This window comes from Massilia luteola (assembly GCF_034420155.1).
Lineage (GTDB): Bacteria > Pseudomonadota > Gammaproteobacteria > Burkholderiales > Burkholderiaceae_D > Telluria > Telluria luteola.
This window is the reverse complement of the sequence record NZ_JAXOFN010000002.1, coordinates 342,716-400,134: the sequence shown is the minus strand read 5'-3', so window position 1 is coordinate 400,134 and position 57,419 is coordinate 342,716. Positions and strand designations below refer to the sequence as shown.

At 69.1% G+C, this 57,419-nt stretch carries 48 protein-coding genes, 1 pseudogene and 1 riboswitch (2 of these 50 running past the window's edge); of the genes and pseudogenes, 23 read left to right on the top strand and 26 right to left on the bottom strand.

Annotated features, from left to right (window positions below):
• Together U9J41_RS04800 and U9J41_RS04795 are read right to left on the bottom strand one after the other, a co-directional pair.
• Window positions 1–524, bottom strand: the 5' portion of a protein-coding gene (locus U9J41_RS04800; RefSeq protein ID WP_322400552.1) for a DUF3108 domain-containing protein. It extends 502 nt beyond the left edge of the window; 524 of the gene's 1,026 nt are visible here — the first part of the coding sequence; the start codon lies at window positions 522–524; its stop codon lies beyond the left edge, outside the window.
• Between the two features lie 52 nt (window positions 525–576).
• A complete protein-coding gene (locus U9J41_RS04795; protein ID WP_322400551.1) occupies window positions 577–1,032 on the bottom strand; it encodes a hypothetical protein in 456 nt (151 codons plus the stop codon).
• 190 nt (window positions 1,033–1,222) lie between these two features.
• Here U9J41_RS04795 and U9J41_RS04790 point away from each other — a divergent pair, with 190 nt between their 5' ends.
• Window positions 1,223–1,807, top strand: a complete 585-nt coding sequence (locus U9J41_RS04790; RefSeq protein ID WP_322400550.1) for an NAD(P)H-dependent oxidoreductase — start codon at window positions 1,223–1,225, stop codon at window positions 1,805–1,807.
• 22 nt (window positions 1,808–1,829) lie between these two features.
• Here U9J41_RS04790 and U9J41_RS04785 read toward each other — a convergent pair whose 3' ends face one another.
• From U9J41_RS04785 to U9J41_RS04775, 3 genes are all read right to left on the bottom strand, one after another.
• Window positions 1,830–2,264, bottom strand: coding sequence for a universal stress protein (locus U9J41_RS04785; protein WP_322400549.1), 435 nt, complete (start codon window positions 2,262–2,264; stop codon window positions 1,830–1,832).
• 3 nt (window positions 2,265–2,267) lie between these two features.
• Entirely contained in the window at window positions 2,268–2,726 is a 459-nt protein-coding gene (locus tag U9J41_RS04780) for a universal stress protein (protein WP_322400548.1), read from the bottom strand.
• 76 nt (window positions 2,727–2,802) lie between these two features.
• Window positions 2,803–3,636, bottom strand: a complete 834-nt coding sequence (locus U9J41_RS04775; RefSeq protein WP_322400547.1) for a MaoC family dehydratase — start codon at window positions 3,634–3,636, stop codon at window positions 2,803–2,805.
• A gap of 130 nt (window positions 3,637–3,766) precedes the next feature.
• On the opposite strand from U9J41_RS04775, the gene U9J41_RS04770 reads away from it, so the two are divergent.
• Window positions 3,767–4,894 carry a branched-chain amino acid ABC transporter substrate-binding protein gene (locus U9J41_RS04770; RefSeq protein ID WP_322400546.1) on the top strand — a complete coding sequence of 376 codons (1,128 nt, stop codon included), beginning with the start codon at window positions 3,767–3,769 and terminating at the stop codon, window positions 4,892–4,894.
• Between the two features lie 27 nt (window positions 4,895–4,921).
• Here U9J41_RS04770 and U9J41_RS04765 read toward each other — a convergent pair whose 3' ends face one another.
• The gene (locus U9J41_RS04765) at window positions 4,922–5,566 is read right to left on the bottom strand and encodes a TetR/AcrR family transcriptional regulator (RefSeq protein WP_322400545.1); all 645 of its coding nucleotides are present in this window, start codon (window positions 5,564–5,566) and stop codon (window positions 4,922–4,924) included.
• A 317-nt stretch (window positions 5,567–5,883) separates the two neighbouring features.
• A complete protein-coding gene (locus U9J41_RS04760) occupies window positions 5,884–6,261 on the bottom strand; it encodes a hypothetical protein (RefSeq protein WP_322400544.1) in 378 nt (125 codons plus the stop codon).
• Between the two features lie 240 nt (window positions 6,262–6,501).
• On the opposite strand from U9J41_RS04760, the gene gntR reads away from it, so the two are divergent.
• Complete coding sequence (gene gntR / locus U9J41_RS04755; RefSeq protein WP_322400543.1) at window positions 6,502–7,530, top strand: HTH-type transcriptional regulator GntR; 1,029 nt, start codon at window positions 6,502–6,504, stop codon at window positions 7,528–7,530.
• 532 nt (window positions 7,531–8,062) lie between these two features.
• On the opposite strand, the gene U9J41_RS04750 is transcribed toward gntR, so the two are convergent.
• From U9J41_RS04750 to U9J41_RS04740, 3 genes are all read right to left on the bottom strand, one after another.
• Window positions 8,063–10,414 (bottom strand): GH36-type glycosyl hydrolase domain-containing protein, encoded by a 2,352-nt coding sequence (locus tag U9J41_RS04750; protein ID WP_322400542.1) that lies wholly within the window; start codon window positions 10,412–10,414, stop codon window positions 8,063–8,065.
• A gap of 21 nt (window positions 10,415–10,435) precedes the next feature.
• Entirely contained in the window at window positions 10,436–11,827 is a 1,392-nt protein-coding gene (locus U9J41_RS04745) for an MFS transporter (protein WP_322400541.1), read from the bottom strand.
• Window positions 11,828–12,001: 174 nt separating this feature from the next.
• Entirely contained in the window at window positions 12,002–12,985 is a 984-nt protein-coding gene (locus U9J41_RS04740) for a Gfo/Idh/MocA family protein (protein WP_322400540.1), read from the bottom strand.
• 162 nt (window positions 12,986–13,147) lie between these two features.
• On the opposite strand from U9J41_RS04740, the gene U9J41_RS04735 reads away from it, so the two are divergent.
• Both U9J41_RS04735 and wrbA read left to right on the top strand, forming a co-directional pair.
• Window positions 13,148–15,250 (top strand): putative bifunctional diguanylate cyclase/phosphodiesterase, encoded by a 2,103-nt coding sequence (locus U9J41_RS04735; protein WP_322400539.1) that lies wholly within the window; start codon window positions 13,148–13,150, stop codon window positions 15,248–15,250.
• Between the two features lie 72 nt (window positions 15,251–15,322).
• On the top strand, window positions 15,323–15,922 hold the full coding sequence (gene wrbA, locus U9J41_RS04730; RefSeq protein ID WP_322400538.1) for an NAD(P)H:quinone oxidoreductase: 600 nt from the start codon (window positions 15,323–15,325) through the stop codon (window positions 15,920–15,922).
• A 44-nt stretch (window positions 15,923–15,966) separates the two neighbouring features.
• On the opposite strand, the gene U9J41_RS04725 is transcribed toward wrbA, so the two are convergent.
• A complete protein-coding gene (locus U9J41_RS04725) occupies window positions 15,967–17,928 on the bottom strand; it encodes an APC family permease (RefSeq protein WP_322400537.1) in 1,962 nt (653 codons plus the stop codon).
• A 146-nt stretch (window positions 17,929–18,074) separates the two neighbouring features.
• Between U9J41_RS04725 and U9J41_RS04720 the strand changes: the two genes are divergently transcribed.
• From U9J41_RS04720 to U9J41_RS04710, 3 genes are all read left to right on the top strand, one after another.
• Window positions 18,075–20,099 (top strand): ATP-binding protein, encoded by a 2,025-nt coding sequence (locus U9J41_RS04720; protein ID WP_322400536.1) that lies wholly within the window; start codon window positions 18,075–18,077, stop codon window positions 20,097–20,099.
• A complete protein-coding gene (gene kdpE, locus U9J41_RS04715) occupies window positions 20,089–20,787 on the top strand; it encodes a two-component system response regulator KdpE (protein WP_322400535.1) in 699 nt (232 codons plus the stop codon). The genes U9J41_RS04720 and kdpE overlap by 11 nt, the downstream gene beginning before the upstream one ends.
• 111 nt (window positions 20,788–20,898) lie before the next feature.
• Window positions 20,899–21,585, top strand: coding sequence for a choice-of-anchor E domain-containing protein (locus U9J41_RS04710; protein WP_322400534.1), 687 nt, complete (start codon window positions 20,899–20,901; stop codon window positions 21,583–21,585).
• 6 nt (window positions 21,586–21,591) lie between these two features.
• Here the strand turns inward: U9J41_RS04710 and U9J41_RS04705 are convergent, their stop codons facing one another.
• The 4 genes from U9J41_RS04705 to U9J41_RS04690 all read right to left on the bottom strand — a co-directional run bounded on the left by U9J41_RS04705 (window position 21,592) and on the right by U9J41_RS04690 (window position 25,803).
• Window positions 21,592–22,467: a cupin-like domain-containing protein gene (locus tag U9J41_RS04705; protein ID WP_322400533.1), complete on the bottom strand. Its 876-nt coding sequence runs from the start codon at window positions 22,465–22,467 to the stop codon at window positions 21,592–21,594.
• Window positions 22,468–22,530: 63 nt separating this feature from the next.
• Window positions 22,531–23,886, bottom strand: coding sequence for an MFS transporter (tcuC, locus tag U9J41_RS04700; RefSeq protein ID WP_322400532.1), 1,356 nt, complete (start codon window positions 23,884–23,886; stop codon window positions 22,531–22,533).
• A 24-nt stretch (window positions 23,887–23,910) separates the two neighbouring features.
• Window positions 23,911–24,696 carry a substrate-binding domain-containing protein gene (locus U9J41_RS04695; protein WP_322400531.1) on the bottom strand — a complete coding sequence of 262 codons (786 nt, stop codon included), beginning with the start codon at window positions 24,694–24,696 and terminating at the stop codon, window positions 23,911–23,913.
• Between the two features lie 15 nt (window positions 24,697–24,711).
• A complete protein-coding gene (locus tag U9J41_RS04690) occupies window positions 24,712–25,803 on the bottom strand; it encodes a porin (protein ID WP_322400530.1) in 1,092 nt (363 codons plus the stop codon).
• A 118-nt stretch (window positions 25,804–25,921) separates the two neighbouring features.
• On the opposite strand from U9J41_RS04690, the gene U9J41_RS04685 reads away from it, so the two are divergent.
• The 11 genes from U9J41_RS04685 to mntP all read left to right on the top strand — a co-directional run bounded on the left by U9J41_RS04685 (window position 25,922) and on the right by mntP (window position 39,411).
• Window positions 25,922–26,833 (top strand): LysR family transcriptional regulator, encoded by a 912-nt coding sequence (locus U9J41_RS04685; protein ID WP_322400529.1) that lies wholly within the window; start codon window positions 25,922–25,924, stop codon window positions 26,831–26,833.
• A gap of 197 nt (window positions 26,834–27,030) precedes the next feature.
• Window positions 27,031–28,260 (top strand): ABC transporter substrate-binding protein, encoded by a 1,230-nt coding sequence (locus U9J41_RS04680; protein WP_322400528.1) that lies wholly within the window; start codon window positions 27,031–27,033, stop codon window positions 28,258–28,260.
• A gap of 1 nt (window position 28,261) precedes the next feature.
• On the top strand, window positions 28,262–29,137 hold the full coding sequence (locus tag U9J41_RS04675; protein WP_322400527.1) for a carbohydrate ABC transporter permease: 876 nt from the start codon (window positions 28,262–28,264) through the stop codon (window positions 29,135–29,137).
• Entirely contained in the window at window positions 29,134–30,066 is a 933-nt protein-coding gene (locus tag U9J41_RS04670) for a carbohydrate ABC transporter permease (RefSeq protein WP_322400526.1), read from the top strand. Before U9J41_RS04675 ends, U9J41_RS04670 begins: the two co-directional genes overlap by 4 nt.
• A gap of 3 nt (window positions 30,067–30,069) precedes the next feature.
• Entirely contained in the window at window positions 30,070–31,125 is a 1,056-nt protein-coding gene (locus tag U9J41_RS04665) for an ABC transporter ATP-binding protein (RefSeq protein WP_322400525.1), read from the top strand.
• A 75-nt stretch (window positions 31,126–31,200) separates the two neighbouring features.
• Window positions 31,201–32,229: a LacI family DNA-binding transcriptional regulator gene (locus U9J41_RS04660; RefSeq protein WP_322400524.1), complete on the top strand. Its 1,029-nt coding sequence runs from the start codon at window positions 31,201–31,203 to the stop codon at window positions 32,227–32,229.
• Window positions 32,230–32,325: 96 nt separating this feature from the next.
• Window positions 32,326–33,705: a GH1 family beta-glucosidase gene (locus U9J41_RS04655; protein ID WP_322400523.1), complete on the top strand. Its 1,380-nt coding sequence runs from the start codon at window positions 32,326–32,328 to the stop codon at window positions 33,703–33,705.
• Between the two features lie 113 nt (window positions 33,706–33,818).
• Entirely contained in the window at window positions 33,819–36,332 is a 2,514-nt protein-coding gene (locus U9J41_RS04650) for a glycoside hydrolase family 3 protein (protein WP_322400522.1), read from the top strand.
• Window positions 36,329–37,309, top strand: a complete 981-nt coding sequence (locus U9J41_RS04645; RefSeq protein WP_322400521.1) for a glucokinase — start codon at window positions 36,329–36,331, stop codon at window positions 37,307–37,309. Before U9J41_RS04650 ends, U9J41_RS04645 begins: the two co-directional genes overlap by 4 nt.
• Before the next feature lie 12 nt (window positions 37,310–37,321).
• A complete protein-coding gene (locus tag U9J41_RS04640) occupies window positions 37,322–38,626 on the top strand; it encodes a sugar MFS transporter (protein WP_322400520.1) in 1,305 nt (434 codons plus the stop codon).
• Window positions 38,627–38,660: 34 nt separating this feature from the next.
• A riboswitch (yybP-ykoY riboswitch) is annotated at window positions 38,661–38,835 on the top strand.
• A gap of 6 nt (window positions 38,836–38,841) precedes the next feature.
• Window positions 38,842–39,411, top strand: coding sequence for a manganese efflux pump MntP (gene mntP / locus U9J41_RS04635; protein ID WP_322400519.1), 570 nt, complete (start codon window positions 38,842–38,844; stop codon window positions 39,409–39,411).
• An 80-nt stretch (window positions 39,412–39,491) separates the two neighbouring features.
• Here mntP and U9J41_RS29305 read toward each other — a convergent pair.
• From U9J41_RS29305 to U9J41_RS04600, 7 genes and pseudogenes are all read right to left on the bottom strand, one after another.
• A pseudogene (locus U9J41_RS29305) lies at window positions 39,492–39,599 on the bottom strand (hypothetical protein); the annotation flags it as partial.
• 161 nt (window positions 39,600–39,760) lie between these two features.
• Window positions 39,761–40,912, bottom strand: a complete 1,152-nt coding sequence (locus U9J41_RS04625; protein WP_322400517.1) for an acyltransferase family protein — start codon at window positions 40,910–40,912, stop codon at window positions 39,761–39,763.
• Entirely contained in the window at window positions 40,909–42,420 is a 1,512-nt protein-coding gene (locus tag U9J41_RS04620; RefSeq protein ID WP_322400516.1) for a tryptophan halogenase family protein, read from the bottom strand. Before U9J41_RS04620 ends, U9J41_RS04625 begins: the two co-directional genes overlap by 4 nt.
• A gap of 18 nt (window positions 42,421–42,438) precedes the next feature.
• The gene (locus tag U9J41_RS04615) at window positions 42,439–43,449 is read right to left on the bottom strand and encodes a cupin-like domain-containing protein (protein ID WP_322400515.1); all 1,011 of its coding nucleotides are present in this window, start codon (window positions 43,447–43,449) and stop codon (window positions 42,439–42,441) included.
• A complete protein-coding gene (locus U9J41_RS04610) occupies window positions 43,433–44,146 on the bottom strand; it encodes a SapC family protein (RefSeq protein ID WP_322400514.1) in 714 nt (237 codons plus the stop codon). The genes U9J41_RS04615 and U9J41_RS04610 overlap by 17 nt, the downstream gene beginning before the upstream one ends.
• A gap of 45 nt (window positions 44,147–44,191) precedes the next feature.
• Window positions 44,192–45,736, bottom strand: a complete 1,545-nt coding sequence (locus tag U9J41_RS04605; protein ID WP_322400513.1) for a tryptophan halogenase family protein — start codon at window positions 45,734–45,736, stop codon at window positions 44,192–44,194.
• Between the two features lie 233 nt (window positions 45,737–45,969).
• Complete coding sequence (locus U9J41_RS04600; protein ID WP_322400512.1) at window positions 45,970–48,912, bottom strand: TonB-dependent receptor; 2,943 nt, start codon at window positions 48,910–48,912, stop codon at window positions 45,970–45,972.
• A gap of 431 nt (window positions 48,913–49,343) precedes the next feature.
• Between U9J41_RS04600 and U9J41_RS04595 the strand changes: the two genes are divergently transcribed.
• Window positions 49,344–50,489, top strand: coding sequence for a serine hydrolase domain-containing protein (locus U9J41_RS04595; RefSeq protein WP_322400511.1), 1,146 nt, complete (start codon window positions 49,344–49,346; stop codon window positions 50,487–50,489).
• Window positions 50,490–50,575: 86 nt separating this feature from the next.
• Entirely contained in the window at window positions 50,576–51,844 is a 1,269-nt protein-coding gene (locus U9J41_RS04590; protein WP_322400510.1) for an MFS transporter, read from the top strand.
• Here U9J41_RS04590 and merP read toward each other — a convergent pair.
• From merP to U9J41_RS04570, 4 genes are read right to left on the bottom strand one after another with little or no spacing between them, the layout of a single operon-like run.
• Window positions 51,828–52,115, bottom strand: coding sequence for a mercury resistance system periplasmic binding protein MerP (merP, locus tag U9J41_RS04585; RefSeq protein WP_322400509.1), 288 nt, complete (start codon window positions 52,113–52,115; stop codon window positions 51,828–51,830). The two genes, U9J41_RS04590 and merP, sit on opposite strands and share 17 nt — an antisense overlap.
• Window positions 52,116–52,126: 11 nt before the next feature.
• Window positions 52,127–52,510 carry a mercuric transporter MerT family protein gene (locus tag U9J41_RS04580; protein ID WP_322400508.1) on the bottom strand — a complete coding sequence of 128 codons (384 nt, stop codon included), beginning with the start codon at window positions 52,508–52,510 and terminating at the stop codon, window positions 52,127–52,129.
• Between the two features lie 7 nt (window positions 52,511–52,517).
• Entirely contained in the window at window positions 52,518–53,633 is a 1,116-nt protein-coding gene (locus tag U9J41_RS04575) for a transglutaminase-like domain-containing protein (protein ID WP_322400507.1), read from the bottom strand.
• A gap of 19 nt (window positions 53,634–53,652) precedes the next feature.
• The gene (locus U9J41_RS04570; protein ID WP_322400506.1) at window positions 53,653–54,189 is read right to left on the bottom strand and encodes a TlpA family protein disulfide reductase; all 537 of its coding nucleotides are present in this window, start codon (window positions 54,187–54,189) and stop codon (window positions 53,653–53,655) included.
• A 158-nt stretch (window positions 54,190–54,347) separates the two neighbouring features.
• Here U9J41_RS04570 and U9J41_RS04565 point away from each other — a divergent pair, with 158 nt between their 5' ends.
• Window positions 54,348–56,156 (top strand): family 43 glycosylhydrolase, encoded by a 1,809-nt coding sequence (locus U9J41_RS04565; RefSeq protein ID WP_322400505.1) that lies wholly within the window; start codon window positions 54,348–54,350, stop codon window positions 56,154–56,156.
• 105 nt (window positions 56,157–56,261) lie between these two features.
• A protein-coding gene (locus U9J41_RS04560) for a glycoside hydrolase family 2 TIM barrel-domain containing protein (protein WP_322400504.1) crosses the window boundary here: on the top strand, window positions 56,262–57,419 show its 5' portion. Its footprint extends 864 nt past the window's final position; the window shows 1,158 of its 2,022 coding nt (coding positions 1–1,158); its start codon is at window positions 56,262–56,264; its stop codon lies off the right edge, out of view.

The following is a 57,419-nucleotide window of genomic DNA, read 5'->3' as shown; positions in this document are numbered from 1 at the left end:
TCCAGATCCAGCAGATAGCGGTCGCCGTCCGTGCGCCACGACAGGTGCGCGGTGCCGGCCGGCGTCGCCGCGCCGCCCGCGCCCTGGCGCACGACGTCGTAGGTGAGCAGGGCAGGGCCGGGCAGGCGCACGTGGTAGCGGCCCGGCATCTGCACCAGGGGCGTGCCGGCGGCGTCGGTGGCGGGGGCGGTGACGGGGGCGGGCGGTGGGGCCGGTACCGCCGGCGCATCGGGCGCGGCGGCCTGGGCCGGACGCGGTGCCGGTGCCGGTGCCGGTGCCGGTGTGGGCGCGGCAGGCGGCGTCGGAACCGCTGCCGGCGCAACGGGAGCCGCGGCGGCCGGCCGTTCCGGCACGGGCGCTCCGCGCGGCACCAGCCGCACGCTCAGGCCGGTGTCGGCGGGCGCGGCGTCGGACGGCCCCGCGCCGTGCGTGGCGACGATCGCGAGCAGCGCGAGGTGGACGGCGGTGGAGCAGGCGCACAGGACCAGCAGGCGCCGGTGCCGGGACAGGACGGCAATCTTCATCCCGCCAGTGTAGCGTGCGCGGCCGTCCCCGCCCAGCGGGACCGCGTCGTGTTCAGCGGGTGTGCGGGCGGTGCGCGGCGCTGTGCAGGGTGGCGCGCGCCGCCCGGCCCCGGGTGCGCGTGGCCGGCGCCCGGGCGGCCAGCGCCAGCGCCAGGTCGCCGCTGAGGCGGTGCAGCGCGAGCACCTCGTCCAGCGCGGTCAGCACCTGGCGGCCCAGGAGATGGTCGCCGCGCTCGACGTCCGGCAGCACGCGGTGCAGGGCCGACAGGACGACGGCGTTCTCCTCCCGGTGCGCGCGCAGGCGGGCGTAGCCCAGCGTTTCCATGATCAGTTCTTCGTGGCGGAAGGCCGCTTCGACGGCCGCGACGAGGGCCGCGAAGCCGTGGCCGAGCGTGTCGTCCGGGCCGGCCGCCATCGCCGCGATGCGCCGGCACAGCATCTTGCGCCCGTGCCGCAGCGCGGCGCAGAGCGCGCGCGGGCGGGTCGACGTGGCGCGTGTCGTGGCCATCCTGGTCTCCCGGCGCCCCCGGCGCCCGAAAGTCGAAATATTCTTAGACTTCCGGTAGCATGAAAAAATCCCTGACGTTTGATATCTCGCAACGTAGCAACGTTGTGTTCAGTTAGCCTAGTTGACAGAATACATAGCGAAAGCGAGAAATGAGCGTGGTACAACCCGAACGAGAGCACGGCGGTCACTGATGGGGGCACGCATCCTATTGATCCAGGGGCATCCGGACTGCCACCGTCCGCACCTGTGCCACGCGCTGGCCCAGTCGTACGTGGAAGGCGCGCAGGCCGCCGGCCATGAGGTCGACGTCGTCGAACCGGCGCGGATGAGTTTCCCGCTGCTCACCAGTCCGTCCGAATGGTGGCATGGCTCGCCGCCGCCGCAGCTCGCCGCCGTCCAGGATGCGATCCAGCACGCGGACCACCTCGTGTTCGTCTATCCGCTGTGGATGGGCGACATGCCGGCGCTGATGCGCGGCTTCATGGAACACGTCACGCGGCCGGGCGTCTTCATGGACGATCCGCAGCGGTCGTTCGGCGCCGGCCTGCTGGGCGGACGCAGCGCGCGGCTCGTCGTCAGCATGGGCATGCCCGCGGTCGTGTACCGGTGGCGGTATGGTGGTTACGGCGTCAGGATGATGCGGCGCCAGATCCTCGGCCGGGCGGGCATCCGTCCCGTGCGCACGACGCTGATCGGGCGGGCCCATACGCTGTCGGCGGACCGGATCGCGATGTGGCGCGACCACCTGCGCCGCCTCGGCGGTTCGGCCGTGTGAGCGCGCAGCGCGGCAGGCCGGTTCAGCGCACCACGAGGACCGGAATGTCGCAATGGGTCAGCACCCGCTGCGTCTCGCTGCCCAGCAGTTGCGCGGCCAGGCCGTGGCGGCCGTGCGACGCCATCACGATCACGTCGCATGCGCGCCCGCGCGCCGTGGCGATGATGCCGTCCCACGCCGGGCCGGGCGGGGCCAGCACGGTTTCGCACGGTAGGCCCGCTTCGGTGGCGCGCCGGACGACGTAGGCGAGGGCATCGCGCCCGACCCGGTCGGCCTCGTTGCGCCACGCGTCGTAGAACGGTCCGCCCACGTCGCCCGTCGCCAGCAGGGGCGTTTCGGCGGCCACGTGCACGCCGACGATCGTGCCGCCGGCCAGGCGGGCCAGCCCAAGCGCCGCGCCGAGGGCCGCCGCGGCCCGCTCCGTCCCGTCGACGGGGACGAGGATGCGCCGGTACATGGCCTACGCCTTGTGCGCGGGGCGCGGGCGCATCACGAGCACGGGCACGGTGGCGTCGGCCAATACCTTTTGCGTCACGCTGCCGGCGAGCAGGCGCGACAGCCCGCGCCGGCCGTGCGAGCCCATGAAGATGAGGTCGCAGTTGCGGCTCGCGGCGGTGGCGAGGATCGCGTCGGCCGGCGCGTAGTCGAGCATCGCCACCTCGCTGCAGCGGACGCCGGCGGCAGCCGCGGCGTCCGCGACGCGGCGCGCGTATCCGGTGGCGCGGGTCAGCAGGATCTCGTCGTCGACGCCAGGATCGATGGCCATCGCCGCTTCCGCGCTGGCGATGGGTGGTTGCGGCTGGCCGACGGCGAGTGCGACGATCTCGCTGCCGCTGGCGCGCGCGAAGGCGATGGCGGCCTGTTCGGCGGCGGCGGAGACGTCGGAGCCGTCGGTGGGTACGAGGATGCGGTCATACATGGCGTTCTCCCGGGCGTCTGGTGGACGACCTCAGGATGGCGAATATACGCTGTAAATTCTTTGATCTAGATCAAATTCAAACGGTACGGAAGCTGCCTTCGGCCACGACGCGGCCGCCGCCGCCCACGGCAAAGCTGCCGGCCGCCAGGTCGGCGCCCAGCACCAGTTCGCTGCCGAGCGGCGCCGGCGCGCGGAAGCGTCCCTCCAGCGCCAGGATGCGCCGGCCGCACGCTTGTTCCAGCTCGGCGCAGGCGCGCGCCAGGGTGTGCATGCCGTGGATGATCGGCCGCTTCATGCCCATCAGGCGCGCCGACCACGTCCACAGGTGGATCGGATTCCAGTCGCCCGAGATGCGCGCGTAGGCGCGGCCGGTGTTGCGGGGCAGGCGCCAGCCGGTCAGCACGGGCAGGTCCTTCGCCTCGTGGCGGCCGCGCCGCTGGCCCTGCTGGCCGCGCACGACGAGGTAGGTGCTGCGGCAGCTGAAGATGGCCGTGTCGCGCTGGCGGGCCACGGTGTCCAGCTCGGCGACGACGGCGCCGTTCTCGGTCGGCGGCCGGATGGTCACGGTGGTCGACAGCACCAGCGGCACGTCGTGGCGCGGCTCGGCCAGCGCCCGCAGCGTGTTTTCCGTGTGGATCGTGCCGGGCAGGCGGAACGGGAAGGCATCGTCGAGCATCGTCGCGACGTGGGCGCGCTGGGCCAGCAGGTAGTAATAGGTGAGGGGAATGCCTTCGTCGCGAAAGCCGAGGGCCTGGCGGTAGCGCCGCAGCTGGTGCGGGTCGATGCGGTCGAGGACGTAGGAAGTGCGGGGCGTCGGCACGCCATGGAAGCGGCGCGGGTGCTTGAACAGGGCGCGCAGCAGGACGGCGGCGCCCAGTCTGGGCAGCGGTGACGGAGAGTCGGCGGTCATCGTGGACTTCTGGAACCAAAACCCCATTGTGCCTGAAACTTTGCGTTCCATTGCAAGACTTGTGAATTCGGCGCATCCACGCTACCCTAGTAATTTGGTATAAAGAATCACTGTTTTAGATGGGGATGGAATGAAGAAGCAAGCGTTGTTGATGTTGGCGTTGTCCGCGGCCGGCCTGGCCACTGCCCAGGAGACCGTAAAGATCGGCCATGTGGCCGCGATCACGGGGCCGGTCGCCCACTTCGGCAAGGACAGCGAAAACGGCGCGCGCATGGCGGTCGACGCGCTGAACGCGCGCGGCGCGACGATCGCCGGCAAGAAGGTCAAGTGGGTGCTCGTGCCGGAAGACGACGGCGGCGACCCGAAGGCGGCGACGGCCGCCGCGCAGAAGCTGGCGGATGCGAAAGTGAATGCCGTGATCGGCCACGAGACGTCGGGCACGACGATCCCCGCCGCGAAGATCTACAACGACGCCGGCATCCCGCAGATCTCGCCCTCGGCCACGAATCCGAAATACACGCAGCTGGGGTACAACACGGCGTTTCGCGTCGTCGCCAACGACGTCCAGCTGGGCCGCGCGCTGGGCCGCTACGCCGTCCGGACGATGGCGGCGAAACGCATCGCCGTCATCGACGACCGCACGGCGTATGGCCAGGGTCTCGTCGCGGAATTCGCCAACAGCCTGCGCCAGCAGGGCGTCACGCCCGTCGCGCGCGAGTTCACCAACGACAAGGCGACGGACTTCGCCGCCATCCTGACGCGCATCCGCGCCAGCAATCCCGACCTCGTGTTCTTCGGCGGCATGAACGCCGTGGCCGGCCCGATGCTGCGCCAGATGAAGCAACTGGGCATCCATGCGCGCATGATGGGCGGCGACGGCATCTGCTCGGACGCGATGCAGCCGCTGTCGGGCAATACGATGGCGGATGGCCAGGTCGTGTGCGCGGAAGCGGGCGGCGTCGAAGACAAGGGCAAGGCCGGCATGGACAGGTTCCGCGCCGATTACAGGAAGCGCTACGGCATCGACGTCCAGATCATCGCGCCGTATTCGTACGACGCCGTGATGGCGATCGCGTCCGCGATGGACAAGGCGGGGTCGAGCGCGCCCGCGACGTACCTGCCCGCGCTGGCGAAGGTGCGCTACCCCGGCGTCACCGGCACCATCGCGTTCGACGCCCACGGCGACATCCGCGACGGCGTGCTCACGCTGTACACGTTCAAGGGCGGCCACCGCACGGCCATTGGCGTCACGAAGTAAAGCCGTGCCGTCGGCGGCGCCGGACGATCAGGCCGCGGGCCGGTCGTCCATGCGCGCGGGCGCGGATACGGGGGCGTGCGCGGGCGCGGGCGCGAGCATCAGCTCGTCGATCTGGCGGCGGGCGGCCTGCAGTACCTGTTCGGACACGGCCGGATTGCCCCTGGCGGCGCCGCGCGCCACGGCCAGGCTGCCGATCATGGTGGCCACGACGACCATGGCGCGCCCGAGCGCATCGCTGCCCGGTTCGTTCTCCGCGATCTGGCGTTCGAACGCGCGCACCATCACCATATAGCCTTCCGCGAAACGGGCGCTGATTGCCTTGTCCTGGCGCCCGATCTCGCTGGCCGACGCCGCCATCGCGCAGCGGTTGCCATAGTCGTCGCGGGTCTCCAGCGACAGGTAATGGTCGAGGAAGCGCGACAGGTCGGGCATGCCGTCCGAGGTCGCCGAATACATGCGCGAATTGGCCTGGTCGAGGCCATGCGACAGGGCTTCCAGTGCCAGTTCTTCCTTCGAGCGGAAATGCGCATACAGGGCGCCGTGGGTGAGGCCCGCTTCCTTGCTGATCTCCGCCACGCCGACGCCGTCGATCCCGCGTTCGCGGAACAGCTTGCTCGCCGCGCGGATCAAGGCGGTGCGGTTGTCTGCCGCTTTTTCTTTGCTGATTCTCATGCTGTGCTTGTGACGCCAGGTACGCGCAGGCCCGAATCGTCGCGTTTCCGGACGGAGGATTATGATTGTGCCTGCGAGTATAGCGCTTTGGAGCGAGGGGTGCGGTCGCAATATTGTTGACAAAGACGGGTCGCCGCTGACGGGGCGGCATTGCACCGTACTGCTGAAGCGGCCGCGATGTTACATTACGTTCGCCACGGTCGGTCCTGTCGAGCGGCGCCCGATGCCGGCCCGCCCCCGCGGTGAGCCGCTGCGCGACGTGCGCAACGAACCGGTCCGCCGCGGGGCGGGCCGGATGAAGTGGAAGGGGAAGCGCGTCAGCGCTGCAGCGAGTCGTCGGAATCGAGATCGTCCCGGTCCAGCTGGTTCCTGCCCGACCGGCTGCCCTGGCCGCCGCTCTGCAGGTTGCCGCGCTGGTTATCGCTTTGCTGGTTCTGGTTCTGGTTCTGGTTCAGGTTCCCGCCTTGCCTGCCCTGGCCGCGCGAATTGTCGCCCGGTCCGCTGCCCAGGTCGGACTGCGATTGATTGCCCTGGTCGGGCTTGCCGCTCTGCTGGCTGCTCCAGTCGCCGCGTTGCGCGTTGTCACCCGGTCCGCTGGCCAGGTCGGAATTCTGCTGGTTGCCCTGGCTGCGCCGGGACTTGCCCTGGCCCATCCCTTTCATGCCCTTGCTTTTGTCGTCCTGGTTGCTCGGCATAATCGCCTCCTCGATCGGTATGTGAGCCCCCATGGTAGGCCGACTGACGGAGGCGGCAATCGGAATATGCGTCAGGAGGCTGTAGGATCTGTCGGACAGCACTGATCGGGTTGTTGGCGTCGGAGGCCACGATACGTCGCCAATTGGGGAACGATTGCGTGTCAAACATTGACAAAATGTCCAATCCATGGCGGAATCCATGGTCGGCACGCGTCGCGGCCAGTAAATACAAAAAAGACAATGAGCAGAAGCAGTACAGGTAAGGTCAGGGGAACGGGGCGGACCACGCTGGAAGAGGTGGCGGCGCACGCGGGTGTATCGACGATGACGGCATCGCGCGCGCTGAGCCAGCCGCAACTGGTGTCCGAGGCGACGCGGACCAAGGTCGAGCAGGCCGTGGCCGAACTGGGTTACGTGCCGAACCGGGCCGCGCGCGCGCTCGCGTCGTCGCAGTCGCGCGTGATCGTGGCGCTCGTGCCGTCGCTGTCGAACGTCGTGTTCACGGCCGTGCTGGACGGTATCCACGACGCCATCGAGCATGGGCAATACCAACTCCTGATCGGCAACACCCGCTATTCCGATGCCGAGGAAGAAAAGCTGCTGCACACGTATCTGCAATCGGATCCGGACGGCATCCTGTTGTCCGGCCTCACGCACAGCCCGCAGGTCGAGCGCATGCTGGCCGGGTCGCGGATGCCGGTCGTGTCGATGATGGACCTGGCCGAAGGGCCGGGCGAGTTGTCGGTGGGCTTTTCGCAGCACGACGCCGGCCATGCCATCACGCGCCACCTGCTCGACCGCGGCTACAAGCGCATCGCGTTCGTGGGCGCCCAGCTGGACGAGCGGACGCTGCGCCGCGCCGACGGCTACCGGCAGGCGATGCATGCGGCCGGGCTGGCCGACCCGCGGCTGGAAATCATGGTGCCGGACCCGTCCACGATCGCGCTGGGTGCCGAACTGATGCGCCAGGCGCTGGACACGTTGCCGGATTGCGACGCCGTGTTCTTCTGCAACGACGACCTGGCGCACGGCGCCATCTATTACTGCCAGCGCCACGACATCCGCGTGCCGCAGGACGTGGCCATCGCAGGCTTCAACGACCTGCCGGCATCCGCGTGGATGGTGCCGTCGCTGACGACCATCGACACGCCGCGTTACCGCATCGGCTACGAGGCCGCGTCGCTGCTGCTGGACGTGATCGGCGGGCGCGAGCCGCGCGAACGGCGCATCGACCTGGGCTTCACGTTGCGCGAGCGCGAGAGCACCTGACCGGCGCGCCGGGCGCGCAAAAAAATCATCTGGTTGCGCTTTACATTTTCTGTGGAAACGTTACACTGACGGTATTGCTTGTTAGCGCTATCAGCCGATAGGCCTGAAGGTGCGGATGAGCGGTGCGGAGTGTGCGGGGGGCTGCGCACTCTTCTACAATCTCCTCTTAGAGCTGGGTGCAGATGTGCTCCCGGCTCTTTTTTTGGGCTGTGTTCGCGTTAAGTATGTGAACCGAATCTGGTTGCAGAGGTCATACGCATCGTCGAGTTAACGCATGAGGAGCGACGATGCACGGCCTGACGCTGGCTCAGCCGTTTCAAGAGCTGGCTGGTGCGCTGCCGCGGTGTCGCGAGCCGCTATTTGATCAATTATTCGGGATGGCAACGGTTGCTGGATGCGCGGCGCCTGGCGACGCCCGCGCACCTGCTGCGCGATGCGGCGCAGCGCGGCTAACCGGCAGCGCTCGCTTACCTAAATAACGCGAACACAGCCTTTTTGGGCTGTGCCGGCACTGCGCAAGCCGCCTGCGGGATCAAGGCACCGTGACCTCGAGCCGATAAGTGCGCCCGGCCTCGATGCCTGCAACGTGCGCCCGCTCCAACGCCTTGCCATCGCACACGACAGTCGTGCGCTCGACCGCTCCGCGCGTCACGCTGACGTCGAACGTGGCGCCGCGAAACACCCGGCGCACCCGCATGGACGGCCAGTGCGACGGCAACTGAGGATTCACGACGAGCCCTGCCGCATCGCCCTTCAGGCCGCACAGCCCCTCCACGATGGAGCGGTAGACCCACGAGACGGTGCCCGTGTTGAACAGCTGGCTGGAACGGCCGGCCGTACGCGGGTATTCCTTCCAGGCGCCGCGATAATAATTCGGGATGAACACGGGCAGCTGGCCGCGCCGCAGGTAGTCGTCCGCGTCCGGGCCCGGGATCATCTTGCGCAGTGCGTCCCAGGCGCGGTCCGGCTCGGCGATCGCGTACAGGCTGAAGATGTAGAACACGGACGCGTGGTTGTAGACCGCGCCGTTCTCGGCCGATCCCGGATGCTTTTGCGTGACGCGTCCGACGTCCTCGCGCATCGCGCTGTACGGCGGCGCGAACATCTGGACGCCGTACGGGGTGTCGAGCTGGCCGTCGATCTCGGCCAGCATCGCGCCGCGCTGGCGCGCGTCGGGTGCGCCGCTGAGGAAGGCCCAGCTCTGCGGGTTCAGGTAGATGCGGCCTTCGGCGTCGACGCTCGTGCCGAAGACGACGTTATCGTCCGTGATGCCGCGCGCGTACCAGGCGCCGTCCCACAGGTGCAGGTTGGCGGCCGTGTTCATGTCGCGGGCGCCGGCGCGGAAGTGGTCCGTGCGCCAGTCGTCGTCGCGCGCCGCGCACACGTCGGCCCACAGGTTCAGCGCATAGGCGGCGGCCACGGTCAGCCAGCCGGACACGCCGCGTCCCTTGTAGCCCACCATATTCATCGGATCGCACCAGTCGCCCTGCTCGATGTACGACAGGCCGCGGTGGTCGCGCTTGTGCAGCAGCCAGTCCATCGCCAGCGCGATGCGCTCGTAGGCGCTGAGCGTCGCGCCGTCGACGCCTGCGACGGGTTCGTCGAGGACCGCATAGTCGCCCGTCTCGTCGAGGTAGGCCTGCAGGCAGACGGGCAGCCACACGCAATGGTCGGTGTGCGGAACCTGGTTGATGTATTTGAGCTCGGCGCCTTCGAACAGCAGGATCCCGTCCGGCATCGCGCCGTTCGGCCCCTGCTGCGACAGCGCGTGCAGGAACGCGGCGCGGGCGACGGCCGGCTTGACGAACGCCATGCCCATATTGTCCTGCAGGTAGTTGCGGGTCTGCGGGTCGGTGCTGAGACGGTTCACGTCGCCGTGATAGAACACCTGGCGCGCGAGCCAGTGGTTCACGAAGTTGTCGAACGCCGGGTCGGGCGTCTCGACGGTGACGCAGCCCGCGCCCTGGTCCGCATAGGCGGCATACGCGCGCGCGGCGTCGTCGAAGCCGTGCGCGCTCAGGTAGCGCGCGCGCATGGCGGAGATTTCCGCATCGTCGCGCGCGGGGCCGAATACGAAGCGGCGCGTGATGGCTTCGTCGGCGCCCAGCGCGAGGCGATACTGCACGGCGGCCACCGGCGTTTCGTAGCGCGCATCGCCGCCAGGCAGGTGCTCGGCGCGCAGCGCGTCGGGCGCATGCAGGCCGCCTTCGCCCTCGAACCGGCCCTGGTTCGTTTCCCATGCATCGGGCGCCGTCTCGCACAGCAAATACGTCTTGTCCTTGAAATCCTTGTTCTTGAAATAGTCCTGCAGCTTCTGGTAGGGCGTGACGCCCGACGCGACGATGGCCCGCAGGTCCGGGCGGTACTCGGCCGACTGGTTCATCCACGACATGTAGCCGATCGTGAAGTAGGGATAGACGCTGATCCTGCGCGGACGGCCGCTCACGTTGGTGACGCCCAGGGTCCACAACTCGGCCACGTCGTCGACCGGCAGGCCGAGGCGCAGGTCGATGCGGATGCCCAGCTTTTCCACGGTCCACGCGAGGTTGTCGCGGCCGACCGAGAATGCGAAGCGGTCGGGCGCGGCGCGCACGGGTTCGTGCGGCGCCGAGAAGATCTCGCCGGTGTCCTCGTCCTTCACGTAGAAGAAGCGTCCCGGATGGTGCGCGTAATAGGCCTGCTCCGGCTGCATGAAGGTCTTCGCTTCGAGGTTAGGCGCATGCGAATACTTGGCCGGTTCCGGCTGCATGAACTGGGCGGTGGCATAACCGCGGCAGGTCATCTGGATCATCATCCGCCGGTTCCACAGGAAGCCGCCGGCGTTCGGCATGGCGGTCGGGCTGGCGAGGTCGTAGCGCGCGCCGTTCTCGGTCGGTTGCAGCATGGTGTTTCCTTGTCGTGATTATCAGGAGGCGGTCTTGCGCGCGTCGAGTTCGGCCTGGATGCGCGCCAGCTGCCCGCCGTTCAGGTTATAGAAGCACATGACGGCCACGGCGGCGACGGCAAACGCGGCCGGGATGAAGGACATGAGCCAGACGATGCCTTCGCGCGAGCCGGCGGCCTGCACCGCGTTCGGGACGTAGCCGAGCGCCGTGAAGACGGACCCGATGACGGCGACGGCGACCGCGGTGCCGAGCTTTTGCGAAAACGTGGCGGCGGCAAACGTCATGGCCGTCGCGCGGCGGCCCGTGCGCCATTCGTTGTAGTCGGCCGTGTCGGCATACATCGAGAACGCGAGCGGCGATTTGGGGCCGAGCACGAGGCCGAGCGCGCCCTGCAGCACGAACATCAGCCCCACCTGGCTAGGGGGCACGACATAGAACGCGGCGGACAGCGCGGCGGTCGTGCTCATCAGCACGATCATGAGCGTCTTCTTGTCGATCCAGCGCGTGAGCAGCGGCGTGAGCGCGGCGCCGACGGCGGCCGCGATCATGTACGTGGGGACGAAGGTGCGCATCAGTTCCGGCCGGCCGACGACGTATTTGAAGTAATAGGCGGCGCTGGCGGTGCGCAGCGTGATCGTGACCATGATGATCAGCGCGAGGAAGAACAGCACCATCCACGGCCGGTTGCCGGCCAGGTCGCGCACGTCGCGCCACACGGCGTTCCGTTGTCCGGGCGGCGGCGCGATGCGTTCGCGCGTATTGAAGAAGGTGAGCACGAACAGCAGCGACGCGGCGACGGCCCACACCAGCATCGTCAACTGCCAGCCGCGCCGGTCGTCGCCGGCGCCGAGCCAGCGCACCATGTCGGGCGTGGCCGCCGTCACGATCGTGCTGCCGGCGAAGGCGAAGATGAAGCGCAGGCCATTGATCGTGGAGCGCTGCTGCGGATCGGCCGACATCACGCCGGACAGCGCGTTGTACGGGATGTTCACGCACGTGTAGCACACCATCATCAACAGATACGTGCCGTAGGCCCACGCGAGTTTCGCGTCGCCCGCGCGGCCCGGCGTCGTGTACGTGAGGACAGCGGCGCCGGCCAGCGGCACGCACATCCACACGAGCCACGGGCGGAACTTGCCGAAGCGGGTGTCCGTGCGGTCGGCGGCGGCGCCGATCAGCGGGTCGGTGAACGCGTTGATGATCTTGATGGCCGACATCATCGTGGCCGCGGCGGCGGCCGAGATCCCGAAGGTGTCGGTGTAGTAGATCAGCAGGAACGTGGCGACATTGGTCCAGTAAAAATTGAACCCCATGTCGGCCACGCCGTAGGCCAGCTTTTCGCGCCAGGGCAGCCGGGCGTGCGCCGCGGCGGCGTCGGACCCGACGGCGGCGCGGGGGAGGGCGGCCGTCACCGGAGGGCTCCGGTCGGTGCGGCGGGATGGGGGAAAGCGGTCGGACAGGCCATTTGCGTCTCCGGTGATGTACGTTGCGGTTCTTCGCCCGCTGGGGTGATAGCGCTAACAGCGGCGAGTATGCCGCCGCCGCGAACGCATGTCAACCGCCGGATGCGCGACCCGTCCACAAGGTCAGTCGCCCGGATACTTCACGCCGGTCTGCTTGCGGATCTCGTCCAGCACGCCCATCAGGTGCAGGGTCTGCTCGTGCGTGATGGCGGGACTTTCGATCAGCCCCGCGTTCCAGCAGCGCTGCGCCTCGATCGCCTCGTGCACGTAGCCGTTGCCCAGGTAGGGCGTGGGAAGCACGCGCGGCGCTTCGTCGGCCAGCATCAGGGTGATCGTCGGCGGGCGGTGGAACGGCGCGTCGAGGCGCAGCTGGCCGTGGCGGCCAGATAAAGTGAGCAGGCCCGGCGTGCGCGCCTTCAGCGAACACGCGCACGTCGACAGCGCGCCGCCCGCGTGGCGCAGCGTGAACACGGTCTGCAGGTCGACGCCGGTGGGTCCCAGCTCGGCCTGGGCGCGCACCGCTTCCACGGCGCCCAGCAGGTAGGCCGTGATCGAGAGCGGATAGATGCCCACGTCGAGCAGGGCGCCGCCGCCGAGGGCCGGGTTGAACAGGCGCGCGTCCGGTCCGCCCGTCGCCGCGAAGCCGAAATCGGCGCTGGCCTGCGACACCTCGCCCAGCACGCCGGACGCCAGGATGCGTTTGACTTCGTCGAGCGCGGGCATGAAGCGCGTCCACATCGCCTCCATCAGGAACACGCGGCGGCTGCGCGCGAGGGCCACGACCTGTTCGGCCTGGGCGCGGTTCAGTGCGAACGGTTTTTCGCACAGCACGCCCTTGCCGCCGGCCAGCATGGCGAGCGCGTTCTCGGCATGCATCGCGTGTGGCGTGCCGATGTAGACGAGATCGACGTCGTCGCACGCGGCCAGGCCGTCGTAGCCGGCCAGGCGCAGCGGAATGTGGAATTCGTCGGCGAATTCGACGGCCGTCGCGCGTTCGCGCGAGGCGACGGCGGCGATGGCGGCGCCGGGCGTGGCGCGCAGGGCCGTCGCGAAATCGCGCGCGATCCTGCCGGTGCCGAGGATGCCCCAGCGTACGGTGTTGGTCATGTGGTCTCCATGAAAAGGGCGGGAAAAGCCGGGGTCGGCCATTCTGGAGGATGGCCGAAAAGCGGGATACCTGTCTATATTGACAGGTTATTGATAACATTTTGCTATCAATGTTTGCGCTATACTCGAATGTGGTCCTTCATTGCACGGAAAGGGAAAGCCATGGCTGCAGAGTCCCCGCGCGCGGATGCGAGCGCATGGTGCCGGCCCCTGTTCGAAGGGACCCAGCTGTCGATGCTGGTCTGCGACCCGGTGTCGCAGGAAATCCTCGACGTCAACGACGCCATCCTCGACCTGCTCGGCTACACGCGCGGCCAGTTGCTGGCCATGCGCCTGCCCGACCTGTACGCGCGCGGCGGACAGGAACCCGGCGAGCTCGGTCCCGCGGCCTGCCGGCTGCATTCGCATGCGCGTCGCATCGCCGGCGCCGATGGGGACAACCATCATGCGATCCTGCAGCGCTGCGCCATCGACCACGGCGGGCGCGACGCCGTGCTGGTCGTCCTGCAGGACGTCACGCGCCACGTCGAGGCCGAGGGCGAGCTGCGCGCGATCCAGAACGAGCTGCACCGCGCCCAGGCGCTCGCCATGATCGGCAACTGGATCTGGGATGCCGCCAGCGATTCGCACGTGACGTCGTCGCCGGAAGGCTACCGCATCCTCGGTTTCAGGCCGGAGGACGCGCCCGTGCCGACGGCCGAGATCTATGCGCGCATCCACCCGGACGACCGCGCGCTGGCCGAGAGCGCGCGCGAGCGGGCTCTACACGATCCGGACTACAAGTACGACATCGAATTCCGCCTGATCCGGCCGGACGGCGAGGTCCGCTGGCTGCATTCGGTGGCCGAGGTGAAGTACGACGCGGCCGGGCGCGCCGTCAAGATGCTGGGCCTCGTGCAGGACGTCACGGAGCGCCGCCGCGCCGAGGACAATGTGCGGCGCCTGGCCTATTACGACGCGGTGACGGCCCTGCCCAACATGAACCTGTTCGAGCGCGAGGTCGAGGACCGGCTGGCCCAGTTGCGCCGCGGCGCCGGACGGGGGCGGAGCCCGGCGCGGCTGGCCTGCCTGATCGTCGACCTCGTGCGCTTCCGCGACGTCAACTACGCGCTCACGCACATGTACGGCGACGTGCTGCTGGCGCTCGTGGCGGACCGCCTGGCCGCGGCCATCGGCCAGGCGGGCGTCGTGGCGCGCTGCGATTCGCGCTTTCCGATCGTGCTCGACGGCGCCGACGAGGACGAGGCGCGGCGCTGGGCGCAGCACCTGCTGCGCGCGCTCGAGGCGCCGTTCGCCGTCGCCGGCATTTCGTACGAGATCGGCGCGCGCATCGGCATCGCGCTCGCGCCGCTGCAGGGCCTGGACTACCACACGCTGCTGCGCAAGGCCGACATCGCGCTGTACCAGGCGGCCGGCATCGCGCGCAACGTCGCCGTCTACGTGGCCGAGGACGACCCGCACACGCCCGACCGCCTGTCGCTGATCGGCGACTTCCGCGCCGCCATCGAGGCCGGCCAGATCCAGCTGTTCTGCCAGCCCAAGGTGGCGATGGCATCCGGCGAGATCGTCGGCGCCGAGGCCCTCGTGCGCTGGGTCCATCCGGACAAGGGCTGCATCGGGCCGGAGACCTTCATGCCGCTGATCGAGGCGACGGACCTGATCCACGTGCTCACCCGGCACATGCTGGAGTCCAGCATCGCCCAGTGCGAGGCGTGGCGCGCGCAGGGCGTGCTCCTGCCCATCGCCGTCAACCTGTCCGCGCGCGACATCGCTGCGCTGTCGCTGTCCGAACACCTGCGCGAACTGCTCGAACGGCATGGCTCGTGCGCGGGCCTGATCGGGCTGGAGATGACGGAGAGCAGCCTGATGCAGAACCCGGCCGAGAGCATCGCCGAGCTGGAACGCCTGTCCGGCATGGGCTTCCGCCTGTACATCGACGACTTCGGCACGGGTTACTCGTCGCTGAGCTACCTGAGCCGCCTGCCCGTGGACGTCATCAAGATCGACCACGGCTTCACGATGCAGCTGATCGACGACGCCCGCGCCGCGGCCATCGTCAAGTCGACCGTGCACCTGGCGCACGACCTCGGGATGAGCGTCGTGGCGGAGGGCGTCAGCAACGTACGCATCTGGGATGCGCTGCACGCGCTGGGCTGCGACGAGGCGCAAGGCTTCTACGTGGCCGCGCCGATGCCGGCCGGCCAGCTGCTCGACTGGGCGCGCGCGTCGCCCTATCACCTGCAGGGCGAACACGCGTGCGCGTGAGCGCCCAGCGATACTGAGGTAGCATGACGGGGCGCCGGCTGGCGGCGCCGTGGCGGACGACAAGGAGAAAGCATGGCCAAGGTACTGGTGCTGTATTACTCGACGTATGGACACATAGAACAGATGGCGCACGCGCTGGCGGAAGGCGCCCGCGCCGCGGGGGCGACCGTCGACGTCAAACGGGTCGCGGAGACGGTGCCGGACGACGTCGCCCGCAACGGCCACTTCAAGCTGGATCAACCCGCACCCGTCGCGACCGTGGACGAGCTGCCCGGTTACGATGCCATCGTGATCGGCGCGCCCACGCGCTACGGCCGCATACCGTCGCAGATGGCGGCGTTCCTGGACCAGACGGGCGGGCTGTGGGCGAAGGGCGCGTTGAACGGCAAGGTCGGCGCCGCGTTCACATCCACGGCGACCCAGCACGGCGGCCAGGAGACGACCCTGTTCTCGATCGTGACGAACCTGCTGCACTTCGGGATGGTGGTCGTGGGCCTGCCGTACAGCTTCGCGGGCCAGATGACCCTGGACGAGATCACGGGCTGCAGTCCCTACGGCGCGAGCACGATCGCCGGCGGCCAGGGCCAGCGCCAGCCGAGTAAAAATGAACTGGACGGCGCGCGCTTCCAGGGCGACCTCGTGGCGAAGACGGCGATCAAGCTGTTCGGCTAGACCCCGCGTCCGCCCAATGCACGCGTCGCGTCGACGCGGTTCGCCTACACCTTCATCGGCAGGATGATCATCTGCAGCCCGTCGAAATGCAGGCGGCGCTGGATCGTGAGGGCTGCCTGGTTGTGCAGCAGCCGGGTGAACAGGTTATCGCGCTGGAACACCAGGCGGCTCGTGAAGAACACGGCGTGCGGGAATTCGTCGGCGAGGTCGCGGCACATGTCCGTCAGGGTCGCGACGGCGTCCGTGCCGAACCCGAGGCGCGACGTGGCCGGAATGCCGTGGCTGCGGCAGAAGCCCACGAAATCGTCCAGTGTCGCGCGCGCCTTCGTCTTCAGGATGTCGATCGCGCCGTCGCCGCCGTAGGCATGCGCGTCGACCGTGCGGGCGGACACGAACACGACGTTCTTGAAATGGCCGGGGAACATGCGCTGCACCCACAACAGCGCATGCAGGCCGCCGCCGCGCGAGCTGCCGACGATGAACACGGCCGTCGGCGCGTCCCCTTGCGGGGCCGGCGTGTCGGTGCACGGGCCCGGTGGCTGGGCGGCGAACACGCGGTCGACGTCGTCGAGCCGCTTGCGGGTGTCCGCATAATGGGCGCGCACCGCGAGGCACAGGGCGACGACGAGACCGGTCAGCACGATCGTGACCCAGCCGCCTTCCATGAATTTTTCCACGACGGTCACGACGAGGATGCTCGCGGTGACGGCAAGGCCGCACAGCGACAGCAGCAGGCGGCGCAGCCAGCCGGCGTCGCCGCGGTGGCGCAGCCAGTAGCGGCACAGGCCCAGCAGGGACAGGCTGAACGTGAGGAATACGTTGATGCTGTACAGGACGACGAGCAGGTCCACGCGGCCGCCGCTGGCCAGCAGCACGAGGGCGGCGGCCAGGCCGAGCAGCAGCACGCCGTTCTGCGTGACGAGGCGGCTGGAGAGATAGCGGAACTGGTGCGGCACCCACGAATCCTGCGCCATATTCGCCAGCACGGCGGGGCCGCCCAGGAAGCCGGTGTTCGCGGCCACGAGCAGCAGGCCCGCTTCGCAGGCGAGCGTCGCGGCCAGCACCACGCCGAGCACCGGGCCTTCGAGGCCGGCATGCTGCAGGATGGCGCGGAAGGCGACGGCGTTCAGCGTCTGGCCGGCCTGCGGCGTCGCGTTCCACAGCAGGTACAGGAAGATGATGCCGCCCGCCGTGAAGGCGAGGCTGCAGGCCATGTACAGCATCGTCCTGCGGCCGGTGCGCACGCGCGGTTCGGCCAGCGCGTTCACGTTGTTCGACACGGCTTCGATGCCCGTGTACGTCCCGCCGCCCAGCGAATAGGCCTTCAGCAGCAGGGCGAGCGTGAAGACCCACGACGTCTGGCCGGCGAGGGCCGTCGTCTCGTGCAGCGTATCGGGCAGCAGGGCCGGGATGTGGGCGGCCTGCACGCCCACGCCGTACACGATCAGCAGCGCATGCGTGGCGACGAAGCCGAGGAAGATCGGCAGCAGCACACGGATCGATTCCTTCACGCCGCGCAGGTTCAGCCACAGCAGCAGCACGACGAGGCCGAGTTCCGTGCCCAGTTTCCAGCCCTGGAACGCGAGCGGCAGCAGCGAGAACAGGGCGTCGACGCCGCTGGCGATCGAGATCGCGACCGTGAGCACGTAGTCGACGACGAGCGCGGCGCCGGAAACGAGGCCGGCGTGCGGCCCGAGCAGGACGGAGGCGATGCGGTAGCCGCCGCCGCCGGTCGGGAACAGTTCGATCACCTGGTTGTAGGCGAACGCGATGACGAAGACGGTGGCCGCCGTCGCGAGGGCGAGATACAGGCCGAAATGGGCGTGCCCGCCCAGCGCCTTGAAGGCTTCTTCCGGCCCGTAGGCCGACGACGACAGGCCGTCGGCGCCCAGGCCGACCCAGGCGAGGAAGGCGGCGAGGGTGAGGGAATGGCGGGTGTCCTGGCGCAGCGGGTCGAGGGGCCGGCCGAGCAGGGCGGTGCGCAGGTTCGATTGCGTGGATGCCATGGGTATTTGCGGTTGATGGAACAAGGCTGTCACGATAGGCCGGCGCGCCGAAAATTGTCGTAAATGGTCGGCCGGGGCGTGTAAACATCGCGTAAACGCGGCCGATTTTTATGCCGCATTTACGGGCGATCGCTTACCATCCACGCATGCAGAGTTTCGAATCGACGTCATCTTCAGGCTTCGGCGCCGCGGTCGCCGTCCTGCGCGCGGATGCCTGCGACGAGCGCACCGTCGCTGCCGCGGCCAGCCTGGCGGCGCTCGCGCAGGCGCCGTGGCACGCCGTGCTCGTCGAGAACGCGCAGACGCGCCGCCGCGGCGAAGCGGCGCGCCTGCGCACGCTGGAACTGCTGCGCGCCGCGCAGGCCCGGGGCGCCGTCACGGCGGTGCTGGAAGGGCACGATGCGGCGGCGGTCGTCGCCGGCTACGCGCGCCGCCACGGCTGCGCGACGGCCGTGCTGGCGCGCGAGCGCGCGTCCGCGTGGTGGCACACGCCGTTCGCGCGCCGGCTGGCACGTGCGGCGCCGGGGCTGGATCTGGTCGAGGTCGCGGCGCCGGGCCTGGCCGCGCCGTCCGCCGGCCGCGCACCGGATGCGTCCGCGGACACGCCGCCCGCCCCGCGCCGCTACCTGGCCGCCGTCGGCGCCAGCCTGGGCACGGCGCTCGTCGCGCTGCCGCTGCTGCCGCTGCTGGACGTCGCCAACGTCGGCATGCTGTTCCTGCTGACGGTGGTACTCGTCGCCATCCGGCTCGGGCGCGGTCCCGCGATCGCGGCGACGCTGGTCGGCTTTTGCGCGCTGATCCTGGCGGCGCCGCGCCACCGCTACGACGTCAGCGAATTCAAATACACCGTCGCGCTGGCCGTGATGCTGGCCGTCGGCTGGATCACGGCGCGCCTGACGTCCGACCTGCGCGAACAGGCGCAGGCCGCCATCGGACGCGAGGCCCGCACCCGCGCGCTGTACGAATTCGCGCGTGCGTTGTCCGTCGCGCTGCAGACGGAGCAGGTATTCGAGATCACCCGCCGCTTCCTCGCGCGCAGCTTCGACGCCGGCGCCGCGATCCTGCTGCCGGACGATGCCGGCCGCCTGCGCTGGCCCGAACCGCGTGCCGACGCCGAAGCGAAGGCGCCCGTGCTGAGCGTACTGGACATGGCGGCCGCGCAGTGGACGTTCGACCACGCGGCGCCGGCCGGCGCCGGCACGGCCACGCTGCCCAGCAATCCATTCCTGTATCTGCCGCTGCTGGCGCCGATGCGTTCGCGCGGCGTGCTGGCCGTGCGCGTGCCGGACGTGGCGGCGCTGCTCGTGCCCGAGCGGCGCGAACTGCTGGACGCGTTCGCGGCGCTGGCCGCCATCGCGCTGGAACGCGTGCATTACGTGGACGTGGCCCAGGACGCCGTCGTGCGCATGGAGGGCGAGCGCCTGCGCAATTCGCTGCTGGCGGCGCTGTCGCACGACCTGCGCACGCCGCTGACGGGGCTCGTCGGCCTGTCCGAATCGCTGACCTTGTCGCGCCCACCGCTGGCCGCCGCGCAAATGGAACTGGCGCATGCCCTGCGCGACGAGGCCCGGCGCATGAGCACCCTCGTTGCCAACCTGCTCGACATGGCGCGCATCCAGAGCGGCGGCGTGAAACTCAACCTGCAGTGGCAGGTGGTCGAGGAGACGATCGGCAGCGCACTGCGCGCCTGCCGCTGGCAGCTGGGCGGTCGCACGGTCGAGACGCGCATCCCGCGCGGCCTGCCGCTCGTGCGTTTCGACGCGACCCTGCTCGAACGCGTGCTGTGCAACCTGCTGGAAAACGCGGGCAAGTACACGCCGCTCGGTGCGCGCGTGACGATCGCGGCGCGCGCGGAGGACGGCCGCCTGCTGGTCGCCGTGTGCGACGACGGGCCGGGCCTGCCGGCCGGGCGCGAAGACGCGCTGTTCGAGAAATTCGTGCGCGGCCAGCAGGAATCCCCGATCGCCGGCGTCGGCCTGGGCCTGGCCATCTGCCGCGCCATCGTCGAAGCCCACGGCGGCGCCATGCGCGCCTGGAACCAGCCGGGCGCCGGCGCCTGCTTCGAATTCTCGCTGGCCCTGGGCGAGCCGCCGCCGCTCCCGGAGGCCGACCTCGAACCCCACGATATTGACATTGATACCGACACCGACACCGACAAGCATGAGCATTGAACCCGCCGCACCCGTCGCCCTCATCGTCGAGGACGAGCCGCAGATCCGCCGTTTCGTGCGCATGGCCCTGGAAGGCGAGGGCTGGGTCGTGCACCAGTCCGAAACCCTCAAGCGCGGCCTGATCGACGCCGGCACGCGCACGCCGGACCTCATCATCCTCGACCTCGGCCTGCCCGACGGCGACGGCCTGCAACTGATCCGCGACGTGCGCGGCTGGAGTCCCGTGCCGATCATCGTGCTGTCCGCGCGCATCGACGAAGCCGACAAGATCACGGCACTGGACGCCGGCGCGGACGACTATTTGACGAAGCCGTTCGGCATCGGCGAACTGCTCGCGCGCGTGCGCGCGGCGCTGCGCCGGCAGCACAAGGCCGGCGGCGAACCGTCGGCGCGGATCGTGTTCGGCAGGGTGGAGGTCGACCTGCACAAGCGCACGGTCCAGCGCGACGCCCAGCCGGTCCACCTGACGCCGACGGAATACAAGCTGTTGTCGGTGCTGCTCGCGAACCTGGGCCGCGTGGTCACCGCGCCGCAGCTGCTGCGCGAGGTGTGGGGCCCGTCGAACGCGGACAATGGCCACTACGTGCGGATCTACATGGGGCATCTGCGCCAGAAACTCGAGGACGATCCGGCGCAGCCGCGGCACCTGCTGACCGAGACGGCAGTTGGTTACCGATTACAGCCTTGATAGCGCTAATGTGTAAAATAAAACATGCATATGTGCAATTATTTCAATATTCTGGTTATAATATTAAGTTGTACCAACTGTTTTCAACTTGATACGAAAGACGGACCAGGAATGATGAAAAAGACATTTGCAGCGCTGGCGATCGCCGCCGCGTTTCTCCCGCTCGCCGCTGCGCAGGCGGCCACGGTCAGCTATACCGACAGCAAGGCACTGACCACCACCAACTGGACCGACGCCCTGTCGTTTTCCAAATTCGACACCAGCCTGGGTACGCTGACGTCGATCCGTTTCGACCTGAGCGGCGTCGTCGAGGGTGTCGGCAATGCCGAAAGCCTGGATTCGTCCGCGTCCACCGTGAAGCTGTCGCTGGGCTCCCTGCTGGGCCTGACCCGTCCGGACAACAGCACGCTGGTCGTGACGAACCCCGTGTTCAGCCAGACCTTCGATTTCAGCGCATTCGATAACGCGGTCAACTTCGGCGGCACCTCGGGCGGGACCACCGGCAGCGTCTCGGCGACCGGCTCCGATTTCTTCGTCTCCAGCAGCGCCAGCGATTTCGCGCTGTTCTCGGCACTGGGCGGCGGCATGATCGATCTCGGCCTGAACGCAGTCGGCAATTCCAGCGGCACGGGCTCGGGCAACCTGATCACGCAATTCAGCACGGCCGCGTCGGGCGTGGCGAAAGTCACCTATACGTACACGCCGACGGCGGCCGTTCCCGAGCCGGCCAGCCTGGCACTGGTGTTCGGCGGCCTGGGCCTGCTGGGCATGGCGCGCCGCCGCAACAAGAAGGCCTGACGGACTTCAGGGCGCCGGCCGCCGCAGCGCGGGATCGTCCCGCAACGCGAGCGGCAGCGCCCTGGCCCAGCGGTTGGCGGACAGCGAAAACGTCAGCGCGCGCACCTGGTGATACCACCCGGCCGGCACGTACAGCATGTCGCCGGGGTTGACGATGCAATCGATGAGCGTTGCCTGGCGGGCGAGCGGAAACCGTTCGAAATCCGGATGCTCCGGGTCGAACGGCGACCCGACCAGCACCGGATTCGCCTCGCGCGTGTACAAAAATTCGTCGTGGTGGGGCGGCGCGAGGAAGATCCGCTTGGTGCCCCACACCTGCGCGAAGATGTTGTCGTCGTAATCGCAATGCAGCGGCGTGACCGTGCCGGCCGGGCCGAGCCAGAAGCGCGGTGGTCCCATCTTGCCGAAATAGCCGGGCCAGTGGCACATCCCGTTCAATTCATTGATTTCCAGGTTGCCGACGTACGGCGGCAGGCCGTCCGTACCGGCCGCCACGAGATCCAGGTACGCGCGCATCGACATGTCCCGCATCGCGCGGTCGGGCGCGAACGCGGTGTTGATGTAGTCGCCCGTGCGGGCCCGCACGGGGACGTCGCCGAAACGGTCGCGCAGCGCGTCCGGCGTGACGGCGCACAGCGGCCAGCGCCCCACCACGCCGGTGATCATGAACGGCAGGCCGCGCGCCGCCTGCGCCTGGAATGCGGCCCGGTCCAGCGCCTTGAAGCGCGCGACGGCGGCGGGCGGCACAAGTTTGCGTGACGCGTCACGGATGGCGTCGCGCATGGCGGCGATCGATGTGACGCCGCGCACGTCGGCCGCCTTGCGTGCGCGTGCATCCGGCTGGTCCGCCGGCGCGGGAGAAGAGTGTGAAGTGGTGGTCACCGGGCGTCGTCCTGGCGAGGTCGGGCCCGCATCATACGGAAAGCGGGCCGCCGCGGCAAGCCGTCAGGCGCGGACGGCGACCCGCTCCTTGACGATGCCGCGGTACACGAGGAAGGTGGCCACCAGGCTGATCGCGCCCGCGCATGCCATCCAGTAGCCGGGGGCCGCCTTGTCGCCGGTGGCTTCGATCAGCCATGTGGAGACCAGCGGCGTCATGCCGCCGAACAGCGCCGTCGCGAGGCTGTACGCCAGCGAGAACCCGGTCGTGCGCACCTGGACCGGAATGATTTCCGTGAGCGCGACGATGGTCGCGCCGTTGTAGCTGGCGTACAGGAACGACAACCACAGCTCGATCAGCACCATGTGGCCGAAGCTCGGATTGGCGATCAGCCACGCCAGCGCCGGATAGGCCGTCACCGCCGCCAGTGCCGAGCAGACGGCCATCACGGGCCAGCGGCCGATGCGGTCCGACAGGGCGCCCATGACGGGCAGCCAGATGAAATTCGACACCCCGACGCACAGCGTCACGAGCAGGCTGTCCGCGGTGCTCAGTTTGAGCACGCTCTTGCCGAACGTCGGCGTGTACACGGTGATCAGGTAGAACGCGACCGTGGTCATCACGACCAGCATCGCGCCGACCGTGACGAGCGGCCAGTTCAGGACCATCGTGCGCATCATCTGGCGGAACGTCGGATGCGTCTTTTGCGCCAGGTAGGCCTCGGTCTCCTGCAGCGAGCGGCGGATGTAGAACACCACGGGGATGATCGAACAGCCGATGAAGAAGGGGATGCGCCAGGCCCAGTCGGCGATGACGTCCTTCGCCATGGCCTGGTTGAGGGCGTAGCCCAGCGCGGCGGAGCAGATGACGGCGACCTGCTGGCTGGCCGATTGCCAGCTGACGTAGAAGCCCTTGTTGCCGGGCGTCGCCATCTCGGACAGATAGACGGACACGCCGCCCAGTTCCACGCCCGCCGAAAAGCCCTGCAGCAGGCGGCCGATCAGCACGAGCACCGGCGCCAGCATGCCGATGGTGGCATAGCCCGGCACGAACGCGATCAGCGCCGTCCCCGACGCCATGATCGCGAGCGTCAGCACGAGGCCCTTGCGCCGGCCGATGCGGTCGACGTAGCTGCCCAGGAAGACGGCGCCCAGGGGACGCATGAAGAACCCGGCGCCGAACGTGGCGAAGGTCATCATCAGCGCGGCGTACTCGCTCGTCGCGGGAAAGAACGCCCGCGCGATCTGGTGCGCGTAGAAGCCGAACAGGAAAAAATCATACATCTCGATGAAATTTCCGCTCGTGACCTTGATGACGGTGCCGAGCCGGGACGGCGCGCGCGCCGGCGCGGCCGCGGCTGCGGCTGCGGCTGCGGGTACGGGGGCGGCGTGGGCGGTTCCGGCGGTGGAGTGAATGGACATGATGACCTCTGACGGATAGGGGGGTCAGTGCGGTGCGGCGACCGGTTCCAGCCCGGTGGCCTCGATGGCGGGCGCGTTGGCGGGCGCGGCGAGGAAGCGCAACAGCGCGCGCGCGGCCTCCGGATGGCCGGCGCCGCGCACGACGGCGCCGGCGAACTGCGTATTGAGCTGCACCTCCCGCGGCATCAGGCCGACGATGTCGATGCCCTGCACGGGTTTCAGTTCGCTCTTCTGCTGGCACCCGAAATCGGCCTCGCCGCGGGCGATGATCTCGCCCACCGGCGTGGCCGGAATCTGCGCCGCCTTACCTTCCATCTGCTGGCGGATGCCGAGCTTGTCCAGCAGTTGCCGCTTGATGTATTCGCCGCTCGCGCTGTCGGAATAGGCGACGCGGGACGCGTGCAGGAACGCCTGGCGCAGGCCGTCGACCGTGCCGATGTCCGGCTGCGCGGCGCCGTGCCGCACGGCGCACGCGATCGGCGAGTTGGCGAGGACGACCTTGCTGCCCGGTTCGAGGCGTCCCTCGGCCATCAGCTTGTCGAGGGCGTCGCCGACCATGATGACGACGTCGATCGGTTCGCCCCGCGCGAGGCGCGCCGGGATCGCGTTCTGCGTCGCGCCCATCGACGGTCCCCAGGCGGATACCAGGTGGTCGCCGCTGGCCCGTTCGTACGGACCGGCCAGGTCCTTGTAGGCCTGGGCGAAGCCGCCCGAGCTGACGACGTGCACGTCCGCCGCGTGGGCCGAGGCGCCCAGCGCGAGGGCCGCGAGCGCCGCCAGGGTCTTGTGTTTCAGGTGGTGTGGTCGCATGGCGTTCTGTCTCCGTTAAAATTTTTGCATGAGGCCCAGGGTCAGGCCGGTGCCGTGGCGGTCGTTGGGCCGCGCCGCGGTGAGTCCCGCGGCGTCGCCGCGCCAGGCCGTGTAATCCGCTTCGGCGTAGGCGGTGGTGCGCGGCGCCAGCATCTTTTCGATGAACAGGAAGGCGCGGTCGAAGCCGTCGTCGCGCAGGCCCGTGGCGGCGCGCCGCACGCTGTACCAGGCCGTGGTGACGAGGATGTCGCGCGCCGCCTGGCGGCTGACGCCCGCGGACAGCACGCGCTGGGCGACCGTCTTGCCCGGCCCCGTCGCGGCGTCGTTGCGCGCGATGTTGGCCTTGAACTGCCAGCCGGCGGCCCGCACCGCCGCGCCGGCCGTCCAGGCATCGAGCGGCAGGCCGTCGCGGCTGCGGAAGTGCATCGTCGCGCCGGAGACGACCCAGCCCGGGCGCCGGTAGGCCAGCGCGACGCCGTGGCTCGACGCCGCGGCCGCGTCGCCCGGCACTTCGCCGGCCGAATACGCGGCGCGCGCCTGCCAGGGACCCACGTCGGCGGTGTACTTGACCGTGTTGTCCAGCCGGTAGAAGTTGTCCGCGTAGCCGCTCGGACCGTACTGGCGGCCGAACGCGTGCGTGCCGAACGCGGTATTGCTCAAGCCCGCGACGTTGATGTTCGGGTTGATGCCCGCATAGCGTTTGCCGAGCGGATCGACGGCGACGAGGGCGTCGGACAGGAGGTTCGGCTGGCGCCCCGCGGCCACCGTGCCGTACGGCGTGGCGAGGCCGGCCCAGGCCAGGCGGTCGAACAGGCGGTCGCTCTTGGCCTGGGCACCGGTGTCCGCGTTGATGCCGCCTTCGAGGCGGAACAATGCCGTCACGCCGCCTCCCAACGGTTCCTGGCCCTTGATGCCCCAGCGGCTGGTGTTGTCGATGCCGCTGTTCACGAAGGCCGCATGGCCCGGCGGGGCGGGCGCGTTGTTGGCGGCGAGGCCGGACGCGCTGCGCACGCCGACGTCGACGATGCCGTACAGGTCGACGCCCGGCTGGGCGAGGCAGGTTCCGCTCGACGCGAGCAGCATGGTCAGGGCGCAGGAATGGCGCACGGTGTCTCCTTGGTGGTTGCCTTCTTGGCGAGGCTGTGATGGCCGATGGCCGAGTGGATGAATCATCCATCAAATGGCATAATTTGATAATTGCAATTTTCCAGCGTATTCATGCACCATGCGCATCAATTACGACCTACACGATTTGCAGGCGTTCGTCGCCGTGGCGGAGCGCGCCAGCTTCCGCCAGGCCGCCGCCGACCTGTTCCTGTCGCAATCGGCGCTGAGCCGCCGCATCGACAAGCTGGAGGAGGCGCTGGGCGTCGTCCTGTTCGAGCGCACCACCCGGCGCGTCCGGCTGACCAATGTGGGGCAAGCGTTCCTGGTCAACGTGCGCACCGCGCTGGACGGCCTGGAAGACGCGGTGCTGGGCGTCGCCGACCTCGCGGCGCACCGGACCGGATCGGTGACGCTCGCCTGCGTGCCGTCGGCCGTCTGGCATTTCCTGCCCGCGGTGCTGAAGGCGTTCAGCGAGCGCTTTCCGCGCATCCGCGTGCGCGTCCACGACGAGAGCGCGCAGGACGTGCTGAATCTCGTGCTGAACGGCGAGGCGGATTTCGGCATCAATTTCACCGGCGCGGAAAACCCGGAGATCGTGTTCGAACCGGTTTACGTGGAAAGCTATGTGCTGGCCATGCGGCGCGATCACCCGCTGGCGCGCCGCAAGACGCTGAGTTGGAAGGAGACCGTCGGCGAGCGTTATATCTCGGTCGCCAAGTCGAGCGGCAACCGCAGCGTGATCGATGCCGCGCTGGCCGGCGTCGAGAAGCATCCTGTCATCCTGTGCGAGGTGAACCACGTGTCCGGCGTGCTGGCCCTCGTCGAGGCGGGCATGGGCGTGGCCGCGGTGCCCGGCCTGTCCGTGCTGCCGGGGCGGCCGGACACGATCGTCGGCGTGCCGCTCGTGAAGCCGGCCATCCACCGGACGCTGGGCCTGATCACCAGGCGCAATCACAGCATGGCGCCGGCGGCGCGCACCTTGTTCGACATGCTGGCGCAGGCGCTGCTGCCGCGGCGGGCACCGGACTGAGCGCGGCCGTGCGTTGTTTTATCGAGAATCCCCTCGCCGGAGCGCGCCGCCTGCAGGAGAATGGCGGCATCTTGTGTTTGACACCGATTTTCGCCGGGTGCTATAGTCGGGCAACGGCCATGGGAACGTTTCCACGCGTATGCCATGACCGCATAAAACAGGCGCCGGCCCCGCCAGGACGCCATAACGGAGACAGCATGTACGGAACCCGCAGGTGGCTGCTCGGCGCGTGGTTGTGCGCATTCGCGGCGGCGGCACACGCCGGTCCCAGGGCGGAAGTGATCCACTGGTGGACGTCCGGCGGCGAATCGGCCGCCGTGAAGCAGGTCGAGCAGGCCTACCGCGCGGCCGGCGGCACCTGGGTCGACACCGCGATCGCCGGGGGCGACCAGGCGCGCGCCGTCACCATCAACCGCATCATCGGCGGCAAACCGCCCACCGCGGCCCAGTTCAACACCTCCAAGCAGTTCCTCGACATCATCGAGGAAGACATGCTCAATCCCGTCGACGACATCGCCCGCCGCGACCATTGGGACCAGGTCCTGCCGGCACCGATCGTCGACGTGATCAAGGTGCGCGGCCACTGGTACGCGGTGCCGATCAACATCCACATGCAGACGTGGATCTGGTATTCGAAAGCCGCGTTCGCGAAAGCCGGCATCGCGCGCGAGCCAGCCAGCATGGACGAACTGTTCGCCGACCTCGACAAACTCAAGGCGGCCGGCCTGATTCCGCTCGGGCACGGCGGCCAGGCGTGGCAGGAGATCCTGCTGTTTTCGATGGTGCTGTCGAACCTCGGCGGCCGCGACCTGTACCTGAAAGTGATCCGCGACCGCGACCAGGCCGCCATCCATTCCGCCGCGTTCCGCCAGGTCCTGGTCGCGTTCAAGCGCCTGCAGGGCTATGTCGATCCGGCCTCGCCGGGCCGCAACTGGAACGACGCGACGGCGCTCGTGATCGGCGGGAAGGCCGGCATGCAGATCATGGGCGACTGGGCCAAGGGCGAATTCATCGCGGCCGGGCAGGCGCCGGGCCGCGAGTTCGGCTGCCTGCCTGGGTTGGGCCGCGACAGTCCCTACCTGATCCAGGGCGACGTGTTCGTGTTCCCGAAAACGGACGATCCGGCCACGCTGCGCGCCCAGAAGCTGCTCGCGAGCGTCGTCGAGAAGCCCGCCGTGCAGCGCGCGTTCAACAAGCTGAAAGGGTCGATCCCGGTGCGGCTGGACGCGGACGACAGCGGGTTCGACGAATGCGCGCGCAAGGGCATGGCGATCCTGCGCGATCCGCGCCGGCCGGTGGGCGTCGCCGAGGTGTATCTGACGCCCGACCAGAACGGCGCGCTGCAGGACGTGCTGACCGCCTACTGGAACACGGACATGTCCGCCGACCGGGCCCAGAACAGCATCGCTTCGGCGCTGCGCTACTGACATGGCCCGCCGTTCCCTCGCCCGGGCCACACCGTACGCGGCGCTGCTGCCGATGGCAGTCGTGGCCACCCTCGGCTACCTGGGCGCCGGCCTGTGGACGTTCTATCTGTCGCTGACCGGCTCGCGCACCTTCCCGTCCGGGCACTTCATCGGCCTCGCGCAATACCACCGCCTGTTCGACAACGAGCGCTGGATGCTGTCGCTGCATAACCTGGCCGCATACGGCGCCCTGTTCGTGCTGGCGAGCCTCGTCATCGGCTTCCTGCTGGCCGTCTTCATCGACCAGAACGTGAAAGGCGAGGGCGTGTTCCGCACCGTGTTCCTGTACCCGTATGCGATGTCGTTCGTCGCGACCGGCCTCGTATGGCAATGGCTCCTGAGCCCGGGCGACGGCATCGACGGCGCGCTCCGCGCGCTCGGGTTCGAGCATGTCCGGTTCGACTGGATCGTGTCGCAGGACCATGCGATCTACACGGTCGTCATCGCCACCGTGTGGCAGGCGTCCGGCCTCGTGATGGCGCTGATGCTGGCCGGGCTGCGCGGCGTCGACCCCGAGATCTGGAAGGCCGCGCGGCTGGACGGCATCCCCGCCTGGCGCGTGTATGCCCAGATCATCCTGCCGATGCTGTGGCCGACCGTCGCCACCGTCCTGCTGCTGCTCGCGACGGCCGTGGCGAAGCTGTACGACGCCGTCGTCGCGATGACGCAGGGCGGTCCCGGCATCGCCAGCGAGGTGCCGGCCAAATTCATCATGGACCACCTGTTCCTGCGCTCGAACGTGGGCCTGGCTTCGGCCGGCGCGATCGTGCTGCTCGTCCCGGTGCTGGCGCTGCTCGCGCCGTATGCCTATGCCCGCAGCCGCAAGGAGGCCGCATGAACCCGCAGACGATCGTCCCGCCGCTGTCCACCACGCCGGCCGCCGCCGCGCGGCGCAAGCCGCTGCGGCGCGCGCGGCGCCGCCTCACGCCCGCGCGCGTCGGCCTGTACGTCTTCCTGCTGGGCGCCGCGCTGTTCTTCCTGCTGCCGCTGTACGTGATGATCGTGACGTCGCTGAAGACGATGGACGAGATCCGCCAGGGCGGCATCTTCGCGTTGCCGCACGCGCTCACCTTCGAGCCGTGGCGCCTCGCGTGGAGCGGCGTGTGCACGGGCGCGGCGTGCGCGGGCGTGCGCACCGGCTTCTGGAATTCCGTCGCCATCACCGTGCCGAGCACCGTCCTTCCGATCCTGCTCGGCGCCGTGAACGGCTATGCGCTGTCGTTCTGGCGCCCGCGCGGCGCCAACGTCCTGTTCGGCATCCTGATGGCCGGCGCCTTCGTCCCGGTGCAGGTGATGATCTATCCGCTCGTACGCGTGATGGCGCTGGCCGGCATCTTCGGCTCGCTGCCCGCGATCGTGCTCGTGCACCTCGTGTTCGGCATGCCGGTCATGACGCTGCTGTTCCGGAATTACTACCGCAACGTGCCGCACGAGCTGTTCCAGGCGGCCCGCGTCGACGGCGGCGGTTTCTGGCGCATCTTCGGGCAGGTGATGCTGCCGATGTCGCTGCCCGTCATCGTCGTCGCCGCGATCATGCAGGTGACGGGCGTGTGGAACGACTACATCCTCGGCCTCGTGTTCGCGGGGCGCGACAACATGCCGATGATGGTCCAGCTGAACAACGTGATCAACACCACCACCGGCACCCGGCAGTACAACGTGAACATGGCGGCGACCATCCTGACCGCGCTCGTGCCGCTCGCGCTGTACTTTTTCTCGGGCCGCTGGTTCGTGCGCGGCATCGCCGCTGGCGCCGTGAAAGGATAAGGGATGGCCAACGTCTCGCTGCGCAAACTGAACATCGTCCTGGGCGGCAAGCCCATCATCCGCGACCTCGACCTGCACGTGGAACCGGGCGAATTCCTCGTGCTGCTCGGGCCTTCCGGCTGCGGCAAGTCGACGCTCCTGCACAGCATCGCAGGCCTGGTCGACAGCGAGTCGGGCGCCATCGAGATCGGCGGGCGCGACATGACGGACTGCGATCCGAGCGAGCGCGGGATCGGCATGGTGTTCCAGTCGTACGCGCTGTACCCGACGATGACGGTCGAGGACAATATGTCGTTCGGCCTGCGCATCGCCGGCACCCCCAAGGCCGAGATCCGGCGCCGCGTGGACCGCGCCGCTGCCATGCTGCAGCTGGACGCGCTGTTGCGGCGCAAGCCCGCGCAGCTGTCGGGCGGCCAGCGCCAGCGCGTGGCGATCGGGCGCGCGCTCGTGCGCGAGGCCCAGGTGTTCCTGTTCGACGAGCCGCTGTCGAACCTCGACGCCAAGCTGCGCGCGGAGCTGCGCCGCGAGTTGAAACTGCTGCACCAGACGCTGGGCTCGACGATGATCTACGTGACGCACGACCAGGTGGAGGCGATGACGCTCGCGAGCCGGATCGTCGTGATGGAGAAGGGGGCGATCCAGCAGGTCGGCACGCCGCTGGACGTGTACGAGCGGCCCGCGAACCGCTTCGTGGCGGGCTTCCTGGGCGCGCCGGCGATGGCGTTCGTGGACGGCGCGCTGGATGCGGCCGGGCGCTTCGGCGCCGATGGTATCGACCTCGTGCCGGCGCGCGACGTGGGTTGCCCGGCCGCGCAGCCGGCCGTGCTGGGCGTGCGGCCCGAGCACGTCGAGATCCGCGCCGACGGCGCACTGCGGGGCGAGGTGACGCTCGTCGAACCGATGGGCAATCACCAGGTCGTGTGGCTGCGCTGCGGGAAGGCACTGCTGGCCAGCATCGTGCACGATGCGCGCCGCTTCGCGCCGGGCGAACGGGTCGCGTTCGCCGTCGACGCGGCGCGGGTGTCGCTGTTCGATGCGCAGACGGGAAATCGCCTGTGAACGGCGCAAATACAGTATCCTTACGCCGCGCCGCCCCGGCGGCCCTGGCGAAACGTAGGCATTGAGGAAGAGTTTGTGGCGACTATCAAGGACGTAGCGAAGCTGGCCGGCGTCGGCCTGGGCACGGCGTCGCGCGTGGTGAGCGGGAAGGGATCGGTGTCGCCGGCGACGCTGGCACGCGTGAAGAAGGCGATCGACGAACTGGGCTTCCGGCCGTCGCACGCGGCGCGCGCGCTGCTGTCCGGGACGAGCCGCATGGTCGGCGTGTACATCCCCGTGCTGAGCGGGACGTTCTACACGCCCATCCTGCAGATCATCGACACGGAACTGCGCGCGGCCGGCGTGCACATGGTGCTGGCGTTCGGCGTCGGCCTCGGCGACGAACGCCGCCAGGCCATCGAGGGCGTCGAATTCCTCGTCGAGCGCGGCTGCGACGGCCTCGTCGTGATGACGAGCGCCCTGCAGGAAGAAGACGTGGCCGCGCTGGGCGTCAAGTCCGGCCAGCTCGTCGCGCTGAACCACAGCTTCGAATCGATGCCGGACCAGTGCTTCACCGTCGACCACGCGCTGGGCGGGCGCCTCGCCGCGCGCGCGCTGCTGGACCAGAAACACCGCAAGATCGCGGTCGTCGAAGGTCCGCGCCAGCTGGAGGACAACCGCGCCCGCATCGACGGATTCATGAGCGAGCTGCGCGAGCACGGCATCGATCCCGCCAAGGTCTGGCGCCTCGAGAGCGACTTTTCGCCGGCGGGCGGCTGGGCCGCGGCCAAGCAGCTGCTCGATTCCGGCTACGGCTGCACGGCGCTGTTCTGCGCCAACGACGAGATGGCCGTGGGCGCGCTGTCGTACTTCCAGGAGGCGGGCATCCGCGTGCCGCACGACCTGTCCGTGCTGGGCTACGACGACACGCCCAGCGCCGCGTTCTCCGCGCCGCGCCTGACGTCCGTGCACATGCCGTGGCGCGAGATGACGCAGAACGGCATCAACGCCTTGCTCAACCTGTGCTACGACATGCGCCGGCCCGTCACGCGCGAATTCCCCGTCAGCGTGACGTTGCGCGCGTCGCTCGCGACCGCGCCCAGCGGGAGGCGCAAGGCCGCCTGACGGCGCCGCCGTGACCGGGCGCGCGGCCGCATGCGCGCTTTTTTTTGCGGCGCCTCTGGAAACCTTTCCAATTACAACCATGACAGACCGACTACCATGACCACCAACGATCATTTCCCGGCCGCCGGCAGCGCCGAGCCGCACGCGCCGCGGCGCGCCGATTTCGGCGCCGACTTCCTGTGGGGCTGCGCCACCTCGTCCTACCAGATCGAGGGCGCGGGGGCCGTCGACGGCCGGGTCGAATCGATCTGGGACCGCTTCGCCGCCGCGCCGGGCAAGATCCGCGACGGCTCGTCCGGCGCCGTCGCGTGCGATCATTACCACCGCTGGCCGGAAGACCTGGACATCGGCCGCGACCTGGGCCTGAACGCCTACCGCTTCTCGATCGCGTGGCCGCGCATCTTCGACGGGACCAGCGGCAAGCCGAACGAGAAGGGCCTCGATTTCTATTCGCGCCTCGTCGACGGCATGCTGGAACGGGGCCTGCAGCCGTGGGCCACGCTGTACCACTGGGACCTGCCGCAATGGCTGCAGGACCGCGGCGGGTGGGCGGACCGCGCAACGGTCGACGCCTTCCTCGAACTGGCCGACGCGATGACGCGCCGCCTCGGCGACCGCGTGCAGCACTGGATCACGCATAACGAACCGTGGTGCACGGCCATCATCGGCAACTACGAAGGCTGGCACGCGCCGGGCGTCAAGGACCTCGGCACGGCGCTGCAGGTCGCGCATCACGTGCTGCTGTCGCACGGCAGGGCGGTGCCGGTGATCCGCGCCAACGTGCCGGATGCGCGGGTCGGCATTTCACTGAGCCTGCATCCGCTGCGTCCCGCCAGCGCCGCGCCGCGCGACGTCGCCGCGATGGAACGGCACGACGGCCTGCGCTACCGTTGGTTCCTCGACCCGCTGTATGGCCGCGGGTATCCCGAGGCGACGCTGGCGCGGGTGGGAGCGGCGGCGCCCGTCGTGCTGCCGGGCGACCTCGATGCCATCGCCGTGCCGACCGATTTCCTCGGTGTGAATTACTATTTCCCGGAGACCGTCGCGGACGACCCGGACCACGGCCCGCTCGGCGCGCGCATCCTGCCGGCGCAGGGGGAGACCACGGCGATGGGCTGGCCGGTCGCGCCGCAGGGTTTGTCGGAGCTGCTCGCGCGCATCGACCGCGACTACCGTCCCGGCCCGTTGTACGTGACGGAAAACGGCTCGTGCTACGACGACGTGGTCGGGGGCGACGGCGAGGTCCGCGACGTCGAACGGCGCCGCTACCTGATGCGCCATCTGGCCGCGCTGCGCCAGGCCGCCGCCGATGGTGTGCCGGTGAAAGGCTATTTCGCCTGGAGCCTGCTGGATAACTTCGAGTGGGCGGAAGGCTATCTGCGCCGCTTCGGCCTCGTGCACGTGGATTACGCCACGCAGCGGCGCACCTTGAAGGACAGTGCGAAGTGGTATCGCGCGTTCCTGCGCGGCGTCTGAACGCAAGCGGGCGATTGACAGCGCGGACGTTTCCATTCAATATCCACGCATGCGATTGGAAACCTTTCCAACCGCGTCGCAACCATAACGACATAACCTCTGGAGACACCCGCATGAACATCGACCGCACCATGCGCCTGGCCGTGGCGTCCGCGCTGGCGCTGGCCGCCGCCTGCGCCGCCGCCGCACCCGCGGCACCGCAGCTGGATGCCTGGCCGCGCCTGACGAGCGCCATCGCCCCGAACGCCGCGCTCGAGGCGCGCGTGCGCGAGATCGTCGGCAAGATGACGCTCGCGCAGAAGATCGGCCAGATGACGCAGGCCGAAATCAAGAGCGTGACGCCGGACGACGTGCGCACCTACTACCTCGGCTCCGTGCTGAACGGCGGCGGCAGCTGGCCGCACAACGACAAGCACGCGCACGCGGCCGACTGGCTGAAGCTGGCCGACGCGTTTTACGATGCGTCGATCGCGACCGACATGGCGGTCAAGGTCCCGATGATCTGGGGCACGGACGCCGTCCATGGCCACAACAACGTCTACGGCGCCACGATGTTCCCGCACAATATCGGCCTCGGCGCCGCGCGCGATCCGGAACTCGTGCGGGCGATCGGCGCGGCGACCGGCAAGGCCGTGCGCGCGACCGGCATCGCGTGGGTGTTCGGGCCGACGGTCGCCGTCGTGCGCGACGACCGCTGGGGGCGCACCTACGAGAGCTTCTCGGAAGACCCGCAACTCGTGAAGCGCCTGGCCGGTCCTTATGTGGCGGGGCTGCAGGGCGCGCTCAAGGGCGACGCCAACGTCATCGCCAGCATCAAGCACTACATGGGTGACGGCGGCACGGAATTCGGCGTCAACACGGGCGTCGCGAAGGTCAGCGAGCGCGACATGATGAACATCCACGCGCAAGGCTATTACGCCGGCATCGAGGCCGGCGCGCAGACCGTCATGGCCTCGTTCAACAGCTGGAACGACGTCGCCGCGGGCCACGATTACGGCAAGGTGCACGGCAGCCACGCCATGTTGACCGACATCCTCAAGGACAAGATGGGCTTCGACGGCTTCGTCGTCACCGACTGGAACGGCATCGGCGAAGTGCCGGGCTGCCGCAACGACGCCTGCGCCCAGGCCATCAACGCCGGCGTCGACATGGTGATGGTGCCGAACGACTGGAAAGCGTTCATCGCCAACACGGTCAAGGACGTCGAGGCCGGGCGGATTCGGCTGGCCCGCATCGACGACGCCGTCAGCCGCATCGTGCGGGTGAAATTGCGCGCGGGCGTGTTCGGCAAGCGGCCGTCGCAATCCGCCTGGGCCGGCAAGGATGACGCGCTGCTCGCGAAAGACCTGGGCCGCCGCGCCGTGCGCGAATCGCTCGTGCTGCTCAAGAACGAGGGCCCGGCGCTGCCGCTGGCCGCCAACAAGCACATTCTCGTCGTCGGCAAGGCGGCCGACAGCATGGCCAACCAGACCGGCGGCTGGGCGCTGACGTGGCAGGGCACGGCGAACACGAACGCGGATTTCCCGAAGGCCGACACGATCCTCGCGGGCCTCAAGGCCGCCGGCGCCGACGTCACGTACAGCGCGGATGCGGCGGATGTCGACCCGGGCAAGTTCGACGCCGTGGTCGCCGTGATCGGCGAAGGCCCGTACGCGGAAGGCGACGGCGACATTGTGCCGGCCGGGACGCTGCGCCATACGAGCCGCTATCCGGAAGATCTCGCCGTGCTGCGGAACGTGCACGGCAAGGGCAAGCCGGTCGTCACCGTGTTCCTGTCCGGCCGGCCGCTGTGGGTCAACGATTTGCTGAACCTGTCCGACACGTTCGTCGCCGCCTGGCTGCCGGGCACGGAAGGCAAGGGCGTGTCCGACCTGCTCGTCGCCGCCAAGGGCGCGAAACCTTATGAATTCACGGGCAGGCTGTCGTTCTCGTGGCCGAAGACCGTGTGCCAGACGCCGCTGAACGTCGGCGACGCCGGCTACGCACCGCTGTTCGCCTACGGCTATGGGCTCAAGCGCGACGAGCGTTCGCACGTGGGCCTGCTCGATGCCGCGTACCCGCCCGGCGGCTGCAGCGCGGCGGACACCTATCCCGTCTACGGCCACGCCGACCGCGCCAGCTTCCCCTTGCGCATCCGCAGCGACGCCAGGGTGCAGCCGCTCGGCGCGGACTTGAACGCGACCACGCGCCTGCCCGGCATCACCGCCGCCGTCGCACAGATCAAGGCGCAGCAGGACGCGAAGCTCGTCACGTGGACGGCGCCGGCCACGTTCGAGGCGCATGGCGACAAGCCGCTCGCGCTGCCGGCCGCGCTGGCGGACAAGGGGCTGCTGCGCTTCGACACGCTCGTGCAGGCCGCGCCCGCGGGCAAGGTGACGATCGCGATGGCGTGCGGCGCCAGGGCGTGCGGCACGCCGCTCGACGCCACGCGGCTGTTCACGCGCCTGGCCGGCAAGGGCCGGCAGTCGGTCGCGATCCCGCTCGCGTGCTTCCGCGCGCACGGCGCCGACCTGGCGCGCGTGGACACGCCGTTCAGCGTGACGAGCAGCGGCCCGTTCACGGCCGCTTTCGGCAACGTCGACGTGACGGCCACCGGGGACGCCATCGGCTGCGAGGAACTGCAATGAGCGCTTACCGGCTGCTCGCCGACATCGGCGGCACCAATGCCCGTTTCGCGCTGCAGGCCCCGGGCGCCGGTTGCGCCGACATCGACGTCCTGGCCTGCCGCGACCATGACCATATCGGGGCCGCGATGGACGCCTACCTGGCCGGCGCCGCCGCGCGGGGCCATGCGACGGACGGGCTGCGCCATGCCGCCATCGCCATCGCCAATCCCGTCGAAGGCGACGTCGTGAGCATGACGAACCACCACTGGCGTTTTTCCATCGCCGCGCTGCGCGCGGCGCGGGGACTGGACACGCTCCTCGTCGTCAACGATTTCGCGGCGCTCGCGATGGCCTTGCCGCACCTCGACGAGGCGGGCCGCGAACGCATCGGCGGCGCGGACGGCGCCGCGCAGGCCGGCCGGCCGATCGGCCTGATCGGACCGGGCACGGGCCTGGGCGTATCGGCCGTCGTCCCCGCGCCGGGACCGGGCGGCACGCAATGGATCGCGCTGCCGGGCGAGGGCGGCCATGCCAGCTTCGCGCCCGTCACACGGCAGGAGACGGCGCTCCTGGAGGCGCTGCGCGAAGAACACGGCCACGTGTCGGCCGAACGGCTGCTGTCCGGCCCCGGCCTGGAGGCGATCCACCGGGTGTTGGCGGGCGAACGGCTGGCCGCCGCCGCCATCACGGCGCGGGCGCTGGACGGCACGAGCGCCGCCTGCCGCGCGACGGTCGACGTGTTCTGCGCCATGCTGGGCGGCGTGGCGGGCAACGTCGCGCTGACCCTGGGCGCGACCGGCGGCATGTATATCGGCGGCGGCATCGTGCCGCGTCTCGGGCCGTTGTTCCATGCGTCCGCGTTCCGCGCGCGCTTCGAAGGCAAGGGCCGGTTGCAACCGTGGCTGGCGCGCGTCCCGACGTGGCTCGTCACGGAACCGTATCCCGCGCTGTGCGGCGTGGCCGCGATGCTCGACGCCGCATCACGACAATCATCATAACGAGGAGACCTCATGGCAGTATCACCGAACACCTCGGGGACGGCGCCGCTGGCGGCGGCACCCGGCACGTCCGCGACGAACACGGGTCCGCTCGTCATCGTCACGATCCTGTTCTTCATGTGGGGGCTGCTCACATCGCTGAACGACGTGCTGATCCCGCACCTCAAGGCCATCTACACGCTAAACTACCTGCAAGCGATGCTCGTGCAATTCTGCTTCTTCGGCGCCTATTTCATCGTGTCGCTGCCGGCCGGCGCGCTGATCCGCCGCCTCGGCTACCAGAAGGGTGCCGTCACCGGCCTGTTGATCGCGGCCGCCGGCTGCGCACTGTTCTATCCGGCCGCGCGCGGCGGCTACGGCCTGTTCCTGTTCGCCTTCTTCGTGCTGGCGGGGGGTATCACGATCCTGCAGGTCGCCGCGAACCCGTACGTCACCGTCCTCGGCCCGGCGGCCACGGCGTCGAGCCGGCTGACGTTCACGCAGGCCCTCAACTCGCTCGGCACCACGGTCGGCCCGCTGGTCGGCGGCGCCCTGATCCTGGGCGGCGCCGGCGGCCTCACGGCAGGCCAGGTCGCGGCGCTGGACGCGGCCGGGCAGGCGGCGCACCGCGCCCATGAAGCGGCCACGGTGCAGGGACCTTATCTCGCACTGGCGGCGGCGCTCGCGCTCCTGGCCGTGCTGTTCGCGCTGGCACGCCTGCCGCGCATCGACCACGCGGCAGGGGAAGCCACCGCTTCGGGCCCGGTGCTGGGCTACCGCCACCTCGTGCTGGGCGCCGTCGCCATCTTCCTGTACGTGGGCGGTGAAGTCAGCATCGGCAGCTTCCTCGTCAGTTTCCTCGGCGAGCAGCGCGTCGCCGCGCTGCCGGCGGCGCAGGCGGCCGGTTGGGTCAGCGTGTACTGGGGCGGCGCGCTGGTCGGCCGCTTCATCGGCTTCGGCGTCATGCGCGTCGTCAGTCCGGGCAAGGCGCTCGCGTTCAATGCGTGCGCCGCCATCGTGCTCGTGCTGGCGGCCATCTTCGGCGAGGGCCGCGCCGCGATGTGGGCGATCCTCGCCGTCGGGCTGTGCAACTCGATCATGTTCCCGACGATCTTCAGCATGGCCCTGCATGGCCTGGGACGCCATACCGGGCAGGGCTCCGGCATCCTGTGCATGGCCATCGTGGGCGGCGCGATCGTGCCGTTCGCGCAGGGCATGCTGGCGGACCATATCGGCGTCCAGTCGTCGTTCCTCGTGCCGGCCGCGTGCTATGGCTTCATCCTGTTCTTCGGGCTGAAATACGCCAACCTGCATCGCCGCCAGGGCCAGGCGGCCTGACGCTGGCCTTCCGGCCGGGTTTTGCAGTAGAATGCCGGCATCCCATTGGGGAGTAGCCTGCTTCCGTCCACGCGGAAGTTCCCGTATCAACATACTCGACGGTCCATCGCCGTCGTGGTACGGGCAGCCGTTTCGGTTGGCAAGACCTTTGGTATGCCTGCGCGTTCATCGGGCCGCGCCGGCATGCCATCGTCATTAGCCCGACCGGAACCGTAATGAATTTCCTCGCCACCGCCGCACTCGCCCTCGCCATGTCCACCGACGCATTCGCCGTCGCCGTCGGCAAGGGGGCCGCGCTGCAACGTCCGCACTTCCGCGAAGCCCTGCGCACGGGCGCCATCTTCGGCGTCATCGAAGGCATCACGCCCGTCATCGGCTGGGCCCTCGGCCACGTCGCCGCGCCGTATGTCGAAGCGTGGGACCACTGGATCGCGTTCACGCTGCTGGTCCTGCTCGGCCTGCGCATGATCCGCGAAGGCTTGTGGGGCGCGGACGACGACGAGGACGAAAAGCCGTCCTCGCACTCGTTCTGGCTGCTGGCCGTGACCGGATTCGCGACCAGCATCGATGCGCTGGCCGTCGGCGTGGGCCTCGCGTTCATGGATGCGAACATCGTCACGACGGCAGGCGCCATCGGGCTGTCGACGTTCATCATGGTGACGCTGGGCGTGATGGTGGGCCGCGGCCTCGGCAAGCTGGTGGGCAAGCGCGCGGAGGTGGTGGGCGGCGTCGTGCTGGTCGCGATCGGGGCGCTGATCCTGTATGAGCACATCGGCCACGCTTGACGCCGCGCCGATAAAAAAACGGCGGCCGGTTTCCCGGCCGCCGTCGTCAGGTTCGCTTCCGACGAGATGCCGCCCGTGCCCGTGTTGTCGAGCCGCGGTGCCGACAGCGTCAGGTCGCCGGCCGTGTGGATGGCGCCTTCGTTGCGCACGCTCGCCGTGCCCGCGATCGTGCTGGCGCTGCCGTCCATGCCCATCAGGACGACGCCGGGCGGTGGACGTATCGACGGCCGGCAGCCGCGCCAGCGGGCGAGCAGATTCGCGGAACGTGATGGTCAAGACGCGCGCTGGCCCGGCGTCGCCGGCCTTGCGGCGGACGCGCGCGGACCAGGCGCCGCCTGCGCTCGCGCGTTCAGCCGTTCGCGGCGCGCGCGCCGGGCGCCGGCGCGCGCGCCGTCCAGCGCCGTGTGAGCCATGCGCGCACCGGCTCGTCGTAATACTTGAGCAGCAACCAGGCCAGCGCCACGCACACGCAGAACGTCGCCGCCGCGACGGGCAAGCCGTCCCGCAGCGACAGATGGTGTTCGTTGACCCACGCCGTGTAGGCGTACACGAACGGGTAGTGGACGATGTACAGCGGGTACGACAGCCCGCCCAGCGCGGCGCACGCGCGGCCCGTGCGCGCACCCGCGCGGGCGCTGGCGCCGAGCCACACCACCGCCGGGAACACGACGATGATGCAGAGCGCTTCGTACAGGCCGTTCATCCACAGGGTGTCCGGGCCGCCGATGCGCGGCAGGACCATCGTCGCGAACAGGAGCGCGGCGCTCCAGGCAAAGCCGTGCGCGACGCGGCCCGGGCGCACGACGCGCGACAGGAGCAGTCCCGCGCAGAACGGATACATCAGGCGCGTGAGGCCCAGCTGGAACTGCACCGGTTCCAGCGACCAGCCCCCGATCACGTCGCCGTTCGGTCCCGCCAGCAGGTAGTGCGCGAGGACCGCGCCGGCCAGCAGCGCGAGCACCGCCAGCATCCGGTTCGGCAGGCGCCGCAGCACGAACGCGTACAGCACGTTCGCCACGTATTCGAAGAACAGCGACCACGCGGGGCCGTTCAGCGGGTGCATCTCGCCCCAGCCGCGCAGGTCCATCGACGGCGGCACGGGCAGCAGGGTCATGCCGATCACCATGACGAGCAGGACGCGCCACAACGGCGTGTCCGCGATCATCGGGAAGAACGGTCCGCCCTGGAAGTAGAACGCGAGCGCGCCGACGGCCATCGCGACGACGATCATCGGATGGAGGCGGATCAGGCGGCGCTTGAAGAATTCGCCCGTCGACATCCCCGGCCAGCGGTCGTCGTACGCATAGCCGATGACGAAGCCGGACAGCAGGAAGAAGAAGTCCACGGCCAGGTAGCCGTGGTTGATGACCTGGGCGAAGCGGCTGACCGCATGCGCCTCGCACAGGTGGAACGCGACGACCGTCAGCGCCGCGACGCCGCGCAGGCCGTCGAGGACCGGGTAGTGCCGCTTGGTGTCGGCGAAGCCGGCCGCTCCGCTCACGGCTTGCCCGCCGGGCAGTAGCGCTCCACGTAGTGCTGGTGCGGTGGCAGTTGCGACGCCGTGCGGCGCACGTTGCCGCGGATGCCGTCCAGGAAGCCGCGCAATTCGTCGTCGCCCATCAGGTCCGCGCTCGGATGCCAGCGTTCCGGCGTCAAACCCTGGCCCAGCATCACCTGCACCCACGAGTTCTCGGCGAACAGCTCGTTCGCGTAGCGGAACACGCGCCCGCCGTCGCGGAACAGGTCGATGCGGTGCTGCAGGCTATCCGGCACGGCCATGGTCGCGGCGTCGTGCCAGTACGGCGAGTCGTGGCGGTTCGTGACCTTGTAGTGCAGGATGATGAAGTCGCGGATCGTGCGGACGTCGTCCTCGCTCTGGACGTTGAACTCGTCGATGTCGGATTGCTGGATGCCGTGCGACGGGAAGGTCTGCAGCAGGCGCACGATGCCGCGCTGGATCAGGTGGATGCTGGTCGACTCGATCGGTTCCAGGAAGCCGGCCGCGAGCCCGAGGCCGATGCAGTTGCCGATCCAGACCCGCTTGCGCTGGCCGGGCTTGAAGCGGATCACGCGCGGCTCGGTTAGCGCCTTGCCCTCGATATTGCCGAGCAGCGTGGCGCGCGCCGTGTCTTCGTCGATGTAGCGGCTGGAGTACACGATGCCGTTGCCGGTGCGGTGCTGCAGCGGGATGCGCCACTGCCAGCCCCAGTCGTGCGCCATCGAGCGCGTCAGCGGGACGGCCGGGCCGGTGGATTCGGTCTGCACGGCGATCGCGCTGTCGTTGAACAGCCATTGCGACCAGTCCTCGTAGGCCTCGCCCATCGTCTGGCCCAGCAGCAGCGCGCGAAAGCCCGTGCAGTCGATGAACAAATCGCCCTCGACGCGCGTGCCCGAGTCCAGCACCAGCGCGGTGATGTGGCCCGTGGCCGGGTCGGTGTCGACGCCGGTGATCTTGGCCTCGATGCGCTCGGCGCCGAAGTGTTCGGAGAAGCGCCGCAGGTAGCGGGCGTAGCGCGTCGCGTCCAGGTGGTAGGCGTAGTTGATGCCCTGGTTCGGCAGGTGGCCGAAGCGTTTTTCCTGCGCGGCGACCAGCTCGAGGCAGTAGTCGCCGTAGTCGCCGGCCAGGCCGCGCTCGCGGCCCTTGAGCCAGAAGTGCTGGAAGCCGGCCGTCCAGTGGTCCGTCCCCGTCATGCCGAACGAATGGATGTAGTCTTCGCCGCGCGCGCGCCAGCCTTCGAAGCTGATGCCCAGCTTGAACGTGGCCTGCGTGGCGGCCATGAATTCCTGTTCGCCGATGTCGAGCAGGCGGTGGAAATGCACGAGGCTCGGGATCGTCGCCTCGCCCACGCCCACGGTGCCGATTTCGTCCGACTCGACGAGCTTGATGTCGATGACCTTGCCGAGGGTGCGCGACAGTGCCGCCGCGGCCATCCACCCGGCGGTGCCGCCGCCGGCGATCACGACGCGGCGGATCGGGCCGCCGCGGCCCTGCTGGTTGTTGTTGTCCATGTCTCCTCCTGGCTTGATTTACCTGTTGATGCGGCGCAGCAGCTGCCCGCGCAGCACGCGCGCGCCGTCGTCGTCGAGCGGCGCCAACGCATAGCGCGCATTCGCCGGCAGGTGCGCGAGGTGCTCGGCATCCGGCTCGAAGATGTAGTGGCGGAAGATCTCCTGCCACGCGCGGCGCTGTTCGGGCGGCAGTTCGCGCATCGTCAGGATCGCGAGCATCAGCGCATTGGTCGGCGTGTCCATGTAGTCCGGCGACTGGCGCCACCAGTAGTTCACGAGCACGTTGAACGCGGACAGCGCTTCCACGTGGTGCCACCACATCGACGGGATGAACAGCGCGTCGCCCGGTCCCATCTCGGCCACTTCCGCATGTGCCATGGCTTCGGCGTAGCGCGGAAAGCGTTCGAGGTCCGGATTGCGCACGTCGACAAGGCTGATGGCCTGCCCGGCCGGATTGAAGTCGAGCGGACCGACGTACAGGTTTTTCAGCTGGTCCGGCGGGAACAGCGTGAAACGGCGCTCGCCGACGGCGACGACGGCCAGGTTGTCCGGCAGGTCGTAGTGCGTGGCGACGACGGTGCGGTTGCCGATCCAGATGCTGGCCAGCGCGTCGCGGCCGCCGAGATCGACGTCGTTCTCCGCACGCAGGCCGGGCAGGGCACCGTCGATCGACGTCGAGCCGACATAGATCGCGCCGGGATCGGGACGCGCGCGGTGGGCCGCCAGCTCATCGAGCACCTGGTCGAGCCGCCCCCGCACGTTGTGGAAGTTGAAGCCGGTGATATCGTCGTTGTAGAAGAAGCGGCCGCCGATCTGCGGCGGGCCGAGCATCGCGTTCACGGTCGCGTCGCGATAAAACCCGCGCAGGTAGGCCTCGGCGCCGGCCGCCGATTCGCGCCCGGCGCGCACGAGCGGCCAGCCGGCGGCGAGGCCGCGCACGACGTACGGCCGCGTGGCGCGCAGCATCTCGTCCGGCAGCTTGCCGTCGACCGCCGCCACTTCGCGCACGTGGTTAGCGGTGGCCGTCATTGGCGCGGTTCTTCCGTTGGATCAGGGCGCGGAACTGGGCCAGCGACGCCACCGCCATGTAGATGGCCTGCAGGTAGCCGTCGCGGTGCAGGCGCGCGAGCTGCTCGGCCGTCAGCTGCGCCAGGCGGTCTTCGTTGATCGTGTAGAAGCCGGCCAGGCGGTTTTGCGAGCCGTCGTCCAGTTCGACGTCGAGCACGAACGATTCGAGCAGTTCCAGTTCGACGAGCGCGCCGACGAACGCGCGCGACGCGGCCATGCCTTCGTGGATCGTGCGCAGCACTGAGCTGATGCGCTCCAGGTACTCGCTGGTGCCGCCGTAGGTGAGGAACAGCGCCTCGCCCTCGATGCCGCCGTCGCGCACGCGCGGGCTGTCCAGGTCGATGTGGACGGCGAGGTCCTCCCCGCCGCGGCCGATCATGAACGGCTGGCGCTCGACCGTGAGCGGAATCGCCGGCGCGTCCCAGCCGTCCGGGGCCAGGAACAGGTTCTCGCCCTGTTCGAAGCCGAGCAGGGCGACGGCGTCGTAGCCGCCGTTGCCGTCCTGCGCGAAGACGATCGGGTAGCAGGCCTGCAGGTCGCGGAATTCGGCGGGGAAGGTCAGCGCGGACATCACGGCGTCGCCATAGGCCGCGCCGCGGGTGGTGACGATGCGCAGGTTCTTGTGGTCGACGTTGTTCAGGGGTGCATGGTTGGCCATCGGTCTCGTAGTCTCTCGTTTGTCGTTATTGTGGCGGCGTGCCGGCTAAGGGGCCGGCATGCCGTAGTCGCGGATGTGGTCGAGCATCGCGCGGTTCGCGGGCAGCAGCGGCAGCATGCGGGCGGTGAGCCGCGCGGCCTCGCGGAAATACTGGGCGGCGGCATCCGGCAGGTCCGACGCACGCCCGGAAAACTCGGGCCGGAAGCCCATCCCATACAGGATGTACTGCCAGCTGGCGGACGGGAAGATCTCCTCGATGCGCGGAAAGTCGCGCCGCGACGGTGCGCGCGTGCGCCACAGCGCGAGCAGTTCGCGCAGGCGCGGCGACTGCGTGCGTGCGGCGCGGTGATCCAGCCAGTAGGCCGAATCCGTGCGCCTGGACAGCACGTAATGCAGCTTGAGGAAGTCGATGATGCGCTCCCACCGGTACGTGAACGCCTCGTTGAAGCGGGCGGCGATCGTGTCCATCTGGGCGCGCGTGGCCGGCAGGTCGTCCGCCAGCCAGGCCGCGGACAGTTCCACGAGCGCGAGTGCGGACGCTTCCAGCGGCTCGATGAACCCGGCGGACAGGCCGATCGCGACGACGTTGCGCTCCCAGAAGCGCGCGCGGTAGCCGGGGTCGAACGCGATCTTGCGCGGCGCGGGAATGTCGCCCTCGATGCCGGTGGCGGACAGGTAGGCGCGCAAGGTCTGCTCGGCCGCGTCGTCGGTGCAGTGGGCGCTCGAATACACGTAGCCGATGCCGCGCCGGGCGGGCAGGCCGATGTCCCAGATCCAGCCGCAGGACTGCGCCGTGGACGTGGTCTGCGACGCGATCGGCGCATCGTGCGCGGGGTAGGGCACCTGCACGGCGAGCGCGCGGTCGTTGAACAGCACGTCGCGCTGCGACACGAACGGCACGCCGTAGTGGCGGCCCAGCAGCAGCGACGCCATGCCGGTGCAGTCGACGAACAGGTCGCCTTCCACGACGCCGGCCTCGCGCGTGCGCAGGGCCTGGATGTCGCCCGTCGCGTCGCCGGCGTCCGTTGAAATGATGTCGACCACGTGGGCCAGCACGTGGCGCACGCGCAGCTGTTCCGTGCAGTGCTTTTGCAGGAAGGCGCCGAACTTGCCTGCGTCCAGGTGGTAGCCGTAGTTGGCGACGCCCGCGTATTCCGGCGTCTGCGGCTGTTTCGGCGCGCGGCCCTGCTGGCACAGGTGCGGCTGGTAGCTCACGAGGTCGGCGAACGGCACGTCGCGGTGCCCATGCTGCCAGGCGGCCGCCAGATTGGCGTCGCCATAGCCCTGGGGCAGCGAAAAGGGGTGGAAATAGACGTCGGCGTCGCTGCCGTCGACCCAGCGGTCGAAGCGCGAGCCCTGCTTGAACGCGGCGTCGCATTCGCGGAAGAACGCGGCCTCGGAGACGCCGATGCGCTGCAGCGTCTCGCGCATGGACGGCCACGTGCCCTCGCCGACGCCGATGGGCGGCACGCCCGGCGATTCGACGAGCGTGACGGTCAGGCGCGGGTGTTCGACGGCCAGGATGGCCGCCGTCAGCCAGCCGGCGGAGCCGCCGCCGACCACTACGACGTGTTCGATGGGATTACTCATCTCAGCTTCCATTTTTTCGGTACGCCGCATGAGTCTACCCGAAGTGCTGAATTTGGAACAACTTTTTATTCGTTGAAACCGATTACGGCAGGTCGCACGTGCGCTAAATGGCGACCCATATTACGTAATACCCGTCGTTTTCGCGCAGGCGGGAACCCGATTTTGCGGACTGCGGATACAAAATTGGGTCCCCGCCTGCGCGGGGACGACGACTCTTGCTGTGCGATCCTGCGTCAGAACTTGTAGCGCGCGCCCACCATGTAGCGCGGACCGGACTGGGTCACGTACAGCGCCTGCTGCGTCGTGCGGCCGTGCACGCGGTTCGTCTCGTTCGTCAGGTTGATGGCTTCGAGCTGGACGCTCAGTTTCGGCGTCAGATTGTAGCCCACCGACAGATCGAGCTGGCCGTACGGTTCCACGTAGTTCGGGTTCGGACCGGCGCCGTCGAACGTCGACGACAGGAACTCGCCGCGCCAGTTGTACGCGGCGCGCACGTTCCACTTGTCGTTCTCGTAGATGCCGACCAGGTTGGCGGAATTCGACAGGCCGACCAGCGCGAACTGCTCGCCGACGCTGCCGTTGTCGTAGCGCAGGCCCGAGTGGACGTACGTGTAGTTGGCCGAGATGCCGAAGCCGGTGTTGCCGAACATGTGCTGGAGGTTGAATTCCAGGCCGTTCAGGCTCGCCTTCTTCTGGTTCGAGAACGACGTGATCTGGAAGTGCGCCACCGGGTCGCCCGGCTGGCCGACGATGTTGCCGGTCGGGTTGCCGCTGCTGTCCACGCCCGTCACCGTCACGCCCGCCGCCGTCGGGTGGTGCGTGAAGATGTAGTTGCGGATACAGGACGGGTCCGTGCCGCAGCCGGCGGCCGACGCTTCGTTCCACAGCGCGCCGCCGACCGGCGTGTGCAGGTTGAACGGCGTGGCGTCGAGCTTCGACTGGCCCGCGTAGTTCTCCAGGTCCTTATAGAACGCGTTGATCGAGAAGAAGCTGTCCTTCGCGTAGTACCACTCCCACGACAGGTCGAAGTTCTTCGACTTGACGGGCTTCAGCGCCGGATTGCCCTGCGAACCGGTGCCGCCGTCGACGCGCGCCAGCGTATTCAGGATCTGGCCGCCGGCGATCTGGTCGTAGCGCGGACGGCCGATCGTCTCGCCGTAGCTCGCGCGCACCTTCATGTCGGCGCGGACGTCCATGTCCCAGTCGATCGACGGGAGCAGGTTGTGGTACTTGCCGTTCAGCGTGGTGAACGACGGGTCGCCGAACTGCACGGGGAACTCGTTCGCGGACACCATCGTGATCGACGTCGCCGTCGGCACCAGGGCCGTGGAGACGACGTCGGTCTTTTCGTAGCGCAGGCCGACCGCCGTGTGCATCGGCAGCGCCGTGTCCCAGTCGGTATTGAACTGCAGGTACAGGCTCTTCGACTTTTCCTCGGTCCGCTGGTCGGTGTCGAAGGTGTTCTTCGGCAGGTACAGGGCGGGGAGGCCGGACGCCTGCGCCGCCGCGTCGCGCACCTGTGCGAAGTTGAAGGTGTAGAAGGTGTTGAACAGGTTCGGGTTCTGGCTGCCGGCCAGCTGGTCGAAGTACTGGCGAATCGTGTCGGCGTGCCACAGGCTGCTCGGGTAGTCGGACGGCTTCGTCGCGCCGGTCCAGGTGTCGCGCTGCTGGGTCGAGAACGCGGAGCGGTTCTTGACGTTGACGGCGCCGAGGCCGAAATTCAGGTTCGACGAATCCAGCATGCGCAGGCGGCCCTTGAACTGGACCTGCGAGATGTCGCCCTTCATGTAGCCGTTCTGGAAGACGGAGCCGGTGACCTGCTGCGGCGCGTTCACGAAGTCGGCGCCCTTGATCGACAGGACCGGGAATTCCTGCGAGAAGTCGGCCGTCGTGTCGCCGCGCGAGAAGCTCGCGGTGCCCAGCGTGTTGTTCGAACCGAACGGGCTGTCGGCCTTCGATTCGGCGGTCGAATGGTGCGCATCGAATTCCAGCTTGAGGTCCTTGGTCGCGCGCCACTGCGTGTTGAAGCCGAGCGACTTGTTCTGGGTCTTGGTGGCGAAGTCGGCGCCGCCCATCGCGATGTCGCTGTTCCCTGCCGGGATGAATTCACTGTAGACGAGCGGCGCGGCGATCGGACCGTTGGTCCAGGACGAGGCGGACGGGCCGAAATTGAACCAGGCCGACACGTCGTTGCGCTTCGTCTGCAGCTTGTTTTCCGAGTAGGTGTAGTCGAGGGTGGTCGTCAGTTCCTTGACCGGCGCCCACTGCAAGGTGAGCTGGCCGTTGGTGCGCTTGCGCTTCACGCCCGTCATGCTGTAGTTGAGGTTCTGCGGCACCTGGTAGATGTCGGTGGGCTTGGGACGGTTCGTGATGTTTTCCGAACCCGGGGTGCTCGGCTGCGGAATCGTGCCCCAGTTGTTCTCGTCGCCGCGGAACGGGCCTTTCCAGCCGCTCGACACGGACGCCTGGTTGAAGCCCAGGTTGCGCTCCTGGTAGCTGGCGGAGACGCCCAGGCCCCAGTGGCCGTCCTTCGACGTCGTCGAATAGATGCCCGAGAATTCCGGCGTCGTCGAGTTGCTGGCCTTGACGTCGCCCGGCAGGTTGTTGTTCGACGTGTCGTGCACGGCCTTGATGCCGATGCTCGACCATGTGCCCAGCTTGTCCAGCGGACGCGCCGTGATCACGTTGACGGTGGCGCCGATGCCGCCGGTCGGGGTCTCGGCGCGGCTGGTCTTGTAGACCTGCAGCTGCGAGATCGCTTCCGACGCCAGGTTCGAGAAGTCGAACGAGCGGCCGTTCAGGTCGCCCAGGTTCGACGTCGGCATCTGGCGGCCGTTCAGCAGCACCATGTTGAAGTCGGGGCCCACGCCGCGCACCGTGATCTTCTGGCCTTCGCCGTTGACGCGGTCGATCGACACGCCGGAGATGCGCTGCAGCGATTCGGCCAGGTTCGTGTCGGGGAATTTGCCGATGTCCTCGGCGACGATGCCGTCGACGATGCCGTCCGACTGGCGCTTGAGGTTCAGCGACGACGCCAGGGACTGGCGCAGGCCGGTCACGACGACCTGCTGGACGGCGGTGGTGGGGATGTCGCCGCCGCGGCTGTCTTCCGTCGCGCCGGTCTGGGCATGGGCCGGGATGATGGCGGCGCAGGCGCTGGCCACAGCCAGGCTCATCAGTTTTTGGTTTGCCTTGGGGTAATGCATTAGGTCTCCTCTGCTTTTCTCTGTTTGTTCTTCACCGCGTCGGACGTGGAAACGTTTCCATATCGTGGTCGAATCTTATGTTCAGAAAAAACAATTGTCAACGGAATATTCCATGGTGCGTGGCCGAAACAGCACACCTGCGAAACCGGCTGCGTTGACATCGAAAAATCGGTGGTGCTATATTGGAAACTGGATGGGAACGTTTCCAAGTTACGGCCTGTTTGGAGGAAAACCGGTCCGGACGCGGCAACGGCGTTCCGCCTCTTGGACGCTCGTCGACGATGTGTGCGTGTGCAAGCGCGTACGTGAATGGTCCGGCAAGACGAAGTTAGCGCTCCCATGGCATCATGACGGACTGTGGCGCCGCGCGGGGCGGCGCCGGGCGGGTCATGGAGAGACGCATGCGGTTCGGGACGTGGTGGGCGGTGGGGGTGACGGTATTGACGATGGCGGGCTGCGCGCCGCCGCTGCGGCCCCTGCAATCGTTGTCCGATCCGGAAGTCCAGCGCATCATGCGGCGCGAGCAGGTGCAGGGCCTGGCGCTGGCCACGATCGAGAACGGCAAGGTCGCGAAAGTGCGGGTGTACGGCACGCGCAACGCGGCCCTCGGCCAGCCGCTGACGCCCGACACGGTCATGGCCGGCGCGTCACTGACCAAGACGGCGTTCGCCTACATGGTGCTGCAGCTGGCCGACGAGGGCAGGCTGGACCTCGACGCACCCGTCACGAAGCTGCTGCCGCTCCCGCTGCCCGCGTACCGCGAGCGGCCCTTCGATTTCTCCGACCTCGCGGACGATCCGCGCTGGCAGGCGCTCACCCCGCGCATGCTGCTCGCGCACGCCGGCGGCTTCGCCAACTTCCGCTGGCTGGAGCCGGGCAGCCACCTGCGCATCCACTTCGACCCGGGCAGCCGTTATGCGTATTCGGGCGAGGGCTATATGCTGCTGCAGTTGATCGTCGAACGGGGCCTCGGGCTGGATGTCGCGCAGGAGATGCAGCGCCGCGTGTTCGACCGCTTCGGCATGCGCAACACGAGCATGCACTGGCGCGCGGACTTCGCGGAGAACGTGGCCGACGGCTATGGCTTCGACGGCGCCGCCCAGCCGCACGAGCGGCGCTACCGCGTGCACGCGGCCGGCTCGATGGATACGACGATCGCCGACCAGGCGAAGCTGTGGGCCGGCATCATGCGCGGCGACGGCCTGCGTCCGGACACCCGCGCCGCGTTCGCGACGGGCTGGCTGCCCATCGCGTCGCGCCACCAGTTCCCGACCCTCGCCGGCGGCGACACCGCATGGCCGCAGAAGCTGGCGGCGGGCCTGGGCGTCGTCACGTTCGAGGACCGGTCGGGCCCCGGCTGGTTCAAGGGCGGCCACGACGACACGACGGCCGACTTCGTGCTGTGCCTGGAGACGGGCCAGCGCTGCGTCGTGCTGCTGTCGAACGACGTGCGCGCGGAACGCCTGTATCCGGAACTGGGCCGGCAGGCGCTCGGGCCCGACGACATGCCGTGGAGCTGGGAATATGACTGGATGGACGCGCCCTGACGCGGGCCGCGCCGGGCCGCCGGGCGCACCGTCCGGCAAGGATCGCCGCCGCGCGCTACACTTGCCGTTTTGTCCGGAGCCCTGGATTGACCCCACCGCCTTTGCCCACCGAGGTCATCGACCATCCGCGGCATGACGCCGCCCCGCCGGTCGACGTGCCGGCCGCGATGCCCGCGTGGCTGATGTTCCTGATCGCCGCCGCCTGCGGCCTGATCGTCGCGAACCTGTATTACGTCCAGCCGCTCGTCGGCCCGATCCGGGAAGCGGTCGGCCTGCCGGCCGGCGCCGCGGGCCTGCTCGTCACGCTCACGCAGCTCGGCTACTGCGCCGGCCTGCTGCTCGTCGTGCCGCTGGGCGACCTGGTGGAAAACCGCCGCCTCGTGCTGGCCCTCGTCGGCGTGCTCGTGGTGGCGCTCGTGGCGGCGCCGCTGGTGCCGATGCTCGGCCATCCGGCGCCCGCGTTCCTCGCCTGCTCGCTGCTGATCGGCTTTGCCGCCGTGGCCGTGCAGGTGCTGGTGCCGTACGCGTCGCACATGGCGCCCGAACACGTGCGCGGCCGCGTCGTCGGCAATGTCGTCAGTGGGCTGATGTTCGGGATCATGCTGGCCCGTCCCGTCGCCAGTTTCATCACGCACGCGTGGTCGTGGCAGGTCGTGTACGGGCTGTCGGCCGTGCTGATGGTCGTGCTCGGGATCGTGCTGCGGGTGCTGCTGCCCACGCGCCGGCCGCATGCGACGCTGGGCTATCTCGCATTGCTGGCATCGATGCAAGGGCTCATGCGCGACCTGCCCGTGCTGCGCCGGCGCGCCGTCTACCAGGCCGGCATGTTCGGCGCGTTCAGCGTGTTCTGGACCGTGACGCCCCTGCTGCTGGCCAGTCCCGCCTACGGCATGAACCAGCGCGACATCGCCTGGTTCGCGCTGGCGGGCGTCGCGGGCACGGTCGCCGCGCCCGTCGGCGGTCGCGTGGCGGACCGCGGCTGGACCCGGCCGGCAACGGCGTTCTGCATGATCCTCGGGCTGCTGTCCTTCGTGCCGACCTTGGGCGCCGCCGGCGGCGGCAAGCTGGGTCTGGGGCTGCTCGTGGCGGCCGCCATCGCGCTGGACTTCGCCGTGTCGGGCAATCTCGTGCTGGGCCAGCGCGCCATCTATGCGCTGGGCGCCGAGGTGCGGGGCCGCGTCAACGGCCTGTACATGGCGACGTTCTTCCTGGGCGGCGCGACCGGGTCGGCGCTGGGGGCGTGGAGCTTCGCGCACGGCGGCTGGCAGGCCGCGTGCGCCGTGGGAATGGCCCTGATCGGGGCGGTGCTGCTCGTGTTCCTCGGCGAGCCCCGGGGGATCACTTCGACGTCTTGAGCATCGCCGGATAGCCCACGTCCTCCGTCGCCTTTTTCAGGTCGGCGACGGTGGCCCTGGCGTCGTCGTAGACGATGACGGCTTCGCGCCTGTCGTAGCTGACCTTCACCTTCGACACGCCCGGCACTTTCGACAGGGCCGCCTTGATGGTGATGGGGCAGGTGGCGCAGTCCATCGTCGGGACGGTCAGCTGCACGGTCTGCTGCTTGGCCGACGCCAGCGGCGCGACGGCGGCCAGCGCGAGGAGGGTGAGGGGGCGGGAAATGGTCATGATAGCTATCCTCAATAAAACAGCGGGGCGATCAGTGGAAAGCCCAGCAACAGCGCGACGAACAGCGCGCAGGCGATGAACACGCGGCGCATCAGCGGACGTGTCGTGGCGCAGTCGCCGTCCGCCATGTCGCAGGCGCGGGCCGGCCGGAACACAAGCCAGCCGGCCCAGGCCAGCGCGCCGGCGGTGAGCGCGATGGCGTAGGGCGTCACGGGTTTCAGCGCCTGCAGGTTGGCCATCCACGCGCCCGTCACGCCGACCAGCACCAGCGCCAGCGGCAGCACGCAGCACGTGGACGCGAGCAGCGATGCCAGCACGGCGACGGCGATCAGCCGCCCGGCCTTGCGCTCGGTCGTGGCCGTGCCTGCGGCGGATGGACGGGCGAACGTGGGCATGGCCGGATCAGATCGCGCGGGCCGTGATCGTGTACTTGAACGCGTCCGGATCGAGCGGGTCGTAGGCCTCGCCGCGGCTCTGCGCCTGCGGGTACATCAGGAAGCTGACCTTGCCCACGGTGGAACCGGGCAGGCGCACGTCGTGGGCGAAGTTATAGCCCATCCAGTTGCCTTCCCAGCCGCCGAACAGCGCGCGCTTGACGGGGGCGACGACGGGATTGTCCGGGTCCTTGATCCAGTTCGGCGTTTCCTGGCGCATGACCTTGGCGACGTCCGCCGGGTCCATCGCGACCCAGCCGTGCTGCTTCAGGTAGACCTCGGAGCGGCAGTGCTGCGCGCCCTGCAGCGATTGCGGCTTGCCGCCCAGCTCACGGTAGCCGAAGGCGCTGGGCGCGATGCGGATGCCGTAGACGTCGCGCGCCGGCACGCCGGAGGCGCGGCACAGGCCCACGAACAGGCCGTTCAGGTCCGCGCACTTGCCGCCGAAGTTACCCGTCTCCAGCATCGTCTTGATGTCGCCCGTGCCGCAGCCCTTGACCTTCGGCTCGCGGAACGTGTTCAGCACGATCCAGTCGTAGATGCGCTGGACTTTTTCCTCGTCCGTGCGCGCGCCCTTGGTGATCGTCAGCGACGTCTTCTTCACGATGCCGTCGAGCGGCAGCAGGTCGGTCGGCTGCAGCCACAGGTGCAGGTCGGCGGCATCTTCCGTGCCCGGGGTGCGGGTCTTCCAGTCTTCGGCACGGTCGCGGGTCTGGACGCGCGACACGACTTCCAGCGCCGGCGGCGCGGAGCCGTCGAATTCGGCGACGAGGAAGCGGGCGCCGTAGTGCGGATCGGTCTCGACGCGCGCCTTGGTCGCATTGCCGGACCAGTTGTTCGACAGGCTGCGCTGCCATTCCGTGTCGATCGACGGCAGCGGAATCCACACGGTCGACGGACCGGCGGCGCGCTGCAGGGCGACCTTCGTCACCACCTCGTAGCTCTTCCAGTCGCCCGGACGCGGATCGAAATGGCGTTCCTGCTCGGCCGCCAGCAGGGTGCGCGGCAGGGCGCTGGCGAGGGCGATGCCGCCGGCCGCCTTCAGCAGCGTGCGGCGGGTGGTTTTCAGGTTCGTGTCTTGCATGGCGTTTTTCCCTTGTTCTCTAGTTCTGGTTGTGTTTTTGATTCGTTTGCGGCGCGTCCAGAAGCGCGTCGATGGCCCCGCGCAGCCGGGTGTCGTCCGGCGGTATCTCGCCCACCGTGCGCCAGCGCGCGCGCCCGGTGCGGTCGATGACGATCGTCGCCGGCATCACGCCCGGCGACCAGCGCTTGAACGCATCGCCCGTGCGGTCGCGCAGCACGGGGTAGGCCAGCGGATGGGCCGCGGTGAACCGTTCGATCGAATCGAGTGGTTCCTTGTAATTCACGCCGACCACCGCGACGCCGTCGCGCCCCGCCAGCGCGCCCAGCACGGGCAATTCTTCCACGCATGGGCCGCACCAGGTGGCCCAGAAATTCACGACGACGACCTTGCCGCGCAGGCCTGCCACGTCCCACGGCCGGCCGTCGAGGGTGGTCAGCCGCAGGGCCGGCGTCGGCTGGCCCGCGGGCCAGGGACGCAGCAGCGCATCCTTCGCCGCCGCGCCCGCGCTCAGCAATGCGCCGGCCAGGAGCGCGGCCGCGCGGGGGGACATCCTCATGTGCATCGTCGGGTGCGGATCTCGAAGCGAAAACAGCCGTCATCATACCAGAGCGGGCGTTTCGCCGCCCGGCGCCGATCGGCGCCACCGGTCGGCAAGCGTGCAGCCCGCCCGGCCCGGCTGGGGTAAGCTCGGCGGCGGACTTCACGGAGGATGTGATGGGATTGCAACGGAATCTCGCGGCGCTGGGGCTGGCACTGGCGCTCGGACCGGCGGTACCGGCGCACGCCGCGCCGGCCGCCGCCTATCGCAATCCGTTGCCCGTGCACCTGGCGAACGGCGCGCCGGCCCAGAACTGCGCCGACCCGGCCGTGCTGCGCGATGCGCGCGCCAGGAGCCCGACCTGGTACCTGTATTGCACGAGCGACCCCGTCAGCAAAACGGAGCGCCCGCTGCCGGGCGAATCCGGCCCGTGGCATTTCCACATGATCGCGATCTACCGGTCGACGGACCTCGTCAACTGGAATTATGTCGGCGACGCGTTCGCCGACCGCCCGGCCGGACTGGCCGCGCCCACGTCCGGCCTGTGGGCGCCGGAACCGGAATACATGGGCGGCCGCTACTACCTGTACTTCACGGTGACGGACGTGGCGGACGCGCACAGTCCGGAGGCCGGCTGCGCCAGGGACAGCGCCATCGGCGTGGCCGTCGCGGACAGCCCGGCCGGTCCGTGGGTGCCGGCGGCCGCGCCGGTGGTCGGGCCGCGGCGCGCGGGGCCCGGCTGCGATTTCCACTGGACGTTCGATCCGAAGGTCGTCGACGACGGCGCCCGCAAATGGATTTATTACGGCAGCTACGGTGGCGGCGTGTTCGTGCAGCCGCTGCGCGGCGACGGGCTGTCCGCCGAGGGCGCGCCGCGCAAGGTGGGCGCCGCCGGGCGCTACGAGGGCGCGGAAGTCGTCCGGCACGGCGGCTGGTGGTATCTGTTCGCCTCCACCACGGATTGCTGCAACGGCCCGCTGACGGGTTACGCCGTGTACGCGGGACGGGCGCGCACGCCGGCCGGGCCGTTCCTCGACCGCTTGGGCCAGGACATGGCTGCCGGGCGCGCGGGCGGCACGCCGGTGCTGTTCCAGAACGGCAACCGCTGGGTCGGCGTCGGCCACAATACCGTCTTTCCCGACGCGGCCGGGCAGTGGTGGACGATCTACCACGGCATCGACGTCCGGGAGCCGTTCTTCAGCGCGCGCGACAAGCTGACGCGCCGCCTCGCGCTGCTCGACCGCATCGACTGGGTGGACGGCTGGCCCGTCGCGGCCGGCGCGCCGAGCGACGCGGCGCGTCCGGCGCCGGCGGCGACGGCCGGTGCGCGTCCGCGCGCGCCCGCCCGCCAGGCCGCGCCGGCCGAATCCGCGCGGCCGCTGTGGACGGACACGTTCGGCGCCGCAAGGCTGGATGAGCGCTGGACCTGGCTGCGGCCGCCGGCCGACGCCGCGTGGTCGCTCGGCCGCGACGGCCTGACGCTGGCGACGGCCGCCACCGACCTGCACGTGGACACGAACACGGCCAGCGTGCTCCGGACGCCGCTGCCGGACGGCGACTACCGCGTCGAGGCGGTCGTGCGGCTGGACGTGCCGGACGCCTGCTGCGCCACGGCCGTGCAGGCCGGCTTCGTCGTGATGCGCGACGACGACAACTACGTCAAGCTGGTCGAGATGGCGCACGGCGGCCTGCACCAGGTCGAGTTCGCGAAGGAGATGGCACCGGTGCCGGCGCATTATCCGCGCTACGGCAACACGGTCGCCGGCACGCCGGGCGCCACGACGTGGCTGCGGCTCGATGTCCACCGGGTCGGGGGGGAAGAACGTTATACCGCGTATTCGAGCCGGGACGGCAACGCCTGGGTCGGCGGCGGCACCTGGACGCACCGCCTCGGCCGGGAGGCGCGGCTGGGCCTCGTGGCGATGGGCGGCGCCGGGCATCGCGCCGTGATCGGCAGGGTGTCGGTGGCGCGCCTGTCTCGCTGACGCGACGCCTTTGTAAGCGCTTTGTAACGGTGCGTGAAAGCCCTTGCCAGCACGGGAGGCGGCTCATAGAGTAAGTCGTAAGAAGCGAGAACAAGGAGCGCGAACGTGGAATATCCCCGCCCACAATTGCGGCGCGCCGCCTGGCGCAGCCTCGACGGCCCGTGGCAGGCCATGCTCGACGACGCCGCCGTCTACGTCGATCCGGCCGAGGTGCCGTTCGACCGCACGATCGTCGTCCCCTATCCGCCCGAGGCCCGCGCCAGCGGCGTGCACGACCGCGGCTTCCGGCGGCGCGTCTGGTACAAGCGCCAGATCTCGCTCGATCCCGGCCTCGTGCCGGGGCCCGAGGAACGGCTGATGCTGCACTTCGGCGCCGTCAACCACCGCGCCCGCGTCTGGATCAACGGCCGCTTCGCCGTCGAGCACCGGGGCGGCCACAGCCCGTTTTCCATCGACGTCACGCGCCACCTCGACGGCTCGATCCTCGAGATCGCGGTGCAGGCCGAGGACGACCCGAAGGACATGCACAAGGCGCGCGGCAAGATGGACTGGGAGGCCGAGCCGCACAAGATCTGGTATCCGCGCACGAGCGGCATCTGGCGCACCGTCTGGATCGAAAAGGTGCCGCGCGCCCACGTGGCGCAGCTGCGCTGGACGGCCGACGTGGCCCGGTGGCAGATCCGCCTCGACGCCGACATCGCCCACGTGCCGGAAGGCGGCATGGCCAACGTCACCCTGAAACTGGGCGGGCGCCTGCTCGTGAATGACCGCTGCCTGCTGACCGGGCCGCGCCTGTCGCGCATCTTCCAGCTGCCCGATCCCGGCATCGACGATGCGCGCGGCCTGTGGATGTGGAGCCCGGAAAGCCCGCAGCTGATCGATGCCGAGGTCGAGATCCGCGCGGCCGACGGCACCCCGATCGACAGCGTGCAGAGCTACACGGCGCTGCGCACGGTGAGCGTCGAGGGCGACCGGTTCGTGCTGAACAGCCGCCCGTACTTCCTGCGCATGGTGCTCGACCAGGGCTACTGGCCGGACAGCCTGATGGTGGCGTCCAGCGACCAGCTGCGCCACGACGTGCTGCTCATCAAGCGCCTCGGCTTCAACGGCGTGCGCAAGCACCAGAAGTCGGAGGACCCGCGCTGGCTGTACTGGTGCGACGTGCTCGGGCTGTGCGTGTGGGGCGAGATGCCGTCCGCGTACGGCTTTTCCAGCGCCACGATCCACGGCGTGATGGAAGAGTGGAAGGAACTGGTCGAGCGC

Excerpts from the sequence above, each read along its gene's own strand:
- U9J41_RS04770 (WP_322400546.1), top strand. The coding sequence starts at position 3,767 with ATGAAGAAGCAAGCGTTGTTGATGTTGGCGTTGTCCGCGGCCGGCCTG.
- U9J41_RS04675 (WP_322400527.1), top strand. The coding sequence starts at position 28,262 with ATGGCCCGCCGTTCCCTCGCCCGGGCCACACCGTACGCGGCGCTGCTG.
- U9J41_RS04680 (WP_322400528.1), top strand. The coding sequence starts at position 27,031 with ATGTACGGAACCCGCAGGTGGCTGCTCGGCGCGTGGTTGTGCGCATTC.
- U9J41_RS04580 (WP_322400508.1), bottom strand. The coding sequence starts at position 52,510 with ATGCCCACGTTCGCCCGTCCATCCGCCGCAGGCACGGCCACGACCGAG.
- kdpE (WP_322400535.1), top strand. The coding sequence starts at position 20,089 with ATGAGCATTGAACCCGCCGCACCCGTCGCCCTCATCGTCGAGGACGAG.
- U9J41_RS04575 (WP_322400507.1), bottom strand. The coding sequence starts at position 53,633 with ATGCAAGACACGAACCTGAAAACCACCCGCCGCACGCTGCTGAAGGCG.
- gntR (WP_322400543.1), top strand. The coding sequence starts at position 6,502 with ATGAGCAGAAGCAGTACAGGTAAGGTCAGGGGAACGGGGCGGACCACG.
- U9J41_RS04750 (WP_322400542.1), bottom strand. The coding sequence starts at position 10,414 with ATGCTGCAACCGACCGAGAACGGCGCGCGCTACGACCTCGCCAGCCCG.
- U9J41_RS04600 (WP_322400512.1), bottom strand. The coding sequence starts at position 48,912 with ATGAGCCTGGCTGTGGCCAGCGCCTGCGCCGCCATCATCCCGGCCCAT.
- U9J41_RS04685 (WP_322400529.1), top strand. The coding sequence starts at position 25,922 with ATGCGCATCAATTACGACCTACACGATTTGCAGGCGTTCGTCGCCGTG.
- U9J41_RS04650 (WP_322400522.1), top strand. The coding sequence starts at position 33,819 with ATGAACATCGACCGCACCATGCGCCTGGCCGTGGCGTCCGCGCTGGCG.
- U9J41_RS04710 (WP_322400534.1), top strand. The coding sequence starts at position 20,899 with ATGATGAAAAAGACATTTGCAGCGCTGGCGATCGCCGCCGCGTTTCTC.
- U9J41_RS04570 (WP_322400506.1), bottom strand. The coding sequence starts at position 54,189 with ATGAGGATGTCCCCCCGCGCGGCCGCGCTCCTGGCCGGCGCATTGCTG.
- U9J41_RS04785 (WP_322400549.1), bottom strand. The coding sequence starts at position 2,264 with ATGTACCGGCGCATCCTCGTCCCCGTCGACGGGACGGAGCGGGCCGCG.
- U9J41_RS04725 (WP_322400537.1), bottom strand. The coding sequence starts at position 17,928 with ATGGCATCCACGCAATCGAACCTGCGCACCGCCCTGCTCGGCCGGCCC.
- mntP (WP_322400519.1), top strand. The coding sequence starts at position 38,842 with ATGAATTTCCTCGCCACCGCCGCACTCGCCCTCGCCATGTCCACCGAC.
- U9J41_RS04695 (WP_322400531.1), bottom strand. The coding sequence starts at position 24,696 with ATGCGACCACACCACCTGAAACACAAGACCCTGGCGGCGCTCGCGGCC.
- U9J41_RS04605 (WP_322400513.1), bottom strand. The coding sequence starts at position 45,736 with ATGAGTAATCCCATCGAACACGTCGTAGTGGTCGGCGGCGGCTCCGCC.
- U9J41_RS04640 (WP_322400520.1), top strand. The coding sequence starts at position 37,322 with ATGGCAGTATCACCGAACACCTCGGGGACGGCGCCGCTGGCGGCGGCA.
- U9J41_RS04740 (WP_322400540.1), bottom strand. The coding sequence starts at position 12,985 with ATGACCAACACCGTACGCTGGGGCATCCTCGGCACCGGCAGGATCGCG.
- U9J41_RS04670 (WP_322400526.1), top strand. The coding sequence starts at position 29,134 with ATGAACCCGCAGACGATCGTCCCGCCGCTGTCCACCACGCCGGCCGCC.
- U9J41_RS04595 (WP_322400511.1), top strand. The coding sequence starts at position 49,344 with ATGCGGTTCGGGACGTGGTGGGCGGTGGGGGTGACGGTATTGACGATG.
- U9J41_RS04735 (WP_322400539.1), top strand. The coding sequence starts at position 13,148 with ATGGCTGCAGAGTCCCCGCGCGCGGATGCGAGCGCATGGTGCCGGCCC.
- U9J41_RS04765 (WP_322400545.1), bottom strand. The coding sequence starts at position 5,566 with ATGAGAATCAGCAAAGAAAAAGCGGCAGACAACCGCACCGCCTTGATC.
- U9J41_RS04610 (WP_322400514.1), bottom strand. The coding sequence starts at position 44,146 with ATGGCCAACCATGCACCCCTGAACAACGTCGACCACAAGAACCTGCGC.
- U9J41_RS04795 (WP_322400551.1), bottom strand. The coding sequence starts at position 1,032 with ATGGCCACGACACGCGCCACGTCGACCCGCCCGCGCGCGCTCTGCGCC.
- U9J41_RS04655 (WP_322400523.1), top strand. The coding sequence starts at position 32,326 with ATGACCACCAACGATCATTTCCCGGCCGCCGGCAGCGCCGAGCCGCAC.
- U9J41_RS04615 (WP_322400515.1), bottom strand. The coding sequence starts at position 43,449 with ATGACGGCCACCGCTAACCACGTGCGCGAAGTGGCGGCGGTCGACGGC.
- wrbA (WP_322400538.1), top strand. The coding sequence starts at position 15,323 with ATGGCCAAGGTACTGGTGCTGTATTACTCGACGTATGGACACATAGAA.
- U9J41_RS04665 (WP_322400525.1), top strand. The coding sequence starts at position 30,070 with ATGGCCAACGTCTCGCTGCGCAAACTGAACATCGTCCTGGGCGGCAAG.
- U9J41_RS04775 (WP_322400547.1), bottom strand. The coding sequence starts at position 3,636 with ATGACCGCCGACTCTCCGTCACCGCTGCCCAGACTGGGCGCCGCCGTC.
- U9J41_RS04790 (WP_322400550.1), top strand. The coding sequence starts at position 1,223 with ATGGGGGCACGCATCCTATTGATCCAGGGGCATCCGGACTGCCACCGT.
- U9J41_RS04645 (WP_322400521.1), top strand. The coding sequence starts at position 36,329 with ATGAGCGCTTACCGGCTGCTCGCCGACATCGGCGGCACCAATGCCCGT.
- U9J41_RS04620 (WP_322400516.1), bottom strand. The coding sequence starts at position 42,420 with ATGGACAACAACAACCAGCAGGGCCGCGGCGGCCCGATCCGCCGCGTC.
- merP (WP_322400509.1), bottom strand. The coding sequence starts at position 52,115 with ATGACCATTTCCCGCCCCCTCACCCTCCTCGCGCTGGCCGCCGTCGCG.
- tcuC (WP_322400532.1), bottom strand. The coding sequence starts at position 23,886 with ATGTCCATTCACTCCACCGCCGGAACCGCCCACGCCGCCCCCGTACCC.
- U9J41_RS04760 (WP_322400544.1), bottom strand. The coding sequence starts at position 6,261 with ATGCCGAGCAACCAGGACGACAAAAGCAAGGGCATGAAAGGGATGGGC.
- U9J41_RS04565 (WP_322400505.1), top strand. The coding sequence starts at position 54,348 with ATGGGATTGCAACGGAATCTCGCGGCGCTGGGGCTGGCACTGGCGCTC.
- U9J41_RS04780 (WP_322400548.1), bottom strand. The coding sequence starts at position 2,726 with ATGTATGACCGCATCCTCGTACCCACCGACGGCTCCGACGTCTCCGCC.
- U9J41_RS04720 (WP_322400536.1), top strand. The coding sequence starts at position 18,075 with ATGCAGAGTTTCGAATCGACGTCATCTTCAGGCTTCGGCGCCGCGGTC.